Below are 57671 nucleotides of genomic sequence, written 5' to 3' on the forward strand. Positions count from 1 at the left end.
CCCCCCCCACACCCCCCCCCGGGCCCCTTGGGGGTGTTTCTCCCCCCCAAACCCCCCCCACCCGGGACCGGTGCTTTTTTATCGCGGCGGCTTAGGCCAGGGTCAGGCGGGCAATGTAGTGGTCGTCTTCTTCCTGCAACAGGAGTTCGGCGTGGTAACCGGCTTCCTCTGCGTATTGCTGCAGCAGGTCAAAGCTGATGAACAGCCAGGGGAACGGGGCACTTCTCTCCCCTGCAAACTCCATCATGTAGGTCAGTTCGCCGTAATAGGCCCCGTTCAGGTCCAGGAGCACCGAGCCGTCTTCGTCTTCGTACAGGTACAGGATATCAGAAGATTCCAGCAGGATCTGGCCACCGGGCGCCAACCATTTTTTGCAGGTTTCCAGAAAAAGGGGCAGTTTTTCCAGGGTGCCGGCCAGGCCGATGCCGTTCATGAGGAGCAGCAGCGTGTCATGAGGCTGGGCGGGCAGCATAAAGAAATTGCCCTGCAGCACCTGTTGTACACCCCTGGCCTTCTGCACCCGGCATGCCCGCGCCGAGATCTCCAGGGCAGTGACCTCCAGGCCTCTTTCCTGCAGGGCCAGGGCGTGGGAACCGGCTCCGGCCCCAATATCCAGCACCCGGCCTCTGGCGTGGGATAAGGCAAACTGCTCGCGTTCGGGCATCTGCTCCAACCGCCGGAACAGGTAGGCGGCAGGCAGTTCATCGGCTTCCATCTGGTCTGAGTACACCACCAGGGTAGCGTCCTTGTTTCCTTCCCAGTAGGCCTCAATGGCGGCTCCCATGGGGTCTGGCTGATTCTGATTCATACAAACAGGGCTTTCGGCGCAAAGGTACACATTCTACAGGGCTTGGAAATCTATTTATTCGGGGCGGGGCCAACCTGCTTCTTGCCAGAAATAGGAATCTATCGAGGATTACCGCCCGTTCATCGAAATCCCCCAAGCTTGTGATATGATTTATTGAATTTTGAACCGGACCAGACTACTCCTGCTGCCGGGCAGGAAAGGCCGGTTTCCCCATGAAGGTGTGTCCCTTACCCGAACTCACGTGATAGAAGAAAGCCAAATAGCAGCTGAAGCCAGGCGGGTGGAGTGCCTGGCCGCTTACCAGATCATGGACACGCCCCCCGAGCCAGCCTTTGACAGCCTGGTACAACTGACGGCCCAGGTCTTCAAGGTTCCGGTGGTGCTGCTCTCTTTCCTGGATACGCACCGGCAATGGATAAAAGCGGCTTACGGCACCCAACTCACCCACCTGGCCAGGGCTCATTCGTTCTGCCACCACACCATCCAGGGCAACGAAGTTTTTGAAGTGCAGGACACGTCCCACCCCCAGGCTCCGGGCCCCGCCCCTGCCTGCGACCAGCCTTACCGGTTCTACGCCGGGGCGCCCCTCATCACCAGCAGTGGCCACAGGATAGGTACCCTCTGGCTCCTGGACCTCGTTCCCCGCTCCCTCACTCCGCAGGAGCGAACCATGCTCCAGACCCTGGCCGACCAGGTCATGCCCCGCTTGGAACTGCAGGTGCGGGAGCAGGAACTGGAGCAGAAAACCCGGCGTACCCAGGCCTTTTCGCAAAAGCTGGACCGGTACCGCGCAGAACTGGACCAGATTGCGTACGCGGTGTCGCATGAACTGAAATCCCCCTTGCGGGCCATCCACAACCTGGCCGAGTGGGTGGCAGAGGAACTGGAGGACAGCGCTTCCCATGAGATCAAAGGCAAACTGGGCCTTATGCGCCACCGGGTGCACCGCCTGGAGAACCTCTTCAACGGCTTGCTGGAACTGTCGGCGGTCAGTAAAAGCCAGCAGGCCGAGGCCGAGCAGGTAGACACGCGCCAGCTGGTACAGCGCATAGGCGCCCATCTGCAGAAATCCCACGCCTTTACGCTTACAGTCAGCGGGGCCATGCCCACGCTCTTTACCCAGAAGAAACCGCTGGAGGCCGTATTCCTGCACCTGCTGAAGAACGCGGTGCACCACAATACTAAACCTGGCCTGCACCTGGAGGTGGGCTGCGAAACCCCGGCCGGAGCGCCACCGCAATTCTACGTGCGGGACAATGGCAAGGGCATTCCGGCGGAGTACCACCAACGCATTTTTGACCTGTTTAAAACCGTTCACCCCGCCACCCGGCAGGCGCATACCGGCATTGGCCTTACCCTGGTACGCAAGATGGTAGAGGAGAGAGATGCCCGGGTGTGGGTTGCCTCCGCGGAGAATCAAGGCGCCACGTTTTATTTTACCTGGAATGCATGACCCGGCGCTTGTAAATATTACCAAGATACGGCACCTTTATCTTTGCGTAACCAACCCGTCACTCCGGAGCCTCCTGCGGGAGGCAAACACCTATGAAGTTAATTACCGCCATCTACACCGCCATTGGTCTGATCCTGGCCATGTTCTGCATTGTGACCATGAGCTACCTGCAGCAAACCCAGACCGTTGAGAAAAGTGTAGAAGACGTACTGTATACCACCAACATTATCCGGGAAAGTGAGCGCGCGCAAAAGCTGCTGGTAGACATGGAAACCGGCCTGCGCGGTTACCTGCTCACCGGCCGCCAAGGCTTCCTGGAGCCCTACCATGAGGGGCAGCACCAGTTTTTCCAGAGCATTGCCCGGCTAGACTCCCTCACCCAGATCTACCCCAACCAGAACAAGTTGGTGCACCTCATCAGGGATGATGCCCGCGCCTGGCTCAAGACCTTCGCGGTGCCGCTCATTGAGAGCCGGGCAGCGGTACACCGTAGCCGGGTAAACCGGGCCTACTATGATTCGCTGTTCTACAACACCGTGCAGCAGGGCAGCGGTAAAAGAATCACCGACCAGGCCCGTGACCGCTTTGACCTGATCAAGCTGGAGGAGGAGAAGACCAAGGCCGCCCGGGTAAAGGAACTTTACTCCTCGCTCACCAGAACCAATGAGATTGCGGTTGGCCTCACGGTCTTGTCTATCCTGGCCGGGGGCTTCATGGCGTTTCTGGTGGGCCGTACCATAAAACGGCGCTTCCAGCGGATGAACAACCTGGCCAACAGCATTGCCCAGGGCGATTACAGCGTTTCTTTGGTAGACAACCGGCACGATGAGATCAGCAGCCTGACCCAGTCGCTGAACGTGATGGCCGAAAAACTGCAGAACAGCTTCACCCACCTCACCAAGGTAAACAAAGAGCTGGACCAGTTTGCCTACGTGGTCTCGCACGACCTCAAGGCCCCCCTGCGCGCCATCAACAACCTGGCCGAGTGGATTGCCGAGGACCTGAAAACCGATGACCCCGAGATCCTCAAGAATTTTGCCATCCTCCGGGGCAGGGTGCAGCGCATGGAAAACCTGATCAACGGCATTCTGGACTATTCCAGGGTGGGCCGGCAGACCTTGCCCATGAGTTCGTTTTCGGTGCAGGAACTGCTCAAGGAAACCCTGGAGAACCTGGCCCCGCCGGCCACCTTTAAGGTAGTTACCCCTACCCCGCTGCCCACCATCACCGGGGAGCGCACCCTCTTCTACCAGGTGCTGGCCAACCTGCTGAGCAATGCGTTCAAATACCACCACACCCAGGAAGGCCGCGTGGAAGTGCGGGCCCTGGAAACCGCGGACGCTTACCAGTTTGAGGTAAAGGATGACGGCCCGGGCATCCCCAAGGAATACCAAAGTAAGATCTTCGGGATTTTCCAGACCATGGAAGCCCGGGACGTGAAAGAAAGCACCGGCGTGGGCCTGTCTATTGTCAAGAAGATTGTGGAAGAAAAGGGCGGCCGCATCTGGGTAGAGTCAGAGAAAGGCCAGGGCACCTCGTTCTTCTTCACCTGGCCTAAAAAACCGGTCAAGACCACACATTCATTCGCCAGATAACCATGCAGAACCAAGACCACTCCTGTCAGCAGCAACTGGAAGCGCTCAGGAAAGAGTATGAGGAGTTTGTGTACATTGTCTCCCATGACCTTAAGGCCCCCTTGCGGGCCATCAGCAACCTGTCCGGCTGGATCAAGGAAGATGCCGGCAGTCAGCTGGATGAAGAGACCCAGCACAACCTGGAACTGCTCCAGAACCGGGCCGAGCGCATGGAGCGCATGCTCAACGGGCTATTGCTTTTTTCCCGCGCCACCCGCCAGGACCTGGACGTACGGGAGGTAAACGTGCACGACCTGGTACAGGACCTGGCCCTGCCCTACCAGCAGGAACGCGGCCTGCGGCTGCACCTGCACAACCTGCCGGTCTTCACCACCTACGCCAAAAAGTTAGAGACGGTGCTCCACCATCTGCTGCAGAATGCCGTAAAGTTCAACGAGCAGGAACAGCCTGAGGTCTGGCTGGAGGCCCGGGAGCAGGAAGAAAGCTACCTGTTCACGGTGCGGGACAACGGCGTGGGCATTCCACCCGATGCTCAGGAAAAGGTGTTCAAGATCTTTTTCTCGGTACAATCCAGAGACCAGCAGGAAAACGTAGGCGTTGGGTTATCCATCATCCGCAAGATCATCCAGTTTGTAGGCGGCACCCTCCACCTCCACTCAGAGGTGGGGCAAGGCGCCACGTTTTCGTTTACCTGGCCCAAGACCGTTTCGGCTTAAACCAAGGGCCCTAAGGGCAATTTTCAGAGTAACCGCGGAGGCGCTTTCGGCAACTCCGCTTGTTTAAAGTTTTACCGCCTAGCTGGCATTTACCCTACCATGGAAGAAAAGGAAGTAAGCATTCTACTGGTTGAAGATGACGAAGTAGATATCATGAACGTGCAGCGCGCGTTCAAAAAGAACAACATCACCAACCCGCTGTACATCGCCCATAATGGCCTGGAGGCCCTGGAACTGCTCAGGTCTGGCTCTGTTCCCATGCCGCCCATCATCATCCTGGACATCAACATGCCCAGAATGAATGGCATTGAGTTTCTGCAGGAACTCCGCAAAGACCCCGCCCTCACCCGGATCAGCGTGTTTGTGATGACCACCTCCAACGAAGACAGCGACAAGATCAACGCCTATAACCTCAACGTGGCCGGCTACATCCTTAAGCCGCTTTCCTTTGAGAAGTTTCTCTCGGCGGTGGCTACCCTCAACCGGTACTGGAAATTATGCGAGCGGCCGTAGTTCTGCAGAAAATTTCGTATGTTTAGGTTCCCCTACCTGAATCCTTACAAATTTTACGGTTTTGAAAAGCAAGCAAGCGCACATCCTGCTGGTGATAGACAACCCGCAGGATGTAGACAAAACAAAACGTGCATTTCAGGCGCAGGGAATAGAGAACCCTATTCATGTGGCCGGCAACGGAAAGGTAGCCCTGGATCTGCTGCAAGGCAGGGGAAGGCCTGCCCTGCAGCCCACGCCCCAGATTATCCTGCTGGACCTGGACCTGCCCGAGATGGGCGGCCTTGATTTCCTGAAGGAGCTCCGGCAGGACCCGCACCTGAAGGCCTGCAGCGTGTTTGTGATCAGCAGCCAGAACCGGCAGAATGACATTCTGGACGCGTACAACCTCAACGTGGCGGGCTTCATTGTAAAACCGCTGCAGTATGACTCTTTTCTGGACACCATTGCCACCCTTGATTCTTTCTGGAATTTGATTGAACTCCCCAATTAATCCCCCTTTTCCCCCCATGGAGCCGGCAGTTAAGCTACTGATTGTTGACGATGACGAGGTAGACCGCATGATCATTAAACGGTCTCTGCGCACGGCCAACGTGGAGGCCACCATCAAGATCGCCACCCTGGGGGCCGAGGCCCTGGAGATCCTGGGCCAGGAACCGTTTGATTTTATCTTCATTGACTTCATGCTGCCCGACATGAACGGGCTGGAGTTGCTGCAGCAGATCAGGGAAAGGGGCATTAGCACGCCCGTGCAGATTGTAACCTCGCAGGGCGATGAGCGCATTGCCGTAGAGGCCATCAAGACCGGGGCCTCAGACTACCTGCCCAAAACCTTGCTCACCCCCGAGGGCATTTCCCAGAGCATCAGGACGGCCATCAGGCTGCACAAGATTGAGCAGGAGCGGCTGCAGACGCAGGAACAACTGGCGGGCACCCAGAAGCAGCTGGAAACCGTGATCAACGGCGCACCCATTATCCTGTGGGCCGCCGACCAGAACGGCCAGGTGACCATGGCCCGCGGCCGGGGATTGTCGCTCATCGGCAAGGGAGAGGCGCAGTCGGTGGGGGCGTCTATCTTTGACATTTACGGCGAGTACCCCACCATCATGGAAAGTGTGCGGCAGACCCTGCAGGGCGAGCAGGCCAAGTGCACCGTGAACATCCAGGGCGTCTGGTTCGACTGCCTCTTCTTCCCCCTGTTGCAGCCCAACGGGAAAGTATCGGGCATGATTGGGGTGTGCTATGACATCACTGAGCGTATCTTAATTGAGGAAGAGCTTAAAAAAGCCAAGGACGAGGCCCTGAGCATGGCCCAGGTGAAGGAGCAGTTCCTGGCCAACATGAGCCACGAAATCAGGACGCCCATGAACGGCATTCTGGGTTTAACCGAGGTTTTGGCCAAAACACCCCTGAATCAGCACCAGAAGGAATTCCTGCAGGGCATCCACACCTCGGCCAACAACCTCATGGTGATCATCAATGACCTGCTGGACTTCTCCAAGATTGAGGCCGGCAAGATTACCTTTGAGATCATCCCCTTTGACCTGCGGCAGCTGGTGAAGCAACTGCTGGACATTCTGGAGATCAGGGCCAGGGAACGGAAGAACACGCTCAAGCTGCTCTTTGACGCCGATATCCCGCCCCTGCTGGAGGGCGACCCCTTCCGGCTCAGCCAGATCCTGAACAACCTGCTGGGCAACGCCATCAAGTTCACCGAGAACGGCGCCGTGCGCCTGAACGTGGAGGTAGTGGCCCAGGAAGAAGACCAACTGCGGCTGGAGTTCACTGTGCAGGACACGGGCATCGGTATTCCGGCCGAGAAGCTGGACACCATCTTTGAGAAGTTCACCCAGGGCAGCAGCGATACCACCCGCAAGTTTGGGGGCACCGGGCTGGGCCTGTCCATTGCCAAGGAACTGGTAGAGGCGCAGGGCGGCACCATTCACGTGGAGAGCGAGACGGGCAAGGGCAGCGCCTTCCGTTTTGTGCTTCCTTTCCGGAAAATAGGCGAAAAACAAGACCAAGCCGCGGCCGCCTGCCTGCCTGCACAGCCGCACACGCACGCGTTGCGGCACGCCCGGGTGTTGCTGGTGGAAGACAACGCCATCAACCAGATGCTGGTGAAGAAGGTCCTGTACGACCATGCCGTGGAGGTAACGGTGGCCAGCAACGGGCGCGAAGCCCTGGAGGTGCTCACCCAGCAGTCGTTTGACCTGATTCTGATGGACATGCAGATGCCCGAGATGGACGGGTACGAGGCCATGCAGCACATTCGGCAGGAGATGCCCGCCCTGAAGGACATTCCCATCATTGCCCTGACGGCCCACGCCTCGCAGGGAGAAACCGCCAAATGCCTGGCCGCCGGGGCTACCTCCTTCCTGTCAAAGCCGTTCAAAGCCGATGACCTGGTGCAGGCCATTGGCAGCCTGCTCCAGAAAAAACCTACGGCCCCGGAGCCTGGCCCTGCGGTGGAGATTGACCTAACCTACCTGGAGAACTTCGCCAACGGCAACGTGGAGTTCATGCAAGACATCCTGCAGTTGTTCATAGAGCAAACGCCGGGGTTGGTGCAGGAAATGGCCCGCGCGGTTTCCCTAGGGAACTGGCCCGAAACCCGCACCATCGCCCACAAGATCAAGCCTTCGCTGTCGCTGGTGGGCATCAAACCCCTGGAAGACCTGAACGCCACCATTGAGCAAGCTGCGTTGTACCGCACCAACACCGAGCAGCTGCCGGCCCTGGTGCAGCAACTGGTGACGCTGGTGGGCCACTCCATCAAACAGCTGAAGAAAGAGCTCGCCCACCTGCAGGTAAAGCAAACCTAGAGAGTGCCCTTGTTTTTGGCTGATTTTGGGAGAAATTGCCCCGAAACTTCTTTTCACCCTTATCCATTGGAGCATGCAGCACGCCTTACAACCCCTGTTTGACCAGCTGGAACGGCAACGGCTGGAGTTTTGCGCCTGGGTGGAAAACGTTCCCAGAGCCCGGCAACACCAGTCCCCGGCCCCGGCCCAATGGTCGGCGGCGCAGGTGCTCTACCACCTGGCCCTGGTAGACAAACAGGTGCTCACCAGCCTGCAGAAAAAGCTGAACAGCGGCAAACCCTTGCGGCCCCTGCGGTGGCAGACGCGCCTCAAGTCATTTCTGCTGAACCTGGTGCTGCGGTTGCCGCTCAAGCTCAAGGCCCCGGCCGCACTACCTCCGGTTCCGGCCGACGTCTCGGTGGAGGAAGTGGTGCGGGAGTGGCAGGCCACCCGCGCCCAGCTCCGGCAGGTACTCGCCAACTATCCCGCCGAGCAACTCAACCGCGAGGTTTTCTTCCATCCGCGCGCGGGCATGCTCACCATGCCGCAGACACTCCGGTTTATGGCCGCGCATACAGAGCACCACCGCCCGCAGCTAAAACGGCTTCTTTCTTAGCCCTCCTTTCTTATCTTTGCAGCCCTTTTGCCGTAAGAAAGGACGTTTTGTGTTTTTATATTACCCCCTCCCACTCATGTCAGATTCTACCTCCGCCAAAGAAAACTTTATGCGCGAAGCCATTCGCCTGTCTATTGATAAAATGAAAGAAGGCAAGGGCGGTCCTTTTGGGGCCGTTGTGGTGAAAGACGGCCAGATCATTGCCCGGGGCTTCAACAACGTGACCTCCAGCCATGACCCCACCGCCCACGCCGAAGTAGACGCCATCCGGAAAGCCTGCCAGGCCCTGGGCACCTTTCAGCTGACCGGCTGCGAGCTGTACACCAGCTGCGAACCCTGCCCCATGTGCCTAGGCGCCATCTACTGGGCCCGCCCCGACAAGGTTTACTACGGCAACACCAAGGCCGACGCCGCCGCCATTGGCTTTGACGATGCCTTCATCTACGAAGAGTTGGAGAAACCCATGCACAGCCGCGAGTTGCCCATGGAGCAACTGCTGCACCAGGAGGCGCTGGAAGGCTTCAAAGAATGGGAAAAGCTGGAAGGCCGGACCGAGTATTAGTGGCTAGTGGCTAGTTAATAGTTGTTAGTTATTAGTTGCTAGTTGATAGTTGTTAGTGTTTCTAGCTGTCAGAAGTTGAGCTCCTTAGTGGGGTTCTCAGGATTACAGACCTTGTTTTAAAGAAACTGGCGCGAGTCTCCGGACTCGTGCCTCCAGATGCCGGGTAGTCCGGAGACTACCGGTCAAACACACCTAGCCAGCACCATTCCCGTTTTTAAGCCATTTTCCAGAAAACAGCCCGAAATCCAATCAGGAAAATACGCCTGAAACGGGGCTTACCGGGGCGGGTAAATCTTGAACTCCCCGCTGCAATGCAGCAGGCTCATGAGGTACAGCAAGCCGCCGTAGTAGCGCTCCCCCTCATTCTGCGGCACGGGCAGGTTCCAGAGTTCTTCCACAAACTCCCTGGCAACCGGATGGGTGGCCGCCAGGCTGGCCACGGCGTTGGTGGAGACCAACCCGGCCGAGTGGCTCGGGTTCACCAATTTCCCGTCTAAGGTGTAGATGTTGCCGTACTGCTTGATGCCCTGCCCGGCGAAGAAGGCCTGGATGCGGTTGCTGAGTTCAGGCTCGCGGGGGTCTTTCCGCCACCAGGCCCAGTCTACGCTCCAGTTCATGGCCGTGCGCCAGGAGTCGTAGGCAAAAAGGTGCGAGTTGGGGTTGAACGGCGTAGTGACGGGCTTGCCGTCAAAGTGGGCGTAATCGGGCGCCAGGCCGGTGGCCGGGTGCGTGGTCTTCTGGAAAAAGGCCCGGCTGGTATCGGCGGCGGCGGCCCAGAAGCTGCGGTCCTGCTGCGGTCCCCACTGGGCCCAGAGTTCGTAGAAAGCGGGCAGGTGGTAAGACGGATCGGTGAACCGGCGGCCCTGGTTGGTGGGCACAAACACGATCATCTTGTGCTGCTCGTTCACCATGGGGCCTGACGTCTGCGGCCCGAATTTGGTGGTGCCCGAGGTCTCCAGGTGGTGGCGCATGGTGGTCAGGATCTTGTCGGCCCAGGCGCGGTAGTGGTAGATGCCTTCCCCGTTGCCCCAGCGCCCCGAGGCAAAGTAAAGCGCCGTCACGAAATACTCCTCCCCGTCGGGCGCGGGCCCTTCTGAGTTCCTGGTGCCGTCGGGCTTCACCGACCAGGCGAAGTACCCTTCGGAGGGGTGGCCCGGCTGGTCCAGGTACATGTGCGTGAGGGCGTAGTTCCAGAGGGCGTCAAACTCGGCCTTTTGGTCCAGCTGCACGGCAATCATCATCCCGTACGACATGCCCTCGCTGCGCACGTCTTTGTTGTACACGTCATAGATGTAGGCCAGCGGCCCCCGCTCGTTCTTGCCTGCCGCCAGGTAAATGGCCTGGGTAGCCGAATCGCCGTGAAATAACTGTTGGTAGGCTTTGTCTATCCGGGCCCTGACCTGCAGGTCAGAATGGCCGTTCTCCTGGAAGAGGTTGCGGTACTGCCCGGTGGCATAGGCGCCTTTGCCCAGCGCTGCCTTCATTTCTTGGCTGGACTTGGTGCCGACTGCCTGCGGACTACAGGACCACAAACTGGTACCCAAGGTAATGATGGCGGCTAGGAAAAAGGCGCTCACGGAGCCTTTCCACCGGGAACGAAAGCTGGAAATAAGGTTGGCCTGCATAGTTTAGCTGAGCGGGTTTGAACAGGATGCTGAGCGGAGCATTGTAATTGAAAGTTACACTTATTTTCTACGAAGCGTACCTACCACAAAAGAAATTGGGCGCCCCCTCTTCCTGCTTCATCGGCTATAAACTCTACTAAAAGGCCTTTTCAGTTTGCCCACAAGATTGCAGGATGACAGGAAAGCGGATGGTTCAGAAATTTAAGAGGAGTTTGAGCACTGTATAAAATGGCCAACCCAGCAATTTATGCAGCACAAGTCGCGCATGCCTTTTACCCCTACTTTCCTGAAAATAGCGCCAAAACAGAAAGGCCCGAACCAATACGGCTCAGGCCTTTCTATTTACTTACGTTGGCTGATTTTCTAACAACCAACAACTAAACATTCATTACTAAACTACCGGCGGCCCATCATGCTGCCCAGCTTGGCCAGGCCACCTTTGGTGCCAGCCATTTTGTTCATGCTGCGCATCATCTTGCGCATGTCGTTGAACTGCTTCATGAGGTTGTTCACCTGCTGGATGTTGGTGCCGGAGCCTTTGGCGATACGGTTACGGCGGCTGCCGCTGATGATGTCTGGGTTCTGGCGCTCTTCCTTGGTCATGGATTTGATGATGGCCTCAATGGGTTTAAAGGCGGTCTCGTCAATCTCCACGTCTTTCAGCATTTTGCTCACGCCCGGGATCATGCCCACCAGGTCTTTGATATCCCCCATGCGCTTGATCTGCTCCAGTTGGCTCAGGAAGTCGTCAAAGTTGAACTGGTTCTTGCGGATGTTCTTGTTGATCCGCTTGGCTTCTTCCTCGTCAAAGGTCTGCTGCGCGCGCTCCACCAGGGAGATCACGTCGCCCATACCCAGGATACGCTGGGCCATCCGGTCTGGGTAGAACAGGTCCAGCGCTTCCATTTTCTCACCGGTGGAGATAAACTTGATAGGCTTCTCTACCACGGCTCTGATGGAAAGGGCGGCCCCCCCGCGGGAGTCACCGTCCAGCTTGGTCAGCACCACGCCGTCAAAGTCAATGCGGTCGTTGAAGGTTTTGGCGGTGTTCACGGCATCCTGGCCGGTCATGGAGTCTACCACAAACAGGGTCTCGGTGGGCTTGATGGCCTCCTTAATGTTGTAGATCTCCTGCATCATGGCCTCGTCCACGGCCAGACGGCCGGCGGTGTCAATGATGACTACTTTCTTGCCGGTTTTCTTGGCGTGGTCCACGGCGTTCTTAGCAATCTGCACCGGGTCCTTCGACTCGCGCTCGGCGTAGAACTCCACGCCCACCTGCTCGGCCAGTACGTTCAGCTGATCAATGGCGGCGGGGCGGTACACGTCACAGGCGGCTACCATCACGCCTTTTCCTTGTTTTTTCAGGAAATTGGCCAGTTTACCGGTGAAGGTGGTTTTACCAGATCCCTGCAGACCGGCAATGAGCACAATGGCGGGTGAGCCGTTGATATTGATGTCTTTCTTCTCGCCGCCCATGAGCTCAGTGAGCTCCTCGTGCACGATCTTTACCATCAGCTGGCCCGGCGAAACCGCAATCAGTACATCGCGGCCCATGGCTTCGTCCTTGATCTTGTCGGTCACGGTCTTGGCCACCTTGTAGTTCACGTCGGCGTCTACCAGGGCGCGGCGCACTTCCTTGATGGTCTGGGCAACGTTGATCTCGGTGATGCTGCCCTGGCCTTTCAGGGTCTTGAAGGCGCGGTCCAGCTTGGTACTTAAATTCTCAAACATGTGTAGTATATGACTGAGTTAGGTAATTCTCAATAGATGTTACAGACAAAAATAAGCAGAATTTGCGGAAGTTCACCATCTTTTAGGCGCGGGTACGTATATTCGGACGTAACTCTGCAACGGAGGTCCGCAAATCTGTTTTGGGCCTGTTTTCCGTAAAACAACCCAGAAACGGTTTCCGTTCGCTCCAGAAGATCTATTACCTGAACCAAAGAAGCTTTTGAAATCAGCAGGCCCACTTTCTCTCCAAGATGCTTTACTGATTACCTATTACTGGCCGCCCTCTGGCGGGGCCGGGGTGCAGCGCTGCCTCAAGTTTGTGAAGCACCTGCCCGAGTTTGGCGTGCAACCCACCGTGATCACCGTAGATGCGCAGCAGGCCTCTTACCCGGTGCTGGACCAGACCCTGCTGGCCGAGGTGCCCGACGGGGTGCGCGTGATCCGGACGGCTACCCGCGAGCCGTTTGAGTTTTACAAGAAAATCACCGGCAAGAAAGACATTCCGTTCGGCGGCTTCGCCAATACCGGCCAGGAAACCTGGAAGCAGAAGCTGTTCAAGTTCCTGCGAGGCAACCTGTTCATCCCAGACCCGCGCGTGGGCTGGAACCGCTACGCCTTTGCGGCCGCCAAAAAGGTAATTCAGCAGCAGCAGATCAAGGCCGTGGTCACGTCTAGCCCGCCCCACTCCACCCAACTAGTGGGCCTGAAGCTGAAGAAGCAGTTTGGGCTGAAGTGGATTGCCGACATGCGCGACCCCTGGACCGACATTTACTACTACCAGGACCTGAACCACACCGCCCTGGCCCAGAAACTGGACGCCCGGTACGAGCGCGAGGTGCTGGAGCAAGCCGATGCCGTGGTGGTGGTGTCTGAGGACATGAAGCGCCTCTTCTTGAACAAGTCTGTCTCGGTTGACCCCAAGAAGATCCACGTGATTCCCAACGGGTACGATGAGGCCGATTTCACGCATCCCTCCACCCCTTCTACCGAAGAATTTGTGATCACTTACACGGGCACCATCACCGAGGCCTATAACGTGGAGGGCTTTTTTCAGGCCTTGTGCGAAACCATGACCCGCAACCCCCTGCTGCGCTACCGGCTCCGGTTTGTGGGCAAGGTGTCTGCCGAGATCAAGCGCCAGATTGAGAATGCCGGCCTGCCCCTCATCACCGAGTACATTGACTACGTGCCGCACGATGCGTCCATCAAGTACCTCATGGCTAGCACCGTGCTGTTCATGGCCATTCCAGACGTGCCCAACAACTTCGGCATTTTGACGGGCAAGCTGTTTGAGTACCTGGCCGCCAACAAACCCATCATCTGCGTGGGCCCCATCAACGGCGACGCCGATAAGATCCTGGACGAATGCGGGGCCGGGCGCGTGTTCCACTACTCAGGCTTTGAGCTCATGCTGGACTACCTCATGCAGCTGAGCAAAACCTGGAAGATCAACCCCAACCTGGATCTGCCCATCATCAACTACACGCAATACTCGCGCCGCTCCCTCACCGAGCAGCTGGCCAAGCTGATTGTGCAGTAGCCGACCTGTTTAGGGGCCTTTTTCCCGAAATTGGCCCCTAAACAGATACCACCACCCAAGATTGGAGCGTTCTGAACCCGTGAGCAGCCTAGCAGATTACGTACTCTTCCATTTCCGGCGCCTCTACCACCTGCCCTCCCCCCTGGAGGTAAGCTACGGAGTAGACCACCAGAGCCGAATTCAGATCACGTCCACCGCCAGCACCTTCTTTGAGCGGCAGCAACCCAAACCCGTGCAGGTAGTCTGGAAAGAATGGCAAGGCCACCCCCTGCCGCTTTTCTTTGACGAGAACACAGACCAACCTTGGTTCAGCCAGAATGCGCAAGGGCACGTGGTGGTGCACTATGATTTGGTGGCCTCGGCGTTTTACCTTTTGAGCAGCTGGCAGGAGTTTTACGGCCCGGAGCGTGATCCATTTGGCCGGTATCCTTACAAAGCCTCACAACAGGCGCGGCACCGGTTCATCACCAAACCGTTGGTCAATTATTACCTGGAGATCCTGAAAGAGGCGGTGGAACGGGCGTATGGGCAGGAGATTTTGCCCCGGCTTTGGAACGGCAAGCCCTTTGCCGCGTGCCTCACCCATGACATTGACTATTGCCAGAGTGCCTGGAAAGTGGCCGGCAAACCGGCCCTGCAGAAAGGAAATCTGGGTTTGTTCTTCAGGCTGGCCCAACAAAAGTTTACCGGCGAGGACGCCTGGTTTAACCTGCCGCAGGTGGAAGCGGAACTAGCGAAACTTTCCGCCAAAGGCACTTTCTTCTTCCTGCCCGAGGCCGCTCCCTACGAGGGCCATCCCAACGCCGATTATGAAGTTACCTCGCCCAAGATCCGGCAGGAGCTACTGCGGCTCTCCGCGGCGGGGCACGAGATTGCCCTGCATGGCAGCCACGGCACCGGCACCCAGGCCCGCCGACTGCAAGCCGAACGGGAAAAGCTGCCTCCCCCCATTCAGGGGAACCGCTTCCATTACTTGAGGTTTGATCCGGTGAAAACCCCACACCTGTTGCAGGAGCTGGGTTTCACCTATGACAGCACCCTGGGTTTCTCAGAGCATTACGGTTTCCGGAACAGCTTCTGCCACCCGTTCCGGCTGTTTGATTTCAAGTCCCGCCAGATGTCAACGGTCTGGGAAATGCCGCTGAACCTGATGGACGTGACCCTTAACCACCCCAGGTACCTGCAACTCACGCCTTCGGAGGTCATGCCCGCCATCACGCCCATGCTGGAAGAGATCATCCGGTTTCATGGTGTTTTTACCCTGCTGTGGCACAACGAGAACTTCACACCGTACGGCATGGCCGGCGGCTTGCAGCTGTTCCAGGATATCACCCAGTTTCTGAAGAACCGCCAGGCTAATTTCTTCACCATTTCCGAGGCGCTGAAGCAACTAGACTGAAACCGGTACTTCGGCATTTTTCGGGCACATAGCATAACCCAAGGCAGAAGCTGTTAATTTCGCGTTTCGGGCCGAGGCGGTTTCATGCCTTCTTTCCGGAAAATCGCCCCAAAACGCCGCACGCACTCCATGGATGTCATCCGCAAGCAGAGTTACCTGAACACCATCATCTCCACCGTGGGCATGGTAGTAGGGTATCTGAATACCGTTTTAGTTCTTCCTTATTTCCTCGCCGATCCGGACAAAGTGGGGCTTACCCGTTTCCTGCTGAGCGTTTCGCCGGTGTTCGCGCAGTTTGCTGCGCTGGGCTTCACCAACACCAGCGCCCGGTTCTTCCCTTACTTCCGCGACCGAGATAAACAGCACAACGGTTTCCTGTTCCTCATGCTGGCTATTCCCATGCTGGGGTTTGCGGTGGTCACGGTGCTGTTTCTGCTGCTGAAACCGGCGGTGTTTGACTTGTACCGGGTTACCTCTCCGCTGGCGGTAGACTATTACTACTATATTATTCCGCTCAGCTTTTTCACGCTCCTGTTTCTGTTGCTGGATGCCTACCTGCGGTCACTCTACAAAACCATTGTGCAGACCTTTCTGCAGGATTTCCTGGTGCGGGTGCTCACCATGGCCTGCGCCGCGCTCTTTTACTGGGGCGTGATTGACTTCCAGTGGTTCGTGATCCTGTTTATTGCCGCCAACTCCAGTACCGCCCTTATCTGCATTGTTTACCTGCTGTGGCTCAGGCAGTTTTTTGTGCGCCCCGGGCGGAACATGTTCCAGATTGTGCCCATCAAGGAAGTGGTGCAGTACGGCCTGTATGCGTTCCTGGGCAATATTTCCGGCACCATCATCGCCTTCACCGATACAGCCATGATCATGGCTTACCGTGGTTTGTCTGATGTGGCCTACTACACCACCGGTTACTTCATCACCAGCGCCATTCTGGTGCCGTACCGCTCCATGAACAAGATCCTGAGTCCGCAAGTGGCTGATCTGTTCAAGCAGAAAGACATGCCTGCCTTGGCCAGGCTTTACAAGAACATGACGCGCGTGAACCTGCTTATTGGCTTGCTGCTGTTCCTGGGCATCTGGTGTAACGTGGACAATATCTTTGCCTTAATGCCGCCTGAGTACAGCGCCGGCCGGTACGTGATTCTGTTCATGGGCATCGCCCGTATCTTTGAACTGGCCACCGGCCTGAACGCCATGATCCTGGTGACTTCCCACAAATACCGCTACGACCTGATTTTGAACATCCTGATGGTGGCCTTGGTCATTTTCACCAATTACCTGCTCATCCCGCCCTACGGCATCAGCGGAGCGGCGTTCGCCTCCATGCTGGTGTTCATCTTTATCAACATCTTCCGGGTGGCGTTTGTGGGCTATTTTTTCAAAATGCAGCCTTTTGGGTGGGACTCACTACTGCTTCTGCTGATTGCCGGAGCCGCCTACCTGGCTTCCTGGCTGCTACCCAGAATGGACGTGCTGTTGCTGGACATAGCCGTGCGGTCTGCGTTGATCACCGCCGTGTACGGAGGCCTGGCTATCGGGCTGAAAGTCTCTCCGGAGCTGAACAATGGCATTAAGAAGACACTGCTGCGCTTTGGCTTAACTAAGACAAATAGGCTATAGTTAGTTCTGCCCTCGCTCGCCTCCGGCGAGTGTGAGTTACCTGCGGCCTCTGGCCGCTTCTTACATTTTGAAGAGCAGAAATCAATACTATCGGCCAAGGTAAGCTACCACTCGCCAAAGTGGAGCGAGGAACGTATCCAATTTAGCTTAAAGGCTTTTCAATAAAAGCAGCAACTCCTGCTCTCTTCTTTCCTCAGGATAGTTTTCGGCTATAATTGTGCGGGCCTGTTGTCCCAACTCCCGGAGATTGGTGGCCGTCATAGCCTGCCGAACCACCTGCTCCAGCATTTCAACCTTCCGCTCTTTCAGCACCAAGCCGCTGCTGCCAATCAGGTCGGGCATGGCGGCAACCTGGCTTACTATCGGTACGCAGCCACACAGCATACCCTCACTTAAGGCGTTCGGGAAGCCTTCTGACATGGAAAGCTGCATGTAAAACGTGTGGGCACTGTAAATGCCTTTCAAATCAGCCAAGGGCATCTTGGGAAGCAGCTTCACGTTGGCCGCTTGGTTGGGGAATTTGAAACCGTCTGGCGCTCCTACAATGGTGAACGTAGCCTCCGGTACCAGCTGCGCCACTTCCAGAATCAGATCCACGCCTTTCAGCCGCTGGGTGAAGCGCATGTTCAGACCCGCGCAGACCGTCAGGAAAGAATCGGGCTGCCTCACCACTGATGGGTCTGGCTGCCAGAACGAGGCATCATAACCGTTGTATACCACCGTATGCGGCGTTTTCAGGTTTGGGCAATGGAACCGGAATCCCTGGTGCGGAAAATCGTTGGCTTGGTAGGTATAGTCCTGCCAGACCAGCTTTTCGTGCACCGGCGCAATGTGCGCAGCCAACTGGTAAGACCAGCGGGCAAACCTCCCCAGAATTGGATTGGTGAACACCCCGTAACCGATGCTGGGAAAGGACACGCAGTCGGTGCCACCGGCCACAATGAGGCAGGGTTTACGGGCTATTTTCCCAAAAAGAGCCGGAAAAAAGGAATGGTACCCGGCAAACATGACCACCAGGGCTTTGGCTTGCCAGATGTGACGCAATAAAAAGAAAAACTGCCCCAACCACACCAAAGGTGTCTGCCATTTCTTAGAGGGCAGAAAACCCTGGTGGCGTACCTCATACTGTTGTTCCATCAGGCGCAAGTCTTTCACCACGAAGGAAGATTGGGCCGGATAGAAATAAAGCAGAACGGGTTTACGCGCGGACATGGAAAAACAGGCTTAAAACGCTACAGCCACTTGGAGGACAGATCCTGCAACTTGAGGTCTACTTTAGACTTGGGCTGCACCTTCTCCGGCACCAGGCGTTGCTTCAAAATGATCCACTGGTAATCTTCTACCTGCGAGAACAAGGAGTAGCTTTCCAGTTTGTGCAGGTACAGTCCGGCCGCGTACGTGTTGCGCAGGAGTTCATCGGTATGGATGGGCTGGTCAATTACCTGCAGTAACTCCGGCTGATGCTCGCGCACCCAGGTCAGGTACAACGGATGCGGAATGTTGATGGCCACCACCGAGTTCTTGTGCAGATGGCGGGAAATCACCTGAAACAAGTTGGGGTGTTGCTCCAGCGGAATATGCTCAATCACATCGGGGAGCACTACAAAATCAAACTTCTCCGGCCGGTTGAAATCGGTCATATCGGTCACGCCAAACTCCACGTGGTTGAACTGCTGGTTGAAGCGGCGGGCCATCTCAATACTCTTCGGGCTGATGTCTACGGCCAGCACTTTCCCCTGTGGCGTGGCTTTGGCCAGCAGGTGCGTCACCGTGCCGATGCCGCAGCCAATCTCCAGCACTTTGGAATCAGCCTTGAGGCCCGCTTCCTTCAGGTTCTTCAGGATGGTCCGGTGCCGGATGTGGATGCCCTTCTTGAACTGCTGCTCGGTATAGTCGTCGTAAAAATCAGAAACGCTCATACTTTTAATTAGGAATTAAGAATTGGGAATTAGGAATCAATTTAAGAAGGTCAGAAAAGAATTTGAGAAGATGCTTATCCTAAGCTCTCACCCAAATTCTTAATTCCTCATTCCTAATTCTTAATTCCTTTTAAGGCGTAAATGCGCTCAATGATCTCCACCACTTTGAGACCCTCCAGGGCGTTGGTGGTGGCGAAGGTCTTTCCTTTCAACGTGTCAATCACATTCTCAAAGATGAAGTGGTGGTTGGCGGCGCTGCCTTTGTAGTGGCCGTAATCGTTGGCGGGGCTGCTGGGCGGAAGTTCGGGCATCACGTAATCCTGCACGTGGCAATACTCCACCTCGTTCATGTACTGGCCTCCTACTTTGATGCTGCCCTTGTCGCCTATGATAGTCATGCTGCTCTCCAGGTTCGTGTCCCATACAGCGGTGGAATAGTTGAGCGTACCGGCGCCACCGTTCATGAAGTCAAAGTGGATAAGGCCGCTGTCCTCGAAATCGGTGAGGTGCTGGTGGTTGAAATCCATGAACCGGCCGCTGATGTTCTTGATGTCCCCGAAGAGCCAGTACATAATGTCAATGAAGTGGCTGAACTGGGTGAACAGCGTGCCTCCGTCCAATGCCTGGTTGCCTTTCCAGGTGCCAGGCTTGTAGTAGCGATCGTCCCGGTTCCAGTAGCAGTTGATCTGCACCAGGAAAATCTGTCCAAGGCGCTTCTCCATGATCATCTCTTTGAGCCACAGGGAAGGTGGGCTGTACCGGTTCTGCATCACGCAGAAGACCAGTTTAGACGTCTGCAGAGATTTGTAAATGATGCGCTCACAATCGGCTTTACTCAACGCCATGGGTTTTTCGCAGACCACATGGCAGCCGTTCTCCAGGGCCAGCATGGCCTGCTCGGCATGGAACCCGTTGGGCGTACACACGCAGATGACATCGGCTTTAGGGCCGGTGGCCAGGTATTCTTCCATGCTGGTAAAAAAAGGCACCCCGAAAGGCTCCACTTCATCCAAACGGGCCGGATCGGAATCCACCATGGCTACCAATTCTCCCTCAGGGTGACGCTGCACCATGGTGGCGTGGCGCTTACCAATGTGGCCTGCGCCTATTACGGCAAACTTTATCTTTTCTGACATCTAGTGTCCTGTATGCGTTTTAGCCTTGCTTTCTGAAAATCAACTCAGAAACAAGAAGTCTTCTATTCTTTAATTATCTCGGTGTTTTCTCTGATACTTCGCCCTTGTTGGTGTTATCACCAACAAGCACAACTACTTCACCCCTGGAAAAAGCTGACCACCGCTTCCGCGATGTAGGTCTGCTGTTCCTCGGTAAGCTCCGTGTGCATGGGCAGGGAAATCACTTTGCCACAGAGTTCCTCTGAAACCGGGAAATCGCCGGCTTTGTAGCCCAGATACGCGTAGGCCTCGTGCAGGTGCAACGGCACCGGGTAGTAGACCATGCTGGGGATTCCCTTTTCCTGCAGATAGGCTTTTAGGGCATCGCGTTTATCGGCGGGAACCTGCAGGGTGTATTGGTGAAACACGTGGCTGCTGTACGGTGCCAGGGTCGGGATTTTGGTCTGCTCCACTTCCGCGAAATGCGCGTCGTACGCCGCCGCCGCTTTCTGCCGACGCAAGATAAAATCATCCAGTTGGGTTAGTTTCACGTCCAGCAAAGCAGCCTGCAAAGTATCTAACCGGGAGTTGACGCCTACGCGGGAGTAATGGTATTTCTTGTGCTGCCCGTGGTTGGCAATCTGCTGCAAAGTGGTGGCCAGTTCCTCATCCTGGGTGAAAATGGCCCCGCCATCGCCCATGCAGCCCAGGTTCTTGGACGGGAAAAACGACGTGGTCCCGATGTGCCCGATGGTGCCGGCAAACGAGGTTCCGCCCTCGGCGTCCACGTACTGCGCCCCAATGGCCTGGGCGTTGTCTTCAATCACGAACAGTTCCTGCGCAATAGCCAGGTCCATGATCTCCTCCATAGGCGCGCATTGCCCGAACAGGTGCACCGGCATAATGGCTACCGTTTTCTCGGTGACAGCTGCCCTGGCTTTGGCCGGATCAATACAAAAGGTATCTGGCAGCACGTCTACAAACACTGGTTTAAGGCCCAGCAAGGCAATCACCTCGGCGGTAGCCACGTAGTTGAAAGCGGGCACAATCACCTCTCCCCCGGCGGGCAGATCCAAGGCCATTAAAGCAATCTGCAGGGCATCGGTGCCGTTGGCGCAGGGAATCACGTGGTTGACTTGTAGGTACTGAGCCAGGTTCTGGGCGAAGGTTTTCACCTGGGGTCCGTTGATGAAGGCGGTGCTGTCTACCACGGCTTGCATGGCGGCATCTATCTGCGGTTTCAGGCGCTGGTACTGACCTTTCAGGTCTACCATCTGGAGTTGGTTCATGGAAACAATCGAAAAGACAAATATAGGTTTTGTGCGGGGAACCCTATGCACGTTCATCGGGAATATTCCCTGACGCCGCTTGCCCACCAATTCAACCCATTTCACCGTATAGTACCATTACCAACAGCACTCATTTAAAAATAGCGCGAAATGCAACCTCTATAATTCAATCTCGTTTTACAACTACACAGATTGTTTGAAGTTTTAAACAATTAAACGACTATGAAAATGTACAATACGTTCAAGAAAAATACGCTGGTGCTGGCGGCTTGCTGCGGACTGGTCTTCGCGCAATACGGTTGTAGCCGTACCGACAGCCCCAACACGTCCACCGGGGTTTCCTCCGCTGATGTGTCCGGCTCCACTATGATGAGCGACTCCTATGCGCAGACCAACCAAAGCGCCGGGCTAACCACCAGTGCAGACCTCCATGGCTTAGACGAAAGCAAGATTCCCAATTACACCGCCCTGGACATCAGGCAGGCCTACGAAGAATTTGTGGCCCATGTGGAGGCGCACAAAGCCGGCTTCAGCAACGACGACTGGGACACCGTAGAGAAATACTGGAACCAGCTGGATGACCGTAAAAACGCCATCCAGGACCAACTGAGCGACAAAGACAAATGGGAGATTGGCAAGGCGAAAGCCAAATACATTGCCATGAAAAACGCCAACAAAGCCGGCAATACTGCCAGCAAAGTTGGGTCTGACCTGAAAGAAGTAGGCAAAGACGTTTCTAACAGCAAGGTGGGCGAAGCCACTAAAGAAGCGGGCAAAGACGTAGCCGCCGGTGCCAAAAAGGCCGGCAAAGCCGTGGGCAAAGCCGCCAAGAAAACCGCAGAGAAGGTAGAGAAAGCGGTGGAAGAGGATGATGAGTAAGATTTTCTGCCTTTAATTGCGTGAAAAGCCTTTCCTGCCGGAGAGGCTTTTTTTATGCTCCCGTTTTAAGCCTGTTTTCCTGAAAAGCGGCCCAAAACCGCTACTGCCGCAGGTACTTCGCCAGCAACAGGAGGCGGTACAGGTCAAAGAGCCGCAGGCTAGGATTTTTAGAGACCAGATTCTTTTTGAGGACCGGAAACAACCAATGGCTGTTCTCCACCAGGAGTTTCTCCAGCCCCAGCTTTTTCAGGCGGGCGTACCCCCGCAGCAGTTTGGTTTCGGCGCCTATCCCGAACTGCCGGTAAAGCCGCACCAGGTTATACACCGCTTGCTGTGATTTGAGCAGGTACACCTCGGCGGGCTCCAGGCCCAGGTGCCACACCGGGTTATCAATGTGCTGGACCGGCAGGTGGTCCTGCTGCAAGCGCCAGGCGAAAAGGGTGTCTTCGTGCCCGTATCCGGCTACCTCCCGCTGGGGAAAATGGCGCATGAACACAGACCGTTCTACCAGCATGTTGCTGCAAAACACCCGCTGATACGGGGCTTTCTGCCGCTGTAGGGCCGGGGCCGTTTCGCGGGCCCGGCCGTACTTCCACCTGAGCTCGGTGCCGGGGGTGGGTTTCTCGCCGTAGGCCACCCCTCCTACGGTTACTCCGGCAGTGCGGGCTTGCAGGTAGCGGTGCAGAAAGTCTGGGTGCACGGGCAGCACATCATTGTCCAGGAAAAGTAGGTGAGCAAATCGGGCCTCCTGCGCCAGCCGGAACCTGATCTGGGAACGCCCCAGGTTCTGGGGCATCTCCTGGTACACCACGTGGGGCAGGTTCAGGAGCGGTTGGTGCTGGGTGCGGGTGGCGGGGTTGGAGCCATCGTCGTACACCCTAATCTCAAAAGCAATAGGCAGGGTGCTTGCCTCCTGGAGCAACCGCTCTACCAGGGCAAGCACATTTTGGTTAAGGACAGGGATGAGAATGGAGATCTCAGAAACCATCTACCAGCGTGAACTGCTCGCGCGCCGAGTCCAGCACCCGGCCCCTTTCGCACTTGAGGATACGGCGGGGGTAGCGCTGCAGAATGTGGTGGTTGTGGGTGGCCATGAGCACCGCCGTGCCGCTGTTGTTAATCTCCTGGAACAGGTCCATGATGCCGTGGGTCACGTCGGGGTCCAGGTTACCGGTGGGCTCATCGGCGAACAAGATCAGGGGCTCATTGAGCAGGGCCCGGGCAATGACCACGCGCTGCTGCTCGCCGCCCGAAAGCTGGTGCGGCATTTTGTTGGTCACGGCATCTAGCCCCACGCGCATGAGCACCTCAGAGATACGGTTCTTGATGCGGGATTTGTCGCTCCAGCCAGTGGCCTTGAGCACAAACTTGAGGTTGTCGGCCACGGAACGGTCAAACAGCAACTGGAAGTCCTGGAACACAATGCCAATCTTGCGCCGCAAAAACGGCACCTGCCCCCAGTTGAGCGTATGGATGTTGAAACCGGCCACCTGGGCAGTGCCCGATTTCAGGGGCAGATCGGCGTACAGCGTTTTGAGGAGTGAGCTTTTCCCGCTTCCGGTGCGGCCCACCAGGTACACAAACTCCCCTTTCTCAATGGCAAAGCTCACGTCATGCAGAATGGTGTTCACATCCTGAAAGATGGAGACTTTGTGCAGCAGGACAACCGGGTTAGACGAATATTCCATAGCGGGGTAAGCGGTAATGGGCCTTCTGCCTTGTGGGGCAGCAGGGCAGGTTAAGAAAATCGGGAAAGCTTTGGTTGAGGGCCTCTACCGGGCCGGGGCGGGCCCCGTACGCATCAGGTTAAAGGTCCAGTTTCTGAAGTTTCCCAAACTCCAGGCTGGCAATGAGCGAGGCCAGCTCCTCCTCCTTGCTCTCCAGGCCGTAGCGGTCCAGGTTCTTCAGCGGGCGGTCGGCCCGGAAATAGGCAATCAGCACGAAGTTCTCATCGCGCAGCTGAATGTAATCCGGAATCTTGGCCTTGCCCTTTACTTTGATGATGTACACCTTTTTTCTAATTAGGAATTAGGAATTGAGAATTAGGAATGATGGTGTTCACTTCTAATTCTTAATTCCTAATTCTCAATTCACAATTAATTACAGGTTGGCTTTTTTGTGGTCTGCCAGGAATTTGGCCAGGCCGCTGTCGGTGAGGGGGTGGTTCAGGAGGCCGGTGATCACGTTGAGCGGACAGGTTACCACATCGGCACCAATCTCGGCGCACTGCACCAGGTGCATCACGTGGCGCACCGAGGCAGCCAGCACCTGGGTTGGGTAGCCGTAGTTCTGGTAGATCTGCACAATCTGCTCAATCAGGCCCAGGCCATCGGTAGAGATATCGTCTAAGCGGCCCACGAACGGAGAAACGTAGGTGGCGCCGGCTTTGGCGGCCAACAGAGCCTGTCCGGCCGAGAACACCAGCGTACAGTTGGTTTTAATGCCTTTGTCTGTGAAGTACTTAATGGCCTTTACACCGTCTTTGATCATGGGCACTTTTACCACAATGTTGGGGTGCAGCTGGGCCAGCTCCTCGCCTTCTTTCACCATAGAGGCAAAGTCGGTGGAAATCACCTCGGCACTGATGTCTCCGTCCACAATCTCGCAGATGTCACGGTAGTGCTTCATGACGTTGTCATAGCCTACAATGCCTTCTTTGGCCATGAGCGAGGGGTTGGTGGTTACGCCGTCCAACACGCCTAAGTCATGGGCTTCGCGGATTTCGTTCAGGTTAGCGGTATCAATGAAAAATTTCATAGCAGAAATGGTTTTGGAGTACAAATCTAGTTCAATCCGGCAGAAAACCGAACGGGGGCCCAAGTATTTTGCCCCTGGGCACAAATTGGTTCCTAAACGCAATTTTCTGGGTGGGGTTGCCCCTGGAGCGGTCGGCCGAGGGAAGATGATTAGAACGCCTGCCAGACAACCGAACGCCTGAGCTTACAGATGTTTGTGATTTCGGCCTGTTTCTAGGAAAATAGCTCTGAAACAGCGGGTTGCGTAGGGGGCGGAAATGAAAACGGCGGAGAACCGTTGGGGTATGGGCAAAAAAAAGCGGCAAACCGAGTATCGCGCCGCTCAACCACCTACCCTTGCTCCCTTCCGGGCCTGGGGGAGTTCAGTAGGAGCTGGCCGTACCGATTTGCCGTTGCAAAGATACAAACACATTCTTTGGCTGCAAGCTATTTGGGGCAAGTTTTTCAAAAAAAGTACCCAAAACGTCTTCCCCTGGGCCGTTAAAACAAGTAAGCCACAGAAAGCTAATTGGTTAGGCTTCTGTGGCTCACGAAAGAAAAGGCAAAAGAAAAATCAATCGCGCTTTTTCAGGTTGTCAAACACCAGGTTGAGGTTTCGGCTGGAGCCGCTGTTCCGCAGCACGGTGCCCTCGCGGTTGGGGAACGCGTAGGTGGGCACGTAGTAGTCCAAGCCTAGCTTCAGGTTAGCGATCTGCCCGCTGATGGTTTTGGTGGCCTCATTGATCTGCAGGCTCACGGTGCCGTCTAGCACTTTAACAAAGCCCGGCGACATGGCCCCGCTCTCATCGGCAAAGGTCTGGCCGTTCTGCACGCCCACGGCCGTGGCGTCTTTCAAAGACAGCGTGGCGGGCAGGTTCTGCAGGGTGCGGTTCTTGAAGTGGATGGAAACCCAGGACCGGTTGTCTACCAGTGAAGTGTCTTTGAAATAAAGGGTGATGCCGTTGTTCTCCTCGTAAAAGTACGCCACCATTTTATCCTGCGCGGCCACCTGGTAGGTCTTGCCCCGCAGTTTCTGGTACGCATCGGGGTAGGAATCCCTGAAAGCGGGGTCTACCTTCATGCTGTCTACCATGGAAAAGGTGGTATGGGTGGGGCCCACCCCGGAAACAGGGTCAGAGGTGTCTGAGTCTGCTTCACAGCCTACCAGCAGGGAGGCGGTGAACAGCACCCCCAGCGCGGCCCGTATTGGAAGAAGTAAAGTTTTGAACATGGAATATCGTGACGTAACGTTCGTTTCTGTTTTAGTAACCGGTCCGGTAGCCTGCCAGAATGGCCAGCTACAAGCCGGTCTTGATTGTAAAGGTTGGTTGCAAAATACGTGCCTTGTTTTTGGTTTCATAAAATAGCGCCTTTTTTGCTGCTATTTTTTACAAAACCGGAGTAAAACGGGTCCTGGGCTTGGCCAGCCTTTACATCAGACAGGCCGTGGCGGGCTCTCCCCTACTCTGCTGTAAATTCATTTTCATGTTTTAAAACCCGCGTGTACCTTTGCACATGCCAGAAAAAATTCTCATTCTCGATTTCGGGTCTCAGTACACCCAGCTGATTGCCCGTCGCGTCCGCGAGCTTAACGTTTACTGCGAAATCCATCCGTTCAACAAGGTTCCAGCCCTCACCCCAGACACCAAGGGTGTGATTCTGTCGGGCAGCCCCTGTTCGGTGCGGGATGCAGACTACCCCAATCCTGATTTAACGCCGTTTTTAGGGAATCTGCCCGTTCTGGGCGTTTGCTACGGCGCGCAGCTGATGGCGCAGGAAGGCGGCGGCGAGGTGATTGCCTCTACCATCAGAGAATACGGCCGTGCCAAGCTGAACCACGTAGACCAGCACAACCGCCTGCTCAAAGAGATCACCATTGACTCGCAGGTGTGGATGAGCCACGGCGACACCATCAAGCACATCCCAGACCATTTTGAGGTAATCGCCAGCACAGAATCGGTGCAGGTGGCGGCCTATAAAGTAAAAGACCAGGAAACCTACGGCATCCAGTTCCACCCAGAGGTAACGCACTCCACCGAGGGCAAGCGCCTGCTCCGCAACTTTGTGGTGCACATCTGCGGCTGCGCCCAGGACTGGACCCCCGACCAATTCATTGAATCTACCGTGGCCGAGTTGCGTGAGCAGATTGGCTCAGACAAAGTAATCCTGGGCCTTTCCGGCGGCGTGGACTCCAGTGTAGCGGCCATGCTCATTCACCAGGCCATCGGGCAGAACCTGTACTGCATCTTCGTAGACAACGGCTTGCTGCGCAAGAACGAGTTTGAAGACGTGCTGCACTCCTACAAAGACATGGGCCTGAACGTGAAAGGCGTTGATGCCAAGGCTCAGTTCTACACCGCCCTCGCCGGCTTAACTGACCCCGAAGCCAAACGCAAAGCCATTGGTCGCGTGTTCATTGAGGTGTTTGACCAGGAATCGCACCAGGTGGAAGACGCCAAGTGGCTGGGCCAGGGCACCATTTACCCCGACGTGATTGAGTCCGTATCGGTGAAAGGCCCGAGCGCGACCATCAAATCGCACCACAACGTGGGCGGTCTGCCCGATTTCATGAAACTGAAGGTGGTGGAGCCGCTCAAAACCCTGTTCAAAGACGAGGTACGGTTGGTGGGCAAGACGCTGGGCATCCCAGATACCATCATCGGGCGTCACCCGTTCCCGGGTCCGGGCCTGGCCATCCGCATCCTGGGCGACATCACCCCGGAGAAAGTGGCCATCCTGCAGGAAGTAGACCATATTTTCATCTCCTCGCTGAAGAAAACCGGTTTGTACGACCAGGTGTGGCAGGCCGGCGCCATGCTATTGCCCATCCAGAGCGTGGGCGTGATGGGCGATGAGCGCACCTACGAGCGCGTGGTAGCCCTGCGGGCCGTGACCAGCGTAGACGGCATGACCGCCGACTGGTGCCATTTGCCGTATGAGTTCCTGGCCGATGTCTCCAACGAGATCATCAACAAGGTGCGCGGCGTAAACCGCGTGGTCTATGACATCAGCTCCAAACCACCCGCTACCATTGAGTGGGAATAGGTTTTAAGGCTATTTTTTAGAATACCATGAAAAAACAGATAGTACTTGCCGTTGCCGGATTGGCGCTCAGCTGGACCGTTCAGGCGCAGTCTAACGCCGACTTGAACACCCGCCTGCAAAACGGCCGCATTTTGGTAGACCAGCAGAAGTATGAACTGGCCATGGCCGAACTCATGCCCCTCACGCAGGCGGCTACCGGCAAAAGCTACGCGCCAGACGCGGCTTTCCTGTACAGCGTGGCCGCCGCCAGGCAGAAAAGATGGGCCGAGGCCGACAAAATGCTCACCCAACTCATTTCTGAGCACCAAAACTGGGGCGGCTTAGCCGATGCGCACTACCTGCACGGGCAAGTACTGTTTGAAAAGAAAGAATACCTGCGGGCGCTCAAGGCGCTGGAACCCATTCAGGATAAGTCCTTACAAGACGACGTGGCGGCCATGAAGCGGCATTACATGCTGCTGCTCCAGGACAAAGCCACGTTCCAGTACCTCATGCGCCAGTTTCCGCAGGACGCTACCCTGGCCAAGGCCTACGCCGACAAGCTGGTGGGCGGCTGGTTCACCGAGCAGGACCGCCCGCAACTGGAAACCCTGGTGCGCCAGTTCAACCTGGACCGCAGCTACCTGCAGCGTACCTCGGCGGTCAGGAAAGCGGAGTACAACGTGGCGGTGCTCTTGCCCTTCAACGTGTCAGACGCGGGCGTGACGGTAGACAAAAAGAACCTGTTCATCACTGATTTTTACGCGGGCCTGCTTGCAGCACAGGACTCGCTGCAGCGGCAGGGTGCGCGGGTGAACGTCTACCCTTATGACACCAAAAACGACACGGCTCAGATCAGAAAAGTGCTGGAGCAGCCCGAACTGGGCACCATGGACCTGGTGGTGGGGCCCATCTACAAAAACAACAGCGCCTACGCCGCCAAAATAGCCCAGCAGCGCAACCTCAACATGGTGAACCCTTTCTCCGATGACCTGGAGGTAACCAAAGGCAACCCGTACCTGCACCTGCTGGAAACGTCGGTGGCCACCCAGGGGCAGCGCGCGGCGGCCTATGCCTACCAGACGTTCCCCAGGAAAACGGCGGCCGTCATTTATGACAGCGAGAAAGATGACACCACCTTTGCCGGAAGCTTCAGGCGCACCTACCTGGCCCTGGGCGGGAAAGTGGTCCATTTTCAGAAAATCAACGCTAAGACCAGCGCGAACGTGGGCCCTGCCCTGGCCACTGTCAACCTCAAAGACCTGGGGGTATTAGTAGTGCAGTCCAGCGCTGCCCCCGTGGCCACCAGCACGGTGAGTTACCTGGAGCAACGGGCCGCTAAAGTACCGGTGCTGGTCTCGCAGAAGTGGCTGGAAATGCCGCAGATCAGCTTCTCGCAGTTTGATTTTCTGGAGATGTACTTCCTGGCGCCCAAGTACATTGACCTGGAGAACCCAGCGGTGCAGGAGTTTAAACGGGCCTACACCCGGCGCTACAACCTGCCACCATCGGCGTTCACCTACGCCGGTTTTGAGCTCCTCCACTACTTCGGCCGGCAACTGCAGGAGAACGGGTACGCGGCGCCACCCCGGTTGAGCGGGGTGCAGCCGGGACGGTTCTACCAGGGCATCGGCTACCAGACCACCACCGGAACCCAAGCCCAGGACAATCAGTACCTACCCATTTTAAAGCTGGAAAACGGGCATTTTCTGGTGGTAAACCCGGTGCTTTAAATTTAATGAGTGAATGAATGATGGAGCGAAGGAGTGAATATAAGACATTCCTCCCGTAGAAGTGTAAGCCCATTCACCCACCTTCTCAATCCATCACCCATTCACTCACCCATTGATTCACTCAATCACACATTAGAAAACCATGTCACTAACCCATACAACCAGCCAGGCGCTCTTTCAGCGGGCTCAGCAATCAATTCCAGGTGGGGTAAACTCGCCGGTGCGGGCCTTCAGAGCCGTTGGCGGACAGCCCTTGTTCCTTACCTCGGCCAAAGGCGCTTTCCTTTTTGACGAGGACGGCAACCGTTACCTGGACCTGATCAACTCCTGGGGTCCCATGATCCTGGGCCACGCCCACGAGGTGGTGGAGCAAGCCGTGCGCGACGCCTTGCCGGGTTCACTTTCGTTCGGGGCCCCCACGCGCCGCGAGATTGAGATGGCCGAACTCATCATCAGCATGGTCCCCAGCGTGGAGAAAGTGCGCATGGTGAACTCCGGTACCGAAGCTACCATGTCGGCCATTCGGGTGGCCAGGGGCTATACCGGCCGCGACAAGATCATCAAGTTTGAAGGCTGCTATCACGGCCACGGCGATTCTTTCCTGATTGCCGCCGGCAGCGGGGCCGTTACCCTGGGCGTGCCCGACAGCCCCGGCGTAACCAAAGGCGTGGCCAATGACACCCTCACCGCCCCTTACAATGACCTGGCCGCAGTGCAAACGCTGATTGACGCGAACCCGACCCAGATCGCGGCCATCATCCTGGAACCGGTGGTGGGCAACATGGGCCTGGTACCGCCCGCTGAGGGCTTTTTGCAAGGCCTGCGCGAGCTGTGCACCAAGGAAGGCATCGTGCTTATCTTTGACGAAGTGATGACCGGTTTCCGGTTGGCCAAAGGCGGCGCCCAGGAGCTGTACGGCATCATGCCCGACATGACCACCTTGGGCAAGATCATCGGTGGCGGCATGCCAGTGGGGGCCTACGGCGGAAAGGCTGAGATCATGAACGCGGTGGCCCCGGCCGGTCCGGTGTACCAGGCGGGAACGCTGTCGGGGAACCCCATTGCCATGTCGGCAGGATTGGCGGCTTTGACTTACCTGAACGAGCATCCGGAGATTTACGCCCATTTACAGCAAATCACCGACAAACTGGTGAACGGCACCCGTCAGAACCTGCAGCAAGTGGGCCTGAACTACACCGTGAACCAGGTGGGTTCCATGTTCAGCCTGTTCTTCACCGATGAACCCGTGACCGATTTTACCTCGGCCAAGACTTCTTCATTGCAGACCTTCGGGCGGTATTTCCACGAGATGCTGCAGCGCGGCATTTACCTAGCCCCCTCGCAGTTTGAGACCCTGTTTGTGTCAGCGGCCATCGCCAACGAGCTTGCCGACGAATACCTGGCAGCCAACCTGGAAGCCCTGCAAGCAGCCACTGCGTAAGCCTTATGGCAACCAGCAACAAACAGAAACGGCACCTGAAGGTTCAGGTGCCGTTTCTGTTTTCACCTTACAAATGGAAAAGCAGCCTCAAAACCCAAAGGCGGTTTTACGCTTGTATTCATTTGCATGGCTATGATCACTCTTCTTCCCACCTGAAGGTATAGTATTCCTTAGTCACGGAACGGATCAGAGGTTCAAACTAGATGTACTTTGCTGCTTTGTTGCGGATTTCTGTTTCAGGGCCTTTTTCCCTGAAACTGCCCTGAAACAGGGGTACTAGCGGCAGTGCCTTTTACCGCCAACAGCACTCTTCCACGCTTTACGTATACACATCACGCACCCACCAATTGACCCATGACCTCCTTCTTTGACCTGAAGAAAAACGGCACCACGGTACAGACCGAAATCATTGCCGGTCTTTCTTCTTTTCTGGCTACTTCCTACATCATTGTGGTCAACCCCAGCATCCTGAGCCAGGCGGGCATGCCCTTCTCGGCGGTGCTCACGGCCACGGTGCTGGTGTGTTTTTTCAGCAGCCTCATGATGGGTCTGTACGCCAAGAACCCCATCCTGGTGGCCCCGGGCATGGGCCTCAATGCCTTCTTCACGTTTACGGCGGTGCTGGGCATGAAAGTGCCGTGGCCCATTGCGCTGGGGGCGGTGTTCTGGTCGGGCATCGTGTTTTTGCTGCTGTCGGCGTTCAACATCAGAACGTACATCATCAAGGCTATCCCTCGGCCCCTCCGGTACGCCATTGCGGCGGGGATTGGCTTGTTTATCTCCCTGATTGGCTTTTCCAACGCCAGGTTTGTGACGGCCAACCCGGCCACCATCATCGGCATTGGCCAGTTAACGCCCGGGGTGCTCACCTTTATTGCCGGCCTGTTGGTCACGGCGGTGCTGGTGACCCGGCAGGTAAAGGGCGGCATTCTGATCGGTATTTTGTTCACCACGCTGGCGGCCTACCCTATTGGGCGGTGGTGGGGTCTGGAGGGAACGACTGGTCCCTTGGTGAATTTGCAGGGTGTCTTCTCGGCGCCTGATTTCAGCCTGTTTTTTCAATTAGACCTGGTAAACTCCCTGCAGTGGGCGGTGGTGCCGGTGATTTTCGCGTTTGTCTTCACTGATATGTTTGACAGCCTTTCTACCCTGGTGGGCCTGGCCGAAGCCGCCAACCTGCTGGACGAGCGAGGCGAACCCCGCAACGTGAAGCGGTCGCTCATGGTAGACGCCATTGCCACCACCATGGCGGGACTGGTGGGCTCCAGCCCGGGCACGGCCTACATTGAGTCGGCGGTGGGCATTGAGGCGGGCGGGCGCACCGGGCTCACGGCAGTGGTAGGCGCGCTCCTGTTTCTGCCGTTCCTGTTTCTGGCGCCGCTGCTTTCGGTGGTGCCGGCCATTGCCACCGCGCCGGCCGTGGTGCTGGTGGGCGTGTTTATGGTGCGGCCGGTGACCAAGATCAACTGGGGCCAACTGGATGAGGCTATTCCCGCTTTTCTGGCCATGGTGCTCATTCCCTTCTCCTACTCCATCACGCAGGGCATTATCTGGGGATTCCTCTCCTGGACCGCCCTCAAGCTCATCTCCGGGAAGAAGCAAGACGTGACCCTGCCCCTGCTGATTGTAGACGTGTTTTGCATCATCGCCTTAATCTTGCATTAATCGCGTTTTAGGGGCTTTTTTCGTGAAACAGGTCGAAACCAAGCCCCACTGCTGCACCTGAGGTAGAGCGGCAGGTACTATCTCTACTAGAGTTTGTAGCCCAACCCAAACCTGATGGTTTGATAGCTTCCCTTCTTGCCCGAGGTCTCTATCTCTACCTTCTCAAATGGATGGGTTCTGATTTTGTAGCTTGAGAAGCTGATGCCCAGCATGTATCTTGCTTTGTAGTCAAGGGAGGCGTTCAGGTTATATCCCACCCCTACTTTCTCAAAATCAACTTTATCCTTAATGCTTTCTTCTGCCTGCAGGGGGCGTACCTGGCTGTTCAGGTCATAGGATAGACCCAGCCCCGGGCCAATGGAGAAGGTAACAGGTTCATTGATGTAGAATCTGTAAACAAAATGAGGCTCCACCAACAGATGGTATAATTGCACCTCATTGGCTTGGGATGAGAAAGAAGCCCTTTGATACAGAACCGGGGTGACCAGGAAAAGCTTTCTGTGATACTTGTAATGTAAGATGGCTCCCACACTCAACGTTGCTGCGGTAGAGAACTCCTTAGATTCATTTTTAAAGGAAAGCGATGAGGCGTTCACAGACCCAAAAGCAAACACGCCTACCTGCTCGGGGCTCTTGTACCTTTCGGCAACGTATTTATCAGGGTGCTTGTAGGTGTTGTAAGCAGAGACAAACTCAGCCAAGGATTTGAACTCATAAAATGGCCTTTTCTGCGTAGATGTCACAAACTCATTGTAATCTGGCAGGTAACCGGCAAAGAAAGCGCTAAGCTGGTACTGGTGGGGTTGCAAGCTGGTAAATTCTTCGCCTTCCTTTGTTACATAGTAGACCGGTTCTCCTTTCTCAGAGATGGATTGCCCCAACGAAACCGGGCCATGCACCACCACTTCAATCAGCTTTTTACCGGCACCTTCCGTAACATGGTAAGTCTTGAAGAATCTTGCACCCAGGGAATAAGAGTGCACAGAACAGGCAGGTAGGGTTGTTTTTCCCTTATGGTCTATGAAGGTAACTTTATCCTCATTCGTCCAATTCTGATTCTCAATTATTCTAATGTTTGCCAGGGTGTCTTGAGAGGCTAGGATGATTTCGTTATCACCCTTTTGAGCTGTCGACTGCCCGTTTGCCACTTGGATAATGAGAAAACAAAAGAAAGCAATGAGAGTGCGCTTGGCGGTACAGAACATAGATGTAATACGTAGATAGAGAGGCTATAAATCTCAAATGTACACAAAAGCACAGCAGCTTCGCTATAAGATAAAAACCTTCTTGCATTGGAATAATGCGCGTAGTAGTCTTATAATGGATACCACAAGGGTTTAGAAGGAAAAGGTGGGACGAGTAGCAATCAACTTCTGAAACATCCGTTCCTGCTATACACCACAAATCGCTACAATGTCACGAAAATTCAGCCTGAACATTCCCGTTTCCGAAACCGATATTGACGCCCTGGGCCACGTGAACAACGTGGTGTACCTGCGCTGGGTGCAGGAGGTGTCTGCCGCGCACTGGGGGCACGTGGCTCCCAAGGAGCTGCAGGAGAAGTTTCTGTGGGTAGTGCTGCGGCACGAGATTGACTTCCACAAACCTGCTTTTGCCGGGGAAACGGTGACCGGAGTTACCTGGGTGGGCGGTTACCAGGGAGCCAAGTTTGAGCGGTTTGTGAGTTTGTACCGGGCCGGCACCGAGGAACTCCTGGCCGCCGCCAAGACCACCTGGTGCCTGTTAGACGCCAAGACCCTCCGGCCCAAACGGATTGAACAGAACCTGCTGGATCTGCTGTAGCCCCCTCCCGCAGCCCCGTAAACCTTCTCCGCTTGTGGTCCTTGCTGCGTTGAAAGTGCGCTGGGTGCGAGATTCAGGTCAAAGAATTGCTAAAGGAGTGTTATGCCGGTTCAGGGAATTCTGCCTTACTTTAAGGACCAACTTTCTTCTGTTAAGTTATATGATGCTCAGAAAAATACTTCCTGCCCTGCTGCTGATGGGGGGCAGTTTGGTGGCCTCTGCCCAGACCGTGAAAGAGCACGGCGCGCTGCACGTAGAAGGAACCCAGCTAAAGGATAAAACGGGACAGCCCCTAATGCTACGGGGCATGAGTTTTGGCTGGCACAACTTCTGGCCTCGCTTCTACACCCCAGAAACCGTGAGCTGGCTCAAGAAAGACTGGAAGATCAACGTGATCAGGGCGGCCATGGGCATTGAGCCAAAGGACGGCTACAAAGAAAAACCCGACTGGTCCAAAGAGAAGATCAAGGCGGTGGTAGACGGCGCCATCAAGGAAGATCTCTACGTGATCATAGATTGGCACAGCCACAACATCAACCTGCCCGAGGCCAAGGCCTTTTTCACCGAGATGGCCCAGACCTACGGCCAGCAACCGCACGTGATCTACGAGATCTTCAACGAGCCCGATGAGGAATCCTGGGCCGAGGTAAAAGCCTACTCCGAGGAACTTATCAAGACCATCCGGGCCATTGACCCAGACAACCTCATTCTGGTAGGTACGCCCCACTGGGACCAGGACGTGCACCTGGCCGCTGATGACCCCATAAAGGGAGAGAAGAACCTCATGTACACCCTGCACTTCTACGCGGCTACCCACAAGCAGGAACTCCGCAAACGCGGCGATTACGCCCTGCGCAAAGGCCTGCCCCTCTTCATCTCAGAGTCGGCGGGCATGGAAGCCACCGGCGACGGTCCCTTGAACGAGGCCGAGTGGCAGAAATGGATTGACTGGGCCGAAAAGAACAAAATCAGTTGGGTGACCTGGTCGGTGTCAGACAAAGATGAAACGTGCTCGGTCCTGCTGCCCACCGCTTCCTCCACCGGCAACTGGAAAGACAGCGACCTGAAACCATCGGGCCTCAAGAGCCGCGAACTGATCAGGAAATACAACAGCCAACCCCAGAAGAGAGCCCAGAAGTAGACCCGCTATTTTTGGTAGTCATAAATTTAAAGGGTTACCGCCGCTTTGCTAAACCAGAACGCCCGAGCCTTTTCAAAGGGCTGCGGGCGTTTTCTGTTCAAGCCAGTTTGGCCGTTAGCGCAGCAGATTGCCCTTACCCTAGGAAGATTGTAAAGCCGGCTCATGGTAAGCAGAAATCAGCGGGTTTCTGCGCTGTTTTCGGCAAATTAGTCCAAAAGTAAAATCTGGTGAAAACAGCGATTCTGCCGTTTTCACCCGTGGCAAGAACCGGATTTTACCCGTACCTTGCGTTCTAAATTATACCAACGCATTCGTATGATCCTCACCGACCTACAGATATTGGAAGAGATTGAGAAAGGCACCATCTTGATTGAGCCTTTTGACCGCGCTTTTCTGGGCACCAACTCCTATGACGTACACCTGGGCAAATACCTGGCCTCTTACAAAGACGAGGTGCTGGATGCCCGCCAACACAACCAGATAGACGTTTTTGAGATACCTGAGGAAGGCTACGTGCTGGAGCCGGGCAAGCTGTACCTGGGCGTGACCGAGGAGTACACTGAGACCCACGCCCATGTGCCGTTCCTGGAAGGCAAATCCAGCGTGGGTCGCCTGGGCATTGACATCCACGCCACCGCGGGCAAAGGCGACGTAGGCTTCTGCAACCACTGGACCCTGGAGATCTCGGTAAGCCAGAAGGTGCGCGTGTACCACAACATGCCCATTGGCCAGCTCATTTACTTTGAGGTGAAAGGCGGTATTGAGAACTACTACAACCAAAAAAGCAGCGCCAAATACAACCAGCGGTCCGTGCTTCCGGTGGAGTCTATGATGTGGAAGAACAAGTTCTAAGGGGTTCATGCTCAGCGCAGATCAGACTACCCAAACATCCTTTTGGAGTTATCTTAGAACGCCTTTGTAGTACAAAAAGAAGTTTAGGGAAGGCGTTTCAAAAGCGGTAAAGAGGGAAACAAACCACCCCAAATCACGTTCTTTTTTAAGCAAAGTCAACTATTTTGCTTTGGGTTTTGTTACGGAATAGATGGCACGGGAATTGCAATTTAAAACTCAAAACTCTATGACTATGAAAAGATTCGTGTATACGTTGGCCCTGGTTCTGTTCGCTAGCCTTGCTTCTTTTGCCCAGAACGGCGGCAGTGCAGAACAACGCGCCAAGAACCTGTCTGATAAGATGATCCGTGATTTGCAGCTGAACAACTACCAGTCCCGCAAGCTCAGAGAGATCAACCTGAAGAACGCCCAGAAGATGGTGGATTTTGAGACCAAGTACGCCAACAATCCGGCGGAATTGGAGAAATGTATTACCGGCGTTTGTAAAGAGCGGGACAGAGAACTGGAAGCCCTGTTGAGCACTGCCCAGTACTCACAGTACTACAGCGCACGCAAAGCCCTCAACAGCTATGACCGGGACTACGCCCTTAAACTGCAGAAAGACAATGCCCGGGTAGCCAAAACGCTGGTAGCCCAGGACAAAGCAGACGCCAAGCGTACCTTCCCTGCCACTGCCCCGGCCATCATCAAGGAGGCACCTGCCAAGAACTAATCACACTTGCCTATAACAAAAAAGCCGCTCTTTGGGAGCGGCTTTTTTGTTATAGGGGAAACCCATTACTGCGGGTTCTGGGCGGCATTGCGCTTCTGCTGGTCTTCTACGTGCTTCATCAGTTCCTGGCAAAGCGCGCGCATTTTCTCAGCCATCAGTTTGTCGCTGGTGGCGGTCTCCAGGCTCTGGGCCATGGCCCCCAGGGTATCAATGTAGAAGTACTTCATCTCATCCACGGGCATGTCTTTGGTCCAAAGGTCAATCTTCATGGTTCCGGTGTCGTTGCGGTCCCAGAGCGAGATGTTGATGGCTTTGGCGAAGTGGATGTCGTCTCCGGCATCGGTGGCGCGCCAGCTAATGGCTTCGGGTACGCGCTGGTCATCCAGGGCAATGCTGAAGTGTATCTCTGATTTTTTCATCTGTTTCATGGCTTTCACGCCGTGGCTTGTGGGTTCAAAACACAAAGGTAAAACGTTTTTTGCAGTTCGCCACCTGTTGGGCCCGCACTCTCCCCCATTTGCCGGTAGGCAACGGGAAACCAACCTGCCCCAAAAACCGAAAAGCCTGCCAGCAAAATGCTGTGCAGGCTTTTCTATTTGACACTAGTAATTCCTTATACGTAGTTGTTCAGCATCACAGGCATCACCAGCATGAGAATATTTTCATCTTCGTCATTGGTGGTGGGCATTAACAGACCCGCCCGGTTAGGGGTAGAAAGCTCCAGGGAAATCTCCTCAGAGTCAATGTTGCTCAGCATCTCCGTGAGGAACTTGGCGTTGAAGCCAATCTCCATGTCCTCTCCGTCATACTGGCAGGTCAGGCGCTCGCTGGCCTCGTTGGAGAAATCCAGGTCCTCGGCAGAGATCTGCAGTTCGCTGCCGGTAATGCGCAGGCGCACCTGGTGCGTGGTTTTGTTGGAGTAGATGGAGATACGCTTCACCGAGCTCAGGAAGTCATAACGGTCAATGGTGAGTTTGTTGGGGTTCTGCACCGGAATCACGTTCTCGTAATCTGGGTAGCGCTCGTCAATGAGGCGGCAGATCATCCTGATGTTGTCAAAGCTGAAGAACGCGTTAGAGGTGTTAAACTCCACGCGTACCGCCGTGGCCTCGTTGGGCAGGGTAGACTTGAGCAGGTTGAACGCCTTCTTTGGGATGATGATGGAGGCGGTATTGTCGCTGCTCACATCCTGGCGACGGTAGCGCAGCAGGCGGTGTCCGTCGGTGGCCACAAACGTGATGTTGCCGCTGTTCAGCTGCACAAAGATACCCGTCATGGCCGGACGCAGCTCATCATTGCTCACCGCGAAGATGGTTTTGTTGATGGCGCGGCTCAGCACGTTGGAAGGAATCTCAATGGCGTTGCCCCCGCGCACCACCGGTACCTTGGGGAAATCGGTGGCGTTCTCGCCAGACAGTTTGTAACGGCCGTTAGACGAGCTGATCTCAATGGTGTAGGTTTCCTCGTCAATGGTGAAGGTCACCGGCTGGTCGGGCAGGTTCTTCAGCGTATCAATCAAGATACGGGCTGGAGCGGCAATGCGCCCGTTCTCGCGGGCCTCTACGTGTATCTCCGTGATCATAGAGGTCTCCAGATCACTGGCCGTGATGGTCAAGACGCCGTCGTTGATCTCAAACAAGAAGTTCTCCAAGATCGGCACCACCGGGTTGTTGGCCACTACCCCGTTGATGCTGGTAAGCTGCTTCAGCAGCGCCGTAGAAGATACAATGAATTTCATCCGCTATAGTAGGTTTGGATAAGGTCGTTTATCGGGCAAAGTTAACCAAAAAAGCGTTTTTTCCTATTGATGCAGGCGGTTTTTGTTTCTTTGCTCCCCGCCTGTTTTTCGCCTGTTTTCGGCTAAATAAGTTAAAATCAGGGCCGCAGCTTTTTAGACTTTGCTTAGAGGTTGGGCAAGGTTGCTCAACGGCTGGCGCCAGCGTTTTCCTGTACGGCCTTGCAGTATTCCCTCTACGTTATTAGTCCTGATTCAGCAGAACTAACTCTGGCAGCGTTTCGCAAACGGAGGTTGGCCCTGGTGTTTCAGCGTTATCTGCTTTTTCCAGAAACTGCAAAAACGGGATTGATCTCCCCCAATCTTCTGGAGCAGGGAAACTGCTAACAATGCAATTTTCCTTTCGGCCCCGGCCGAAGAAGAGAAATCCGTCCTGAACGGAAGTAAGGCTTGGCACAAAAAAAGCCCGTTCCCCCTGGATGGGACGAAACGGGCTCTGGATACAAGTAAGGGCTTGCTTATTTTTTAGGGGCTTTCTTCTGCTTCCATGCTTTGAAATGCCCTGCACCTTTGGTCTTGGCGGTCTCGTTACTTCCTTCCTCAATGCCAGTGTCTGGGATGTGGTAAATGGTGTTGGGTTCGGCCACGGTGATGAAAGGCTGCTGGTTGAAAATAGTGCAAATCCTGAGCACGTCGCCGGTAGAGTTTTTATCGGCGCGCAGCACATGGATGTCCTCAGTGAAGGAGAAGACCAGCTTGGTCTTGGTTTGGGCCATGAGTTGTTCCAGTTGGGCAAAGGTTCCGCTGCCCTCGGTAGAAACCATGAACTCATTGGACAAGCCTACCCAGGGTTCTGTGGGGTCTGCCGAGGCAGATTCAAAGAACGGATAGGCGAACTGCACGGCCGGCTCCCGCTCCAGCTTCTCTAACAGCTTCTCCACCTCTTCACAGGTAGAGCCCGGGTACAGGGCCACTCGGGTAATAAGGCCAGAATCCATGTAGACGTCCCCGTCTATGCTATGGAACTGGGGAAAACGGGCCAAGATGCGGTGCCGGTCCTCTGCTGACAAACCCTCGGCAAACCCCACCAGAATCTTCTCCCCTCTCACAGCCCCAAATTGCACGGTACCGTAGACTTTGTTGAAGTAGGAGTAATTGCGGCAGTCTGCTACCCGGGCGTCTGACATGGAGGTCACTTCCCGGCTGGGCCTGGCCTCTTGCGTTTCACAAGAAAAAAGGAAAACAGAAAAAGCGGAAAGATAGAGAAATGGTAAGATCTGTTTCATAGCAACTAAGAATCATTAACAGGATGCTACTACTAATACGTCATTACCAGAAAAAAGAAATAAAAATATGACTAATTCTACCGCTAACTTTTGCAACAAACACGCTTGCAACATTTTACCAGCTTCCAGCCTTATAGTAGAAATAGTTAACACGTGCCGCGAGTAGGACTTAAAGGGACTACGCTTGCCCGCAAAGTTCACTGCCTTTTGGGCCTGTTTTCCGGAAAACAGGCCCAAAAGGCAGTGAACAACAAACCAAGCAATGGCAGTAGCTTATGGGATCATGAATCGTACCCAGGGCACGCCGCTTCCCTCCCGTTAAGTATGGCCAGCTTAAATTGTGTCTTCCCTCTTCAGGATGGATTGTTAACGGCCAGTTCTCTATTTTTCCCAGTCCCTGGCCGCTTAGAATTTCCTCAGCACTTTCCCGTTCTTCTGCACCAAGCGGCCGTTCTCTACGCTCACCTTCCCGTTGACCAACACGGTCTCAAAGCCGGTGGCCAGCTGAAACGGATTTTCATACGTGGTGGTCTCGTGCACCTGGGCAGGGTCAAACACCAGCAGATCGGCTTTCTTGCCCACGGCGATCTCTCCGCGGTCTGCAAGGCCCATGGTGCGGGCAGAAAGGGAGGTCATCTTCCGGATGGCTTCCTCCAGGGAGAGCTGTTTGGTCCTGACCACGTACGCTTCCAGGATGCGGGCGAAAGAGCCGTAGCCCCGGGGGTGCCGCATGTCTGGGCCGCCGTCTGAGCAGATCATCACCGTGGGGTCTACGATAAAGCGGGCCTGCAGTGCCTCGTCCATCACAAAATAAGCCGCGGAGGCCCCTCCCGGCCCGATGTCTTCCAGCAGCACCTCCTCAAAGGGCTTCTGCTTTTCCTGGGCCAGTTGCGCCAGGGTTTTGCCGGCAAAGGGAGCGGTGCCCAGCAGAGTGGCCTGCGGCCCGTTGCGCTTGTTCACCCTGTTGCGGAGGTACTCCAACAGTTCCTGGCGGCGGGTGGCCACTACCTGCTCGTAAGAATGAGGCGGCAGCGCCCACTCCGGGAACAGGATACTGATGCCGGTGAAGCTGGCAGTGTAAGGATACACATCGGCGGTGACCCGGATGCCCCGCTGGCGGGCCTGCTCCAACTGGTCCAGGATCTGCTCGGCGCGAGCCTTGCCCTTCCCAAACACCACCTTGAGGTGAGACACGTGCACGGGGCAGTGCTTCCCCTGCAGCAACAGCTCGTTCAAGGAGGCTTCAATGGCCTGGTCGTCTTCGTTGCGCACGTGGCTGGTGATTAACTTGCCCTTAGCTCCCACCTCTTTGGCCAGGTACTCTAATTCATACGGGGGCGCGTAGAACCCGGGCAGGTACTCCAACCCGGTAGACAGGCCCAGACAGCCCAGGTCCAGCTTCTCCCGCAGCAGCTGGCCCATTTTCTCTAGTTGGGCCTGGGTGGGCAAAGAGTCATAGTTGAGGCCCGCCTCCTGGCGCAGGGTGCCGTGGCCCACAAACAGGGCAATGTTCACCTCACTGCCGGCCTGGTCTACCCGTTGCATCCAGCTTTGCAGGTTCTGGGGGTGCGCTCCGTCGTTGCCCAGCGTGACGGTGGTGGCGCCCTGGGCCAGGAAGTTCAGGAAACCTCTTTCGCCCAGTGGGTCGCCGTGCGCGTGGGTATCAATGAAGCCGGGCGAAACCACCTTGCCCCGGGCGTCAATGGTTTTCTGTACCTGCACCAGGCGGGGGTCTACCTCGCCCACAAAGGCAATGGTATCGTGCCGGATGAGCACATCGGCGGCGAAGGCTTTCTGACCGGTGCCGTCAATGACCTGTCCGTCCAGGAGCAACACGTCAAAGGTGTTTTGGGGCTGTTTTGCCAGAAACCGCCCAAAATCGCGGGTGGCCTTGGGGGCGCAGCCGGTAACCAGTGAAAAGAGGGCAAGGGCAAGGGTGGGCAGCGGGCGCATAACGATGGGGTTGGGGCAAGAGATGGGCTGTAAATTACAAATTGCCCCGGCTCCCGCCAAGCCTCCCTGCCGCTACTTTTCCATAGAGTGGCCGCTTGATTTTAGGGAGTTTCGGGCAAAGCAACCGTAAAACGAGGCCCCCGAGATTGGGGCAAGAGGGTGCCAGGGATCACGGAATCGGTTTATCTTTGGGTTTGTAAAATTCGAAGTATGAAAAAAACGTTACTCCTTCTCACCCTGGCTGCGTTTGGGTTGGCGCCCACGCTTCAGGCCCAGGACATGCGCGCCGTGAACGCGGCCCTGAGCCGACACAACCTGCACGACCTACAGATGCGCCAGATGCAGCAGATGACCTACCTGAGCATGTCCAGAAGCAGCGGCGCCCTGTACAATCCCAAGGCGGTGTACATGGTGCTGCTGCAGGACAGCACGGTCAAAGAAGTCAAATCCAAAATGCTGTTTGACGAGCGCAAGCGCTCTTACCTGGAACTGGAAGACAAAACCCTGAAGAAAACCGACCCCAGGCGCGTGCAACGCATTTACCCCACCGATACCCGCTCCATCTACAAGATTGACATGAACGGCAACCCCTCGCCCCTGGGCCAACCCGCCGATAGTTGCTGGCTGTTCAAAGTGGTGCACGGCAAGGTAAACGGCTACAGTTTCCTGCCCGCTACGGCTAACCTGCACTCGGGCTATCTCAAGTTTGTGCAGAAAGGCGACGGCGCCCTGGAGAAGGTGGACAAAGAGGTAATCAAATCCATGCTGAGCGACAACCACAAGGCCGTGATGCTGGTGTATGACGATAAATTCTACGATGCGCTGGTGGAGTACAACAAGGTGAAGCCCGCCAAAAAGTAAACGGCTGCTCCCCTTGCCGAGGTTATAAACGTTTAGGGCCTGTTTTTGAAGAAACAGGCCCTAACTGTTTACAGCAGGCTCATTCCCGCGCGCCGGTTGATCTTGCCGGTGGCGGTTTCAGGAAGGCGGGGCAAGTACCCGAACCGCTTGGGGATTTCGTATTTAGCGAGCGTTTCGCTCAATTTTCCTTTCAGGTTGGTTTCCTCCAGATCGGTGAGGGGGCTGCCTTCCAGCACGGCGATGAGGCGTTCGCCCAGGGACTCGTCGGGCAGTGCGGCGGCAAAGTAGCGGCGTGTGATGCCCAGGGCCGCCAGCGCCTCGCCCAAGGCCGTCTCTACCTTCTCCAGCTGCACCTTCACTCCTCCCGAGTTGATGGTGTTGTCGGCCCGGCCCAGCCAGCGGAAGGAGTTATTGCCCAGCAGTTCCACCAGGTCGTTGGTGACCAGCGTTTCGCCGCCCGTCACGTCCGCGGCAATGGTGAGGCAGCCCCGCTCGTCTTGGCCCAGGGTCACCTCGGGCGGCGCGGTATAGTACTCTTGTTTCTCGGCTCCGTTGAGGCGGCGCACCGCCACGTGCGAAATAGTCTCGGTCATGCCGTAGCTCTGGTACACGGGCACCTCCAGCTCCTGCACGGCTTCTTCCAGGCCCTTGCTCACCGCGGCCCCGCCCAGCAGAATGGCTTTCATGCGGTTCAGCTTGCCCTTTTTCTCCGGTGTCTGCTCCAGAATGGTCTGTAGTTGCAGGGGCACCATGGCAATGAAATCAAACTCGGCGTCTGGGTCTACGCTGGCCAGCGGATTGCCGATGGGCTCCACTATGGTCAGGTGCAGGTTACCCACCAGGCCGCGCACCAGCATCATCAGGCCGGCAATGTACTCGGTGTTCATGCACACCAGCACGCGGTCTTCGGGTTGCAGGTTGAAAAGGCGCAGGGTGCGTCTGGCGCTGGCCTCCATCCTTTCCCTGGACAGTTCTATGAGCTTGGGGGTGCCGGTACTGCCCGAGGTCTGCACCGGAAACTCCTGCACGCCCTGTAACCAGTTTTTGCAGAACTCTAGCGTTTTGGCCTCATACCCGTCAATGGGAATGCTTTCCCGGAAGGAGTAATGCTGGATTTCATCTAGGAAGAACTTTTTACCGTTCAGGAGCAGGTGGTCGGGCATGGGATTGGGTAGCACGTAGTGCGTATCAGGTATCACGATAAAACAAAGTAAGATACAATCTTCTTACCAATGCCTTCTCTTTACTATAGAGGGCCCTAAAAAAGTTACGGAGCAGCCCTGAAGTTTATTTTCAGAACTGCTCCGCTAACTAATTAACTGTCATACGTCCAAGCACCACTACTTATGTCTTGCTACTTGATACGTGCTACTTGCTACCATCAAGGAAACTTCGGATACTTAGAGAAGTCTGGTTTGCGCTTCTCCAGGAAGGCGTTCTTGCCTTCTTTGGCTTCGTCAGACAGGTAATAGAGCAGGGTGGCGTCGCCGGCCAGTTGCTGCACCCCGGCCTGTCCGTCCAGCTCGGCGTTGAACGAGGCTTTGAGCATGCGCAGGGCCAGCGGGCTTTTCTCCAGAATTTTCTGGCACCACTCCACGGTGGTTTCCTCCAGTTGTTCCAGCGGCACCACTTTGTTCACCAGGCCCATGTCCAGGGCTTCCTGGGCATTGTACTGGTCACACAGGTACCAGATTTCGCGGGCTTTTTTCTGCCCCACAATGCGGGCCAGGTAAGACGCCCCGAAGCCTCCGTCAAACGATCCAACCTTAGGTCCGGTCTGGCCGAAGCGGGCATTCTCGGCGGCAATGGAAAGATCGCAGACCACGTGCAGCACGTGCCCGCCGCCAATGGCCCAGCCGGCCACCATGGCAATTACCGGCTTGGGAATGCGGCGGATCTGCATCTGCAGGTCCAGCACGTTCAGGCGCGGCACGGTGTCTTCGCCGATGTAACCGCCGTGGCCCCGCACGCTCTGGTCACCGCCCGAGCAGAAAGCCTTGCCGCCCTCGCCGGTGAAGATGATCACCCCAATGTCTGCGTTGTCGCGGCAAATGTTCATGGCATCAATCATCTCGGCCACGGTGCGGGGCGTGAAGGCGTTGTGCACGTGCGGGCGGTTGATGCTGATCTTGGCAATGCCGTTGTAGAATTGAAACAGTATCTCTTGGTATTCTTTAAGTGTAGTCCAGTTGAATTTGCTTTGCATGAACCTTGGTTTTGGTTAAAACATTGTGGGCATAAAGGTACAGTGCCCATGCAGGATAATGCAAAGGTATACGCAGAATTCGGTCTTAAGGGATGGTTTCCTCAATGCAACGCCTCCAGCCTTTTGCGCCGCTGCCGTTTTTCCTGCTTTTCTACTTTCCTGAACTTGTGGTCCACCGAATAGTAACCCGGCCCGCCTATAAAGTACACGATCAGGGCAAGGAGGGTCACCAGCGAGATCCCAAACTGTGGATTAACCGAGAAAAAGCCCTGGTCCTGGTTAAAGAAAAACACCGCCCCAAACAGGATAGGTAGCTGAAAACCAATGGCTACCCGGGTAATCAGCCCCATGGCAATTAAGGGGCCGCCCACCAGGTGCGCAAAGGCCACATAATGGGCCAAACCCAACGCCACAAACTGGAACTGGCTGTTCTCCAAGATCTGCGCCAGCCCCGAGGTGTCGGAGATAAAGGTGACGCCTTTGTAGAAAATGAACAGCCCCAACACAGCCCTGCCAATGTCATACACCATGGGGTGGTGCTTGCGTTGCCACTTGTCAACTTGCTGTACCCACTGCATTTTTTTTAACGCCTTTAACAATAGCGCCTCCAAGTATTTATACGTTGAATACCAAGATTTTATAAACAAACTGCAAGACTATTTTTAGTTGGTCTCGTAGCTGAGCTCCTCTAAACCATACCGGTATTTACAAGAATGGCTTAAAAGATAGAAAGCATTTAGTAGTCGCAGGTAGCCAGCTCCCACCTTATTCCTCGCTCGCCTCTCGGACGCGTGTGAGAAATTAGGCGACCTCTGGCCGCGTGGCGGTATCACATTTTGGCTTGTTTTTGAGAAAAGAGGCCTGAAACGGAAGCTCAAGCATTGCCAAAGTCTACCCCAACGTGGCCAGAGGCCGCCCCATAGCTCACACTCGCCTGAGGCGAGCGAGGGATGAGAGCACAGGAATATCCGGATTACCACTTGCCTAAAACCACAATGCCCGCTAACCAAGGGCAGCAGGCGCCTGGTTAGCGGGCATTGTGGTTCGCTGCGTTCTGGTGTTACCTGGCAGCTAGTAAATCTCTTTCAGAAATGCCTGAAGCACATGGGATCAATAGGATTCAGACCTTGTAGCTTGGCAGAGCCGCCCTTTGCTGAGGCAGCGCCGGCTGGTGGCTTATAGTTCCTGTAATTCTCTGTCAGTGGTAGTTTGGGGTCTGTTGGGTTGCAGTCGGGCCTTGGCCTGTTCTTTCATGGCATGTTTTCTGGCCTTCATATTTTTATGGTCAACGGAGTAGTACCCTGAGCCACCCACAAAATACAGGGTCAGGAAGATAAGGGTGTAAAGAGCCACAGCGAATGGGGAGTAAATGGAAAACAGATCATGCCCGGGGCTGAAGAACAAAACCGCACACATGACAATGGGGATCTGCACCGCGCAGGCAAACCTGGTGTGCCACCCTACTGCGATCATAACGCCCCCAATCAGGTGGATGGCAATGATCACGTACGCCAGGAAAGTGGCGATGGAGTAAAGTTTACTTTCCAGCAGGATCTGCTCCAACGCCGTGATGTTGAACAGAAACTGCGCCCCTTTGAACACAAGAAAGCATCCTAAGGCGATTCTCCCATAATCATAAAGCACTACCCTATGCTTATGATGCCATTTCTCTACTTCTCTGGTAAACTCCATGACTGTAACGCAGTTTATAAGTTGCGCCTCCTCAAGCAATTACGCTTTATTTTAAGGCTTTGTCAATGGAGCAGGCGTTAAAAGTTTCCTAAAATTTAGCCTTTTTCTGCTATAGCTGTATGTTTTGGGCCACTTGTTCGCGGTAAGCGGAAAAAACGGCGTAGTTCCGGGCGCTGTGGGTCTCCACTTCCAGCAATTGCGGCCCGGCCGAGGGATCAAAAAAGCCCGGGAGCAGGCAATCCAGCGAAGCCTCATCCGTAGCGCTCAAGTACCGGAAACCCATCTGCTCGGCGGTCTTTTGGGCGGTTTGGCGCTGCTCGGTCTCAAAGAAAGGTTCCAGCTCGGGTTGGTTGCGGGGCCCTTCAATCATCCGGAAAATGCCGCCCCCGTGGTTGTTGAGCACCACCACCCGCAGGTTCTGGGGCAGGTAGTTGTGCCAGAGCGCGTTCCGGTCGTAGAGGAAGGCCATGTCGCCGGTAATCAGGACCACCAACCTGGAGGTAGACAGCGCGGCGCCCACCGCCGTGCTGGTGCTGCCGTCAATGCCGCTGGTGCCCCGGTTGGCGAACACCTCCACCCCTTCTGCCCCGGCTACCCCAATCAGGTTGGCGTACCGCACGCTCATGCTGTTGGCCAGGTGCAGCAGGCTGTGGGCCGGCAGGCTGCGCATGACCCTGTGGCACACCTTGAACTCTGAAAAAGGGCTGTTTTCCTGAAAACTCTCCAAAATCAGTTTCCCCTGGGCTTCCAGCCGGTGCCAGGCGTGGGTAAAGCCGGGGGCCACTGCCAGCCCATGCTCCTGGGTAGCCAAGGGCGCGAAGAAATCCAGGGGAGTCGTCCGGATAATGCGGGTGAGGGCCTGAAAGGTGTCGGCGACGGGGCCGGCGGGCTGCACGTGCCAATGGCACATGCCCTGCTGCTTCCTCAGGAACAGCTTTAGGTTTTTAGAAATCAGTGATTTATGAAAGGTGATCACCAAATCGGGTTTAATCCCTTCAGCAGCGTGCAGGGACTTGGCGCCCAGGAACACATCATGGAAATTGATGGTTTCCCCCTCCTTTTGCTGGTTGCTGATGGCGTCGGTGACGAACACGGCGCCGGTGGCCTGGCAAAACCGCACAATCTCCTTGTGCAGCGCTTCCTCCCGCTTGCCCTGACCGGCCACTACCAGCACTCTTTTGTACCGCCGAAGCTCGTTTTTGAGGTGTTCCCAGGCTTTATCGGTCAAACCAAAGGCAGAAGGTAACTCTTCTATGATCTTTACGTTAGGGGAATACGCAAACTCCTCGCCCGGCTCTGGGTAGAAAGGCTCCCGCAAAGGGATGTTCACGTGCACCGGCCCCTCCGGAAACGCCATCACCTCATTCAAGGCTTCGTTTAACTGCCGCGCAGCATACCACTGGGCATCATCATGTTTAGTGTCTACCGGAAAGTCAAAGCTCCTTTTCACGTGCCCGCCGTAGATGCGCGACTGCCGGATGGTTTGTCCGTCCAGTTGGTCGATCCACTCGGGGGGTCTATCGGCGGTGAGTACCAGCAGCGGAATGTTCTGGTAGAAGGCTTCGGCCACGGCCGGGGCGTAGTTATAGGCGGCCGTGCCGGAGGTACACACCAGCACCACCGGCCTACCCGTCTGCTGCGCAATGCCCAGGCCAATGAAGGCGGCGCTGCGCTCGTCGGGCACGGTGCGCACCCGCAGTTGCGGATGGCGGGCAAAGGCCAGGGTCAGGGGCGCGCACCTGGAACCCGGCGACAGTATTATATCCTGCACTCCTTTGCGGGCACAGATCTCAGCGATATCAATAACGGCTTGTAGAATCATGATTGGGAAGCTTGAAATAAGCGGAGCACGGTCTGCATCTTGAGCTCGGTTTCCTGCCACTCCTTGGCGGGCACCGAGTCGGCGGTCATGCCGGCTCCGGCGTAGGCGGTGACCGTGTCCTGCCCCAGTTCCACGCAGCGCAGGTTCACGAACAGGTTGGTCTCCTGCCCCAGTTGCACCGGCCCCAGAAAACCGCTGTAGTACCGCCGGTCATGCAGCTCCAGCTGGTGGATCATTTTCAGGGCATCGGCCTTGGGCATCCCTCCTACCGCCGAGGTAGGGTGCAGCAACTCCAGCATCTGGGTGCCCAGCTTGGGGAAGCCCACTTCGTCCATGGCGGCGGAGAAGTCGGTTTTGAGGTGCAGCAGGTTGCCGGCCATCACGGTGCGGGGGCCCATCTCCACGTACTCCCGCAGGCGCAGGTGCCGGAAGCAACTCACAATATAGCGCTGAACCAGGGCCTGCTCCTCAATCTCCTTCTGCCGCCAGATGGCATCGGCGGGCGTAAGGCCGTCGGTCACGGGTTGGGTGCCGGCCAGCGCCACCGTGCGGAACACCTTGTGCCGGTCAATCTGCACCAGCAACTCGGGCGACGCGCCCAGCCAGGTGCCCAGGCCCGGAATGGCCACCAAGGAAACATAGGCGGTGGGGTACAGTTGGGTGAGCTGGGTAAACGCCTTGAGCAACCCGAAGCCCTCAAACAAGGGCAGGGTCTTGGTACGGGACAGCACCACTTTCTCCAGGCAGCCTGCCTGCATGGCTTTCACCGCGTGGGCCACCGTCTGTTCAAAGGCGTCGCGGGCAATGGCTTTCACCGGCCCGGCGGGGTGCGTGGGCCAGGGCAGTTCTGGTGGGCGTTTAGGGGCTGTTTCCTGTAAATTGGCCCAGAAACGGGCGGGCAGTTCCCGCTCCCCCAACTCCAGAGAAGCTCCGGCCTTTCCGCTGTAGTACAGGTCGGCGGGCAGGAAGGTGCCGGGAGCTGCCTCTGAGGCCTGGAAGGGGCAGAAGGCAAAGCCCTGCTTGGGGCCTTCCAGGGGCGGCACGGCATGGGTCACCTGCGCGGCTACTACCACCTGCACCTCACTGGTGTGGGGCAACCGCCACAGCGCCACGGGCAGTTGGGTAGCCAGGGCCGCCCTGAAAATCTTGAAAGCTGTTTCCTCCGGCGCGGAGGCAACAGAAAGGGATGCTATGGAGGAAGGGGTTGCGAGGGACATGTACAGGTTATCTATCCAAAACGGCCATGGTGATGCGGCTGATGCACACCAGCTCACCGGCTTCTGAGGTAATACGGATTTCCCAGACTTGGGTCTTGCGGCCCACGTGCAACGCGGTGGCCTTGCCGTACACGTACCCGCTGCGCACGCTCTTGATGTGGTTGGCGTTGATCTCCAGGCCCACGCAATACTGCTTCTCCAGGTCCAGGAACAGGGTGGCCCCCACGCTTCCCAGGGTCTCGGCCAGGGCCACCGAAGCGCCGCCGTGCAGCAGGCCCATGGGTTGGTGCGTGCGGTGGTCTACCGGCATGCGGCCCACCAGGAAATCGTCGCCAATCTGGGTGTACTCCATGCCCAGGTGCTCGCCCATGGTGTTCTTGTTCCAGCTATTGAGTTGCTCCAGCGTCACATCTGCGCGTCTTTTCATCCGTAGTTCTCGTATTTATGGCCTATCTTAGGGCCTGCAAATTAGCGTAAAATTGAGCCTCAAAAAAATCTACCTCGTCCGCCACGGCCAGACCGACCTCAACCTGCAGGGGATTGTGCAGGGAAGCGGCGTGGACAGCTCCCTCAATGAAACCGGCCTCTGGCAGGCCGATAAATTCTTCCAGGCCTACCAGGACGTTCCGTTTGACAAGGTCTATACCTCGGCCCTGCAGCGCAGTGTGCAGAGCGTGCAGGGCTTTATTGACCGGGGTATCCCGCACGAGCGGCACGCGGGCCTGAACGAGATCTGCTGGGGCGCACGGGAGGGCACCCGCATTACCCCCGAGGAAGACGCCTACTACTATGACATGCTCCGGCGCTGGCAGGAGGGCGAAACCGACGTACCTATAGAAGGCGGCGAAAGCCCCCAGGACGTGGCCAACCGCCAAAAACCCGTCATAGACCTCATCCTCTCCCGCCCTGAGGAAAAGACAATTTTGGTGTGCATGCACGGCCGGGCCATGCGGGTGCTGCTGGCGCAACTGCTGCATTACCCCCTGCACCAGATGGATAGGTTTGAGCACCAGAACCTTTGCCTGTACCTGCTGCACTACACCGGCTCCATGTTCTGGGTAGAGCGTTTTGCCGATGTGTCACATCTTACCTGAGAATAAAACCAAGATTCCTGTTTTAGGCCAATTTTTTTAGAAACCCGCTAAAAAGGGCCACAGAATCTCTTAAAACCTTATTTGTATTACAGCATTTTTGCCTCTATTTTTGAGGCCTTAAAACCGAGCAAAAAACTATGGCCGAAATCATCCGAATGCCCAAGATGAGCGATACTATGACCGAGGGGGTCATTGCCTCTTGGTTGAAGAAAGTTGGTGACTCTGTGAAATCTGGGGACGTTCTAGCTGAAGTGGAAACCGACAAGGCAACCATGGAATTGGAGTCTTACGAAGACGGGACGTTACTGTACATCGGCCCGAAAGATGGTGAATCTGTACCCGTAGATGGCGTGTTGGCCATCATCGGGAAACAAGGCGAAGATATTACTGGCCTGCTGGGCCAGGTAAACGGCGGCGCTGCTGCCCCTGCCCAGGAAGCTCCCAAAGCCGAAGCGCCCAAGGAAGCCCCTAAAACTGAATCTGCCCCTGCCGCCCAACCAGCCGCTGCCGCCAACGTGAACGCTGAGATTGTTCGCATGCCTAAGATGAGCGACACCATGCAGGAAGGCACCATTGTGGCCTGGCACAAAAAGGTGGGCGACAAAGTGAAATCCGGTGACCTGCTGGCCGAAGTGGAGACCGACAAAGCCACCATGGAGTTGGAGTCTTACGAAGACGGTACTCTTTTATATATAGGCGTGGAAGCCGGTGCTTCTGTGGCCGTGGACGGCGTACTCTGCATCATCGGCGAAGCCGGTGCCGACTACCAGGCCCTGTTAAACGGCGGTGGCGGAAGCAAAGCCCAAGCCCAAGACAAAGGCCCGGATGTGCTGAGTGGCTCCATTGAAGAGGTTACCCGCGCCGAGAACCATAAAACCGATACCCAGTCGCAGTCGGGCGACGGCGTGAACCCAACTGCCGGTGGTCCGGTACCAGGCGCAGGCACGCAGGCCGCTGCCGCTGAGAACCAAGGCCGCATCCTGGCTTCTCCGCTGGCCAAGAAAGTAGCCCAGGAAAAAGGCATCAGCCTGTCCCAGGTGAAAGGCTCCGGCGAGAACGGCCGTATTGTGCTGCGTGACGTGGAGAACTTCACGCCAACTGCCGCCGCGCCGCAAGCCCAACCACAAGCCGCTCCCGCTCCGCAGGCTGCCGCTCCGGCTGCTCCGGGCGTAGAGTACACCGAGGTGAACGTGTCGCAGATGCGCAAGGTGATTGCCCGCCGTCTGGCCGAAAGCAAGTTTGGCGCGCCGCACTTCTACCTCACCATGGAGATTGACATGGACAACGCCATGAAAGCCCGCACCAGCATCAACGAGGTGTCTCCGGTGAAGGTATCGTTCAATGACCTGGTGATCAAGGCCACCGCCGCTGCCCTGCGCAAGCACCCTGCCGTGAACTCTTCCTGGTTAGGCGACAAGATCCGGTACAACAACGTGGTGAACATTGGCGTGGCCGTAGCCGTGGAAGAAGGTCTGTTGGTGCCCGTGGTGCGCAACGCCGACCAGAAAACGCTTTCTGCCATTGCCTCTGAAGTGAAAGACCTGGGCGGAAAAGCCAAGTCCAAGAAACTGCAGCCCGCCGAGATGACCGGTAATACCTTCACCATCTCTAACCTCGGCATGTTCGGGATTGAAGAATTCACCGCTATCATCAACCCACCAGATGCGTGTATCCTGGCCGTAGGCGGTATCAAGCAAACTCCAGTGGTGAAGAACGGACAAATCCAGATCGGCAACGTAATGAAAGTGACCTTGTCCTGTGACCACCGCGTGGTAGACGGAGCCGTAGGTTCTGCCTTCCTGCAGACCTTGAAAGGCTTCCTGGAAGATCCAGTGAGAATCTTAGTGTAATTTTTTCCTATAAGAGTTTACAAGGGCCGATGATTGAGTTCATCGGCCCTTTGTTTTTTTGTGGAGGCGCTGGCGTGGTGCCGTTTTCCTGTACTCATACTACTATTTATGTTTTGGCTTTTTGCTGGCGTAGCTGCGGCTTACCTATGGACTTATAGGCTAGGTTGTTTCATAGTTTACTTAGTGCGCTCACGGCCGCGGGGCCCCGTCTTTGCCCCTCGCACTGCCCTTGCGGCCCACCTCTGTAGTTTATGCTTAGCTTCTGTCATTCAAGGGCCACAAGCGAGGCGCTCGAGCCAAAGACTGGAATCAGGATCTTCCAACTGTGGACTTGCATAGCAACCGAGTTGCTAATCCTTCTGTAATTGCCCCCTACATTGTTCTCTATGGCGCGGATTTACTTCTGTGACTTACATTCTAAAGGCACGGAAGTAAATCCGCGCCATAGTTCGGGGTCCATAGTTCGGGGCTTAGTACAGGCATCCGTCCGTTCCTTCCTTCCCTTTCAAGATAGGTACACATGGTTCAAGTCTGTGACTTGGACCAACCATGACTGGCAGTTTGCAACTGCCATGATCCACCTTGCCGGACGCTGGCGCGAGCTTGCAGCTCGTGCCTTCAGTGCTGATTTTTTCAAGTTATCCCTCTATGGCGCATATTTCAATATAGTATGGTTCAAGCAATAGACTATGGTTCAAGTCTATGACTTGGACCTATCATGAGGGCTGTTCGCAACTGCCGTAAGACGAATACATCAACAGAAATCCAAGCACAACAAATCCGCTGGCGCGAGCGTCCCGCTCGTGTCCGCACGCATTGCCGAACTTCTGCCAACTGTCCAAGTGCTTCAGCATCACTTCCACTTCTTACCACTCAACCCTACTGAAACAAGCCTATTTTTTGTATGTGATGTACCGAAGCCAAGTACCTTCTTTTCAACCCGTTTATCAGAATACAGGCAAAAAACGGAGTTCCGACAATACCACAAGGGGTAAAACAACAAGGCCGTTCCAGTTTCCTGGAACGGCCTTGCGGATGGGGTAATAAAGAAAGCTTAGTATCTGAAACGTACGAAGGCTTCCATGGCTTCGTAGTCGGCGAGGCCCAGGCGGTCGTAGCGGCGGGCGGTCTCGCGGTTGCGCTCCTGGGCGCGCACCCAGAACTCGCGCTCGTCGTCGCCGGGGAACACGGGGCGGTCCTTCTGGCTCTGGTGCTTGAAGATGGCCATCTTCTTGCGCTCCACCTCCTGCGGAGACAGCGGCACGGCCATCTCTATCTCGTGGGTCGCGAACTCGTGCCAGGCGCCGCGGTACATCCACAGCCAGCAGCCCATCACCCAGTCCTCTCCGGCGGCCTTCAGCCTCCGCAGTGCCTCCACGATAATGTTGAAGCACACAATGTGGGTGCCGTGCGGGTCCTCGAAGTCCCCGGCCGCGAACACCTGGTGCGGCTTCACGCGCTGCAGCAGTTCCATGGTGAGGCGGATGTCCTCGTCAGTGACGGGGTTCTTGTTGGTCTTGCCGCTTTCGTAGAAGGGCAGCGCCTGGAAGTGGATGTTCTCGTCGGGCAGGCCGGCGTAGCGCGCCCCGGCGATGGCCTCGCTCTTGCGGATGAAGGCCTTCACGTTCTGGATCTCGCGGGTGTCCACCTGGTTGGGCTGCTTCTGTTCAATGAAGGTGCGCATGCCCTCGTAGATAGCGGTGAGCTGCTGCCCGTCCTGCCCAATGCTCTTGCTAAAGTCGATGGCGAACTCCACGTAGCGCAGCACGTCGTCGTCCCACACGGCCGTGTTGCCCGAGGTCTGGTAGGCCACGTGCACCTCGTGCCCCTGGTCCACCAGGCGGATGAACGTGCCCCCCATCGAGATCACGTCGTCGTCGGGGTGCGGCGAGAAGATCAGGGCGCGTTTCTGCGCGGGCAGGGCGCGCTCTGGTCGGTCAGTATCGTCTGAGTTGGGTTTGCCGCCGGGCCAGCCGGTGATGGTGTGCTGCAGACGGTTGAAGATGTCAATGTTGATGTTGTAGACCGGCCCGCGGTCCACGGCCAGCTGCGCCATGCCGTGAGCGTTGTAGTCATCCTCGGTCAGCTTGAGGATGGGCTTGTTCACCTTGCCCGAGAGCCAGATGACCGCCTTGCGGGTAAGGGCCGCGTCCCACACGCAGTCTTTCACCAGCCAGGGCGTGTCGAAACGGGTCAGCTCGGCCGCGGCGTCCTGGTCCAGCACGAACTCCACGTTGTCGGAGAGCTGCAGGTAGGTGGCGGGCACCTCGCCGGAGATTTCCCCCTCCACCGCTTTCTTGATGATGGGCGCCTTCTTGCCGTTCCAGGCCATGAGCACGATCTCGCGGGCCTTGAAGATGGTCCCGATGCCCATGGTGATGGCCTTGGTGGGCACGTTCTCCTTGCCCCCGAAGTCGCGGGCGGCGTCGCGGCGGGTCAAATCGTCCAGGGTGACCAGGCGGGTACCGGAGTTGGGCGCCGAGCCAGGCTCGTTGAAACCGATGTGGCCCGTACGGCCGATGCCCAGCACCTGCAGGTCTATGCCGCCCAGCGCCTCTATTTTGCGCTCGTAGGCCAGGCAGAACGCCGGGATCTCCTCCAATGCAAGCGTCCCGTCCGGGATGTTGATGTTGGCGCGGTCAATGTCAATGTGGTTGAACAGCTGCTCGTCCATGAAGCGCACGTAGCTTTGGGGCGCCTCGGGCTGCATGGGGTAGTACTCATCCAGGTTGAAGGTGATCACGTCCCTAAAGCTCAGCCCCTCCTCGCGGTGCAGGCGCACCAGCTCAGAGTAAACGCCCACCGGGGTGGCACCGGTAGCCAGGCCCAGCACCGTTTTCTCGCCTGCCTGCTGTTTGCTTCTGATGAGCTCCGCGATGCGGCGCGCCACGGTCCTGGAAGCTTCGTTCTTGTCGGGGTAAACGGTTACCGGGAGCTTCTCGTAACGGGTCTCCTCCAATAGGTTAAGCCTAATCATAGTTCTGGATGATGTGGGGTTTAGGTTAAGTATGGAGCCTGCAAAGGTAGGAAGACTAACTATTAGTCAAAATCTATACTTAATTAATTTTTTATAAAAGTTTTTGGCCGTTTTGGGGCTGTTTTCCGCAGAATAGCGCAGAAACAGCCCCAAAATTTCTTAGGCAGATGGGTTTTTAACTGGTACTACCTTCCGGCCCTGCAATCAGTAAAACGCTCCTGCCCGGAGCCTCCGGTCACTGGGCCCGGCCTGGTTTGGGGAGCCAGGTTCGGGTATTAGCAAAGATTGTCGTACTTTCGTGCCCGCAGACCAGACCGGCTCTGTGCCTTAACTTGATTGAGCATGACTAAAATACGTTCTACCACCGTGCTGGGCGTGTACCACAACGGTGAGGTGGCCTTGGGGGCCGATGGCCAGGCCACCATGGATAAATACATTGCCAAGAGCAACGTGCGGAAAATCCGGAAACTGCAGGACGGCAAGATTGTGACCGGCTTCGCGGGCTCCACCGCCGATGCCTTTACCCTGCTGGAGCGCTTTGAGGAGAAACTGGCCGCCTACAGCAACAACATGAAGCGCGCGGCCATTGAGCTGGCCAAAGACTGGCGCAAAGACCAGTATCTGCGCAAGCTGGAGGCCATGATGGTGGTAGCCAACAAAGAGGAACTGCTCATCATCTCGGGCACCGGCGACGTGCTGGAACCCGACCACCAGATTGCCGCCATCGGCTCGGGCAGCACCTACGCCCAGTCGGCCGCGCTGGCCCTGAAGAAGCACGCTCCGCACCTCACTGCCGAGGAGATGGTGCGCGAGGCCCTCACCATTGCCGCCGATATCTGTATCTACACAAATCATAATTTCATTATTGAGAAACCGAACTAAGCCGGGAGTATCTCTGTTTGCATTTTGAACCTCAGAAAATGGGAAACTAAACGCCCTGCAAAGGTTTAAATTGCTTTATTTCAAGCTTTTTTTAAACATCAAAGAACAGAATGAAGGTAACTCAGTTCCTGAAAGACCATTACAAGCACTTCAACGCTGCTGCGTTAATTGATGCCGCCGATGCCTACAAAGCGCACCTGGACAACGGTGGTAAAATGATGATCACCCTGGCCGGTGCCATGAGTACCGCCGAACTGGGAATCATTTTAGCCGAAATGATCCGTCAGGACAAAGTGCAGGCCATTACCTGTACCGGTGCCAACCTGGAGGAAGACATCTTCAACCTGGTGGCCCACGATTTCTACGAGCGCATCCCCAACTACCGCGACCTGACCCCGCAGGACGAGCAAGCCCTGCTGGACCGTCACCTGAACCGCGTAACTGATACCTGTATTCCGGAAGAGGAGGCCATGCGCCGCCTGGAGCACACCGTATTAAAATACTGGCAGAAAGCTGACCAGGCCGGTGAAGCGTACTTCCCGCACCAGTTCTTCTACCAGATTCTGTTATCCGGCGATTTGGAGCAGTATTACCAAATTGACCCAAAAAACAGCTGGATGCTGGAAGCGGCCAAGAAAAACCTGCCCATCTTCGTGCCGGGCTGGGAAGATTCTACCCTGGGCAACATCTACACCGGCCACGTGATCTCCGGCGACGTGAAGAACGTGCACACTGTGAAAACCGGTATCCAGTACATGATGGAGCTGGCCGAGTGGTACACCAACACCGCCAAGGAA

Annotated in this window: 50 protein-coding genes and 1 other RNA gene (1 of these 51 running past the window's edge); 25 read left to right on the forward strand and 26 right to left on the reverse strand. The window is 56.0% G+C overall.

The window, feature by feature from the left end; all coding sequences use genetic code 11:
* Nucleotides 1-91: 91 nt before the first annotated feature.
* Nucleotides 92-808: a class I SAM-dependent methyltransferase gene (locus JT718_RS13615; protein ID WP_205503263.1), complete on the reverse strand. Its 717-nt coding sequence runs from the start codon at nt 806-808 to the stop codon at nt 92-94.
* A 241-nt stretch (nt 809-1049) separates the two neighbouring features.
* Here JT718_RS13615 and JT718_RS13620 point away from each other — a divergent pair, with 241 nt between their 5' ends.
* The 8 genes from JT718_RS13620 to JT718_RS13655 all read left to right on the forward strand — a co-directional run bounded on the left by JT718_RS13620 (nt 1050) and on the right by JT718_RS13655 (nt 9064).
* On the forward strand, nt 1050-2261 hold the full coding sequence (locus JT718_RS13620) for a GAF domain-containing sensor histidine kinase (protein ID WP_205503264.1): 1212 nt from the start codon (nt 1050-1052) through the stop codon (nt 2259-2261).
* A gap of 92 nt (nt 2262-2353) precedes the next feature.
* A complete protein-coding gene (locus JT718_RS13625) occupies nt 2354-3856 on the forward strand; it encodes a sensor histidine kinase (RefSeq protein ID WP_205503265.1) in 1503 nt (500 codons plus the stop codon).
* 2 nt (nt 3857-3858) lie between these two features.
* Entirely contained in the window at nt 3859-4572 is a 714-nt protein-coding gene (locus JT718_RS13630; RefSeq protein WP_205503266.1) for a sensor histidine kinase, read from the forward strand.
* Nucleotides 4573-4671: 99 nt separating this feature from the next.
* The gene (locus JT718_RS13635) at nt 4672-5085 is read left to right on the forward strand and encodes a response regulator (RefSeq protein WP_205503267.1); all 414 of its coding nucleotides are present in this window, start codon (nt 4672-4674) and stop codon (nt 5083-5085) included.
* 61 nt (nt 5086-5146) lie between these two features.
* Nucleotides 5147-5575 carry a response regulator gene (locus JT718_RS13640; protein ID WP_205503268.1) on the forward strand — a complete coding sequence of 143 codons (429 nt, stop codon included), beginning with the start codon at nt 5147-5149 and terminating at the stop codon, nt 5573-5575.
* 16 nt (nt 5576-5591) lie between these two features.
* On the forward strand, nt 5592-7907 hold the full coding sequence (locus tag JT718_RS13645) for a hybrid sensor histidine kinase/response regulator (RefSeq protein ID WP_205503269.1): 2316 nt from the start codon (nt 5592-5594) through the stop codon (nt 7905-7907).
* 73 nt (nt 7908-7980) lie between these two features.
* Nucleotides 7981-8502: a DinB family protein gene (locus JT718_RS13650; RefSeq protein WP_205503270.1), complete on the forward strand. Its 522-nt coding sequence runs from the start codon at nt 7981-7983 to the stop codon at nt 8500-8502.
* Between the two features lie 76 nt (nt 8503-8578).
* Nucleotides 8579-9064, forward strand: a complete 486-nt coding sequence (locus tag JT718_RS13655) for a nucleoside deaminase (protein ID WP_205503271.1) — start codon at nt 8579-8581, stop codon at nt 9062-9064.
* Between the two features lie 275 nt (nt 9065-9339).
* Here JT718_RS13655 and JT718_RS13660 read toward each other — a convergent pair whose 3' ends face one another.
* Nucleotides 9340-10689, reverse strand: a complete 1350-nt coding sequence (locus JT718_RS13660; protein ID WP_205503272.1) for a family 8 glycosyl hydrolase — start codon at nt 10687-10689, stop codon at nt 9340-9342.
* A gap of 396 nt (nt 10690-11085) precedes the next feature.
* Complete coding sequence (gene ffh / locus JT718_RS13665) at nt 11086-12423, reverse strand: signal recognition particle protein (protein ID WP_205503273.1); 1338 nt, start codon at nt 12421-12423, stop codon at nt 11086-11088.
* Nucleotides 12424-12643: 220 nt separating this feature from the next.
* Here ffh and JT718_RS13670 point away from each other — a divergent pair, with 220 nt between their 5' ends.
* The 3 genes from JT718_RS13670 to JT718_RS13680 all read left to right on the forward strand — a co-directional run bounded on the left by JT718_RS13670 (nt 12644) and on the right by JT718_RS13680 (nt 16991).
* Entirely contained in the window at nt 12644-13963 is a 1320-nt protein-coding gene (locus JT718_RS13670; protein ID WP_240337092.1) for a glycosyltransferase family 4 protein, read from the forward strand.
* A gap of 79 nt (nt 13964-14042) precedes the next feature.
* Nucleotides 14043-15362, forward strand: a complete 1320-nt coding sequence (locus JT718_RS13675; protein ID WP_205503274.1) for a polysaccharide deacetylase family protein — start codon at nt 14043-14045, stop codon at nt 15360-15362.
* A gap of 129 nt (nt 15363-15491) precedes the next feature.
* Nucleotides 15492-16991, forward strand: coding sequence for a lipopolysaccharide biosynthesis protein (locus tag JT718_RS13680; protein WP_205503275.1), 1500 nt, complete (start codon nt 15492-15494; stop codon nt 16989-16991).
* Nucleotides 16992-17138: 147 nt separating this feature from the next.
* Here the strand turns inward: JT718_RS13680 and JT718_RS13685 are convergent, their stop codons facing one another.
* The 4 genes from JT718_RS13685 to JT718_RS13700 all read right to left on the reverse strand — a co-directional run bounded on the left by JT718_RS13685 (nt 17139) and on the right by JT718_RS13700 (nt 21314).
* Nucleotides 17139-18203 (reverse strand): glycosyltransferase family 4 protein, encoded by a 1065-nt coding sequence (locus JT718_RS13685; RefSeq protein WP_205503276.1) that lies wholly within the window; start codon nt 18201-18203, stop codon nt 17139-17141.
* Between the two features lie 20 nt (nt 18204-18223).
* On the reverse strand, nt 18224-18910 hold the full coding sequence (locus JT718_RS13690) for a class I SAM-dependent methyltransferase (RefSeq protein WP_205503277.1): 687 nt from the start codon (nt 18908-18910) through the stop codon (nt 18224-18226).
* A 113-nt stretch (nt 18911-19023) separates the two neighbouring features.
* Nucleotides 19024-20046, reverse strand: coding sequence for a Gfo/Idh/MocA family protein (locus JT718_RS13695; protein WP_205503278.1), 1023 nt, complete (start codon nt 20044-20046; stop codon nt 19024-19026).
* 137 nt (nt 20047-20183) lie between these two features.
* On the reverse strand, nt 20184-21314 hold the full coding sequence (locus JT718_RS13700) for a DegT/DnrJ/EryC1/StrS family aminotransferase (protein ID WP_205503279.1): 1131 nt from the start codon (nt 21312-21314) through the stop codon (nt 20184-20186).
* Between the two features lie 222 nt (nt 21315-21536).
* On the opposite strand from JT718_RS13700, the gene JT718_RS13705 reads away from it, so the two are divergent.
* Complete coding sequence (locus tag JT718_RS13705) at nt 21537-22193, forward strand: DUF6565 domain-containing protein (RefSeq protein WP_205503280.1); 657 nt, start codon at nt 21537-21539, stop codon at nt 22191-22193.
* Between the two features lie 100 nt (nt 22194-22293).
* On the opposite strand, the gene JT718_RS13710 is transcribed toward JT718_RS13705, so the two are convergent.
* From JT718_RS13710 to JT718_RS13735, 6 genes are all read right to left on the reverse strand, one after another.
* Nucleotides 22294-23181, reverse strand: coding sequence for a glycosyltransferase family 2 protein (locus JT718_RS13710; protein WP_205503281.1), 888 nt, complete (start codon nt 23179-23181; stop codon nt 22294-22296).
* Complete coding sequence (locus tag JT718_RS13715; RefSeq protein ID WP_205503282.1) at nt 23171-23881, reverse strand: cell division ATP-binding protein FtsE; 711 nt, start codon at nt 23879-23881, stop codon at nt 23171-23173. The genes JT718_RS13710 and JT718_RS13715 overlap by 11 nt, the downstream gene beginning before the upstream one ends.
* 118 nt (nt 23882-23999) lie before the next feature.
* Nucleotides 24000-24203, reverse strand: a complete 204-nt coding sequence (locus JT718_RS13720) for a fructose-6-phosphate aldolase (protein WP_205503283.1) — start codon at nt 24201-24203, stop codon at nt 24000-24002.
* A 90-nt stretch (nt 24204-24293) separates the two neighbouring features.
* The gene (fsa, locus tag JT718_RS13725) at nt 24294-24950 is read right to left on the reverse strand and encodes a fructose-6-phosphate aldolase (RefSeq protein ID WP_205503284.1); all 657 of its coding nucleotides are present in this window, start codon (nt 24948-24950) and stop codon (nt 24294-24296) included.
* A gap of 293 nt (nt 24951-25243) precedes the next feature.
* An RNA gene (gene ffs, locus JT718_RS13730) (signal recognition particle sRNA small type) lies at nt 25244-25343 on the reverse strand.
* Between the two features lie 159 nt (nt 25344-25502).
* Complete coding sequence (locus tag JT718_RS13735) at nt 25503-26159, reverse strand: hypothetical protein (RefSeq protein WP_205503285.1); 657 nt, start codon at nt 26157-26159, stop codon at nt 25503-25505.
* 284 nt (nt 26160-26443) lie between these two features.
* Between JT718_RS13735 and guaA the strand changes: the two genes are divergently transcribed.
* From guaA to JT718_RS13755, 4 genes are all read left to right on the forward strand, one after another.
* Entirely contained in the window at nt 26444-27973 is a 1530-nt protein-coding gene (gene guaA / locus JT718_RS13740; RefSeq protein ID WP_205503286.1) for a glutamine-hydrolyzing GMP synthase, read from the forward strand.
* Between the two features lie 26 nt (nt 27974-27999).
* Nucleotides 28000-29685 carry an ABC transporter substrate-binding protein gene (locus JT718_RS13745; RefSeq protein ID WP_205503287.1) on the forward strand — a complete coding sequence of 562 codons (1686 nt, stop codon included), beginning with the start codon at nt 28000-28002 and terminating at the stop codon, nt 29683-29685.
* 142 nt (nt 29686-29827) lie between these two features.
* Complete coding sequence (hemL, locus tag JT718_RS13750) at nt 29828-31126, forward strand: glutamate-1-semialdehyde 2,1-aminomutase (RefSeq protein ID WP_205503288.1); 1299 nt, start codon at nt 29828-29830, stop codon at nt 31124-31126.
* 354 nt (nt 31127-31480) lie between these two features.
* Entirely contained in the window at nt 31481-32791 is a 1311-nt protein-coding gene (locus tag JT718_RS13755; RefSeq protein ID WP_205503289.1) for an NCS2 family permease, read from the forward strand.
* A gap of 86 nt (nt 32792-32877) precedes the next feature.
* Here JT718_RS13755 and JT718_RS13760 read toward each other — a convergent pair whose 3' ends face one another.
* Nucleotides 32878-33774 (reverse strand): hypothetical protein, encoded by an 897-nt coding sequence (locus JT718_RS13760; protein WP_205503290.1) that lies wholly within the window; start codon nt 33772-33774, stop codon nt 32878-32880.
* Nucleotides 33775-34204: 430 nt separating this feature from the next.
* On the opposite strand from JT718_RS13760, the gene JT718_RS13765 reads away from it, so the two are divergent.
* From JT718_RS13765 to JT718_RS13780, 4 genes are all read left to right on the forward strand, one after another.
* Nucleotides 34205-34594, forward strand: coding sequence for an acyl-CoA thioesterase (locus tag JT718_RS13765; protein WP_205503291.1), 390 nt, complete (start codon nt 34205-34207; stop codon nt 34592-34594).
* 160 nt (nt 34595-34754) lie between these two features.
* Nucleotides 34755-35735, forward strand: a complete 981-nt coding sequence (locus JT718_RS13770) for a glycoside hydrolase family 5 protein (protein ID WP_240337093.1) — start codon at nt 34755-34757, stop codon at nt 35733-35735.
* Nucleotides 35736-36050: 315 nt separating this feature from the next.
* Nucleotides 36051-36587, forward strand: coding sequence for a dCTP deaminase (gene dcd / locus JT718_RS13775; protein ID WP_205503292.1), 537 nt, complete (start codon nt 36051-36053; stop codon nt 36585-36587).
* 232 nt (nt 36588-36819) lie between these two features.
* A complete protein-coding gene (locus JT718_RS13780; protein WP_205503293.1) occupies nt 36820-37299 on the forward strand; it encodes a DUF4890 domain-containing protein in 480 nt (159 codons plus the stop codon).
* Between the two features lie 65 nt (nt 37300-37364).
* Here the strand turns inward: JT718_RS13780 and gldC are convergent, their stop codons facing one another.
* From gldC to JT718_RS13800, 4 genes are all read right to left on the reverse strand, one after another.
* Entirely contained in the window at nt 37365-37727 is a 363-nt protein-coding gene (gene gldC / locus JT718_RS13785; RefSeq protein ID WP_374729170.1) for a gliding motility protein GldC, read from the reverse strand.
* A gap of 185 nt (nt 37728-37912) precedes the next feature.
* Nucleotides 37913-39037 (reverse strand): DNA polymerase III subunit beta, encoded by a 1125-nt coding sequence (gene dnaN / locus JT718_RS13790; RefSeq protein WP_205503294.1) that lies wholly within the window; start codon nt 39035-39037, stop codon nt 37913-37915.
* A gap of 515 nt (nt 39038-39552) precedes the next feature.
* Nucleotides 39553-40221, reverse strand: coding sequence for a class-II aminoacyl-tRNA synthetase family protein (locus JT718_RS13795; RefSeq protein ID WP_205503295.1), 669 nt, complete (start codon nt 40219-40221; stop codon nt 39553-39555).
* Between the two features lie 504 nt (nt 40222-40725).
* Nucleotides 40726-42273 (reverse strand): N-acyl-D-amino-acid deacylase family protein, encoded by a 1548-nt coding sequence (locus JT718_RS13800; RefSeq protein WP_205503296.1) that lies wholly within the window; start codon nt 42271-42273, stop codon nt 40726-40728.
* A 210-nt stretch (nt 42274-42483) separates the two neighbouring features.
* Here JT718_RS13800 and JT718_RS13805 point away from each other — a divergent pair, with 210 nt between their 5' ends.
* A complete protein-coding gene (locus JT718_RS13805) occupies nt 42484-43134 on the forward strand; it encodes a hypothetical protein (protein WP_205503297.1) in 651 nt (216 codons plus the stop codon).
* 68 nt (nt 43135-43202) lie between these two features.
* Here the strand turns inward: JT718_RS13805 and JT718_RS13810 are convergent, their stop codons facing one another.
* The 7 genes from JT718_RS13810 to JT718_RS13840 all read right to left on the reverse strand — a co-directional run bounded on the left by JT718_RS13810 (nt 43203) and on the right by JT718_RS13840 (nt 50498).
* Complete coding sequence (locus tag JT718_RS13810; protein WP_317195513.1) at nt 43203-44333, reverse strand: AMP-binding protein; 1131 nt, start codon at nt 44331-44333, stop codon at nt 43203-43205.
* Nucleotides 44334-44515: 182 nt separating this feature from the next.
* Nucleotides 44516-45340, reverse strand: a complete 825-nt coding sequence (gene menB / locus JT718_RS13815) for a 1,4-dihydroxy-2-naphthoyl-CoA synthase (protein ID WP_205503298.1) — start codon at nt 45338-45340, stop codon at nt 44516-44518.
* Nucleotides 45341-45441: 101 nt separating this feature from the next.
* Nucleotides 45442-45918 carry a DoxX family protein gene (locus tag JT718_RS13820; protein WP_205503299.1) on the reverse strand — a complete coding sequence of 159 codons (477 nt, stop codon included), beginning with the start codon at nt 45916-45918 and terminating at the stop codon, nt 45442-45444.
* 598 nt (nt 45919-46516) lie between these two features.
* Nucleotides 46517-47032, reverse strand: coding sequence for a DoxX family protein (locus tag JT718_RS13825; protein ID WP_205503300.1), 516 nt, complete (start codon nt 47030-47032; stop codon nt 46517-46519).
* Nucleotides 47033-47141: 109 nt separating this feature from the next.
* The gene (gene menD / locus JT718_RS13830) at nt 47142-48854 is read right to left on the reverse strand and encodes a 2-succinyl-5-enolpyruvyl-6-hydroxy-3-cyclohexene-1-carboxylic-acid synthase (RefSeq protein WP_205503301.1); all 1713 of its coding nucleotides are present in this window, start codon (nt 48852-48854) and stop codon (nt 47142-47144) included.
* Nucleotides 48851-50071 (reverse strand): chorismate-binding protein, encoded by a 1221-nt coding sequence (locus JT718_RS13835; RefSeq protein ID WP_205503302.1) that lies wholly within the window; start codon nt 50069-50071, stop codon nt 48851-48853. Before JT718_RS13835 ends, menD begins: the two co-directional genes overlap by 4 nt.
* Before the next feature lie 7 nt (nt 50072-50078).
* Nucleotides 50079-50498, reverse strand: coding sequence for a hotdog fold thioesterase (locus JT718_RS13840; RefSeq protein ID WP_205503303.1), 420 nt, complete (start codon nt 50496-50498; stop codon nt 50079-50081).
* Between the two features lie 52 nt (nt 50499-50550).
* On the opposite strand from JT718_RS13840, the gene JT718_RS13845 reads away from it, so the two are divergent.
* Both JT718_RS13845 and JT718_RS13850 read left to right on the forward strand, forming a co-directional pair.
* Complete coding sequence (locus JT718_RS13845) at nt 50551-51165, forward strand: histidine phosphatase family protein (protein ID WP_205503304.1); 615 nt, start codon at nt 50551-50553, stop codon at nt 51163-51165.
* Between the two features lie 137 nt (nt 51166-51302).
* Nucleotides 51303-53015 (forward strand): pyruvate dehydrogenase complex dihydrolipoamide acetyltransferase, encoded by a 1713-nt coding sequence (locus tag JT718_RS13850; RefSeq protein ID WP_205503305.1) that lies wholly within the window; start codon nt 51303-51305, stop codon nt 53013-53015.
* A 1054-nt stretch (nt 53016-54069) separates the two neighbouring features.
* On the opposite strand, the gene nagB is transcribed toward JT718_RS13850, so the two are convergent.
* Nucleotides 54070-55992, reverse strand: coding sequence for a glucosamine-6-phosphate deaminase (gene nagB, locus JT718_RS13855; protein WP_205503306.1), 1923 nt, complete (start codon nt 55990-55992; stop codon nt 54070-54072).
* 342 nt (nt 55993-56334) lie between these two features.
* On the opposite strand from nagB, the gene hslV reads away from it, so the two are divergent.
* Nucleotides 56335-56874, forward strand: coding sequence for an ATP-dependent protease subunit HslV (hslV, locus tag JT718_RS13860; protein ID WP_205503307.1), 540 nt, complete (start codon nt 56335-56337; stop codon nt 56872-56874).
* A 110-nt stretch (nt 56875-56984) separates the two neighbouring features.
* Nucleotides 56985-57671: the 5' portion of a deoxyhypusine synthase family protein gene (locus JT718_RS13865; RefSeq protein WP_205503308.1), read on the forward strand. It continues 285 nt past the right edge of the window; the window shows 687 of its 972 coding nt (coding positions 1-687); it begins with the start codon at nt 56985-56987; the stop codon falls past the right edge of the window.

The organism is Rufibacter psychrotolerans (genome assembly GCF_016924645.1).
GTDB classification, from domain to species: Bacteria; Bacteroidota; Bacteroidia; order Cytophagales; family Hymenobacteraceae; genus Nibribacter; species Nibribacter psychrotolerans.

Excerpts from the sequence above, each read along its gene's own strand:
- JT718_RS13615 (WP_205503263.1), bottom strand. The coding sequence starts at position 808 with ATGAATCAGAATCAGCCAGACCCCATGGGAGCCGCCATTGAGGCCTAC.
- JT718_RS13625 (WP_205503265.1), top strand. The coding sequence starts at position 2,354 with ATGAAGTTAATTACCGCCATCTACACCGCCATTGGTCTGATCCTGGCC.
- JT718_RS13630 (WP_205503266.1), top strand. The coding sequence starts at position 3,859 with ATGCAGAACCAAGACCACTCCTGTCAGCAGCAACTGGAAGCGCTCAGG.
- JT718_RS13635 (WP_205503267.1), top strand. The coding sequence starts at position 4,672 with ATGGAAGAAAAGGAAGTAAGCATTCTACTGGTTGAAGATGACGAAGTA.
- JT718_RS13645 (WP_205503269.1), top strand. The coding sequence starts at position 5,592 with ATGGAGCCGGCAGTTAAGCTACTGATTGTTGACGATGACGAGGTAGAC.
- JT718_RS13650 (WP_205503270.1), top strand. The coding sequence starts at position 7,981 with ATGCAGCACGCCTTACAACCCCTGTTTGACCAGCTGGAACGGCAACGG.
- JT718_RS13655 (WP_205503271.1), top strand. The coding sequence starts at position 8,579 with ATGTCAGATTCTACCTCCGCCAAAGAAAACTTTATGCGCGAAGCCATT.
- JT718_RS13660 (WP_205503272.1), bottom strand. The coding sequence starts at position 10,689 with ATGCAGGCCAACCTTATTTCCAGCTTTCGTTCCCGGTGGAAAGGCTCC.
- ffh (WP_205503273.1), bottom strand. The coding sequence starts at position 12,423 with ATGTTTGAGAATTTAAGTACCAAGCTGGACCGCGCCTTCAAGACCCTG.
- JT718_RS13680 (WP_205503275.1), top strand. The coding sequence starts at position 15,492 with ATGGATGTCATCCGCAAGCAGAGTTACCTGAACACCATCATCTCCACC.
- JT718_RS13685 (WP_205503276.1), bottom strand. The coding sequence starts at position 18,203 with ATGTCCGCGCGTAAACCCGTTCTGCTTTATTTCTATCCGGCCCAATCT.
- JT718_RS13690 (WP_205503277.1), bottom strand. The coding sequence starts at position 18,910 with ATGAGCGTTTCTGATTTTTACGACGACTATACCGAGCAGCAGTTCAAG.
- JT718_RS13695 (WP_205503278.1), bottom strand. The coding sequence starts at position 20,046 with ATGTCAGAAAAGATAAAGTTTGCCGTAATAGGCGCAGGCCACATTGGT.
- JT718_RS13700 (WP_205503279.1), bottom strand. The coding sequence starts at position 21,314 with ATGAACCAACTCCAGATGGTAGACCTGAAAGGTCAGTACCAGCGCCTG.
- JT718_RS13705 (WP_205503280.1), top strand. The coding sequence starts at position 21,537 with ATGAAAATGTACAATACGTTCAAGAAAAATACGCTGGTGCTGGCGGCT.
- JT718_RS13710 (WP_205503281.1), bottom strand. The coding sequence starts at position 23,181 with ATGGTTTCTGAGATCTCCATTCTCATCCCTGTCCTTAACCAAAATGTG.
- JT718_RS13715 (WP_205503282.1), bottom strand. The coding sequence starts at position 23,881 with ATGGAATATTCGTCTAACCCGGTTGTCCTGCTGCACAAAGTCTCCATC.
- fsa (WP_205503284.1), bottom strand. The coding sequence starts at position 24,950 with ATGAAATTTTTCATTGATACCGCTAACCTGAACGAAATCCGCGAAGCC.
- JT718_RS13735 (WP_205503285.1), bottom strand. The coding sequence starts at position 26,159 with ATGTTCAAAACTTTACTTCTTCCAATACGGGCCGCGCTGGGGGTGCTG.
- guaA (WP_205503286.1), top strand. The coding sequence starts at position 26,444 with ATGCCAGAAAAAATTCTCATTCTCGATTTCGGGTCTCAGTACACCCAG.
- JT718_RS13745 (WP_205503287.1), top strand. The coding sequence starts at position 28,000 with ATGAAAAAACAGATAGTACTTGCCGTTGCCGGATTGGCGCTCAGCTGG.
- hemL (WP_205503288.1), top strand. The coding sequence starts at position 29,828 with ATGTCACTAACCCATACAACCAGCCAGGCGCTCTTTCAGCGGGCTCAG.
- JT718_RS13755 (WP_205503289.1), top strand. The coding sequence starts at position 31,481 with ATGACCTCCTTCTTTGACCTGAAGAAAAACGGCACCACGGTACAGACC.
- JT718_RS13765 (WP_205503291.1), top strand. The coding sequence starts at position 34,205 with ATGTCACGAAAATTCAGCCTGAACATTCCCGTTTCCGAAACCGATATT.
- JT718_RS13770 (WP_240337093.1), top strand. The coding sequence starts at position 34,755 with ATGATGCTCAGAAAAATACTTCCTGCCCTGCTGCTGATGGGGGGCAGT.
- dcd (WP_205503292.1), top strand. The coding sequence starts at position 36,051 with ATGATCCTCACCGACCTACAGATATTGGAAGAGATTGAGAAAGGCACC.
- JT718_RS13780 (WP_205503293.1), top strand. The coding sequence starts at position 36,820 with ATGAAAAGATTCGTGTATACGTTGGCCCTGGTTCTGTTCGCTAGCCTT.
- gldC (WP_374729170.1), bottom strand. The coding sequence starts at position 37,727 with ATGAAACAGATGAAAAAATCAGAGATACACTTCAGCATTGCCCTGGAT.
- dnaN (WP_205503294.1), bottom strand. The coding sequence starts at position 39,037 with ATGAAATTCATTGTATCTTCTACGGCGCTGCTGAAGCAGCTTACCAGC.
- JT718_RS13795 (WP_205503295.1), bottom strand. The coding sequence starts at position 40,221 with ATGTCAGACGCCCGGGTAGCAGACTGCCGCAATTACTCCTACTTCAAC.
- JT718_RS13800 (WP_205503296.1), bottom strand. The coding sequence starts at position 42,273 with ATGCGCCCGCTGCCCACCCTTGCCCTTGCCCTCTTTTCACTGGTTACC.
- JT718_RS13805 (WP_205503297.1), top strand. The coding sequence starts at position 42,484 with ATGAAAAAAACGTTACTCCTTCTCACCCTGGCTGCGTTTGGGTTGGCG.
- menB (WP_205503298.1), bottom strand. The coding sequence starts at position 45,340 with ATGCAAAGCAAATTCAACTGGACTACACTTAAAGAATACCAAGAGATA.
- JT718_RS13820 (WP_205503299.1), bottom strand. The coding sequence starts at position 45,918 with ATGCAGTGGGTACAGCAAGTTGACAAGTGGCAACGCAAGCACCACCCC.
- JT718_RS13825 (WP_205503300.1), bottom strand. The coding sequence starts at position 47,032 with ATGGAGTTTACCAGAGAAGTAGAGAAATGGCATCATAAGCATAGGGTA.
- menD (WP_205503301.1), bottom strand. The coding sequence starts at position 48,854 with ATGATTCTACAAGCCGTTATTGATATCGCTGAGATCTGTGCCCGCAAA.
- JT718_RS13835 (WP_205503302.1), bottom strand. The coding sequence starts at position 50,071 with ATGTCCCTCGCAACCCCTTCCTCCATAGCATCCCTTTCTGTTGCCTCC.
- JT718_RS13840 (WP_205503303.1), bottom strand. The coding sequence starts at position 50,498 with ATGAAAAGACGCGCAGATGTGACGCTGGAGCAACTCAATAGCTGGAAC.
- JT718_RS13850 (WP_205503305.1), top strand. The coding sequence starts at position 51,303 with ATGGCCGAAATCATCCGAATGCCCAAGATGAGCGATACTATGACCGAG.
- nagB (WP_205503306.1), bottom strand. The coding sequence starts at position 55,992 with ATGATTAGGCTTAACCTATTGGAGGAGACCCGTTACGAGAAGCTCCCG.
- hslV (WP_205503307.1), top strand. The coding sequence starts at position 56,335 with ATGACTAAAATACGTTCTACCACCGTGCTGGGCGTGTACCACAACGGT.